Origin of the sequence: Streptomyces sp. NPDC059718, assembly GCF_042733315.1 — a bacterium.
Classification (GTDB): domain Bacteria; phylum Actinomycetota; class Actinomycetes; order Streptomycetales; family Streptomycetaceae; genus Actinacidiphila.
The window spans coordinates 285,106-340,939 of sequence record NZ_JBHWGA010000002.1 but is presented as its reverse complement, the minus strand read 5'-3'; the positions used below and the strand labels follow the sequence as shown (position 1 = coordinate 340,939).

At 73.4% G+C, this 55,834-nt stretch carries 52 protein-coding genes and 1 pseudogene (1 of these 53 cut by a window edge); 27 read left to right on the top strand and 26 right to left on the bottom strand.

The annotated features are described in order from the left end of the window. Positions 1-961, top strand: partial view of a precorrin-2 C(20)-methyltransferase gene (locus ACFV3E_RS04070; RefSeq protein WP_500533234.1) — the 3' portion only. Its footprint begins 536 nt before the window's first position; only the last 961 of its 1,497 coding nucleotides appear in the window; its start codon lies off the left edge, out of view; its stop codon occupies positions 959-961. A 15-nt stretch (positions 962-976) separates the two neighbouring features. Here ACFV3E_RS04070 and ACFV3E_RS04065 read toward each other — a convergent pair whose 3' ends face one another. Further along, positions 977-1,735, bottom strand: a complete 759-nt coding sequence (locus ACFV3E_RS04065; protein WP_500533233.1) for a cobalt-precorrin-6A reductase — start codon at positions 1,733-1,735, stop codon at positions 977-979. A gap of 21 nt (positions 1,736-1,756) precedes the next feature. Between ACFV3E_RS04065 and ACFV3E_RS04060 the strand changes: the two genes are divergently transcribed. Next, a complete protein-coding gene (locus ACFV3E_RS04060; protein ID WP_500533232.1) occupies positions 1,757-2,857 on the top strand; it encodes a cobalt-precorrin-5B (C(1))-methyltransferase in 1,101 nt (366 codons plus the stop codon). A 370-nt stretch (positions 2,858-3,227) separates the two neighbouring features. On the opposite strand, the gene cobM is transcribed toward ACFV3E_RS04060, so the two are convergent. Both cobM and cbiE read right to left on the bottom strand, forming a co-directional pair. Next, complete coding sequence (gene cobM / locus ACFV3E_RS04055) at positions 3,228-3,998, bottom strand: precorrin-4 C(11)-methyltransferase (RefSeq protein WP_500533231.1); 771 nt, start codon at positions 3,996-3,998, stop codon at positions 3,228-3,230. Further along, entirely contained in the window at positions 3,995-5,236 is a 1,242-nt protein-coding gene (gene cbiE, locus ACFV3E_RS04050; RefSeq protein ID WP_500533230.1) for a precorrin-6y C5,15-methyltransferase (decarboxylating) subunit CbiE, read from the bottom strand. The genes cobM and cbiE overlap by 4 nt, the downstream gene beginning before the upstream one ends. Before the next feature lie 102 nt (positions 5,237-5,338). On the opposite strand from cbiE, the gene ACFV3E_RS04045 reads away from it, so the two are divergent. Both ACFV3E_RS04045 and ACFV3E_RS04040 read left to right on the top strand, forming a co-directional pair. Next, a complete protein-coding gene (locus ACFV3E_RS04045) occupies positions 5,339-6,556 on the top strand; it encodes a threonine synthase (protein WP_500533229.1) in 1,218 nt (405 codons plus the stop codon). A gap of 9 nt (positions 6,557-6,565) precedes the next feature. Next, positions 6,566-7,510: a ribose-phosphate diphosphokinase gene (locus tag ACFV3E_RS04040; protein ID WP_499512772.1), complete on the top strand. Its 945-nt coding sequence runs from the start codon at positions 6,566-6,568 to the stop codon at positions 7,508-7,510. A gap of 127 nt (positions 7,511-7,637) precedes the next feature. Here ACFV3E_RS04040 and ACFV3E_RS04035 read toward each other — a convergent pair whose 3' ends face one another. The 3 genes from ACFV3E_RS04035 to ACFV3E_RS04025 all read right to left on the bottom strand — a co-directional run bounded on the left by ACFV3E_RS04035 (position 7,638) and on the right by ACFV3E_RS04025 (position 11,619). Then, on the bottom strand, positions 7,638-8,189 hold the full coding sequence (locus ACFV3E_RS04035; RefSeq protein ID WP_500533228.1) for an excalibur calcium-binding domain-containing protein: 552 nt from the start codon (positions 8,187-8,189) through the stop codon (positions 7,638-7,640). A 202-nt stretch (positions 8,190-8,391) separates the two neighbouring features. Continuing rightward, the gene (locus tag ACFV3E_RS04030; protein ID WP_500533227.1) at positions 8,392-10,206 is read right to left on the bottom strand and encodes an APC family permease; all 1,815 of its coding nucleotides are present in this window, start codon (positions 10,204-10,206) and stop codon (positions 8,392-8,394) included. 117 nt (positions 10,207-10,323) lie between these two features. After that, positions 10,324-11,619, bottom strand: coding sequence for a hypothetical protein (locus tag ACFV3E_RS04025; protein WP_500533226.1), 1,296 nt, complete (start codon positions 11,617-11,619; stop codon positions 10,324-10,326). A gap of 96 nt (positions 11,620-11,715) precedes the next feature. Between ACFV3E_RS04025 and ACFV3E_RS04020 the strand changes: the two genes are divergently transcribed. Both ACFV3E_RS04020 and ACFV3E_RS04015 read left to right on the top strand, forming a co-directional pair. Beyond that, positions 11,716-12,201, top strand: a complete 486-nt coding sequence (locus ACFV3E_RS04020; protein WP_500533225.1) for an FxLYD domain-containing protein — start codon at positions 11,716-11,718, stop codon at positions 12,199-12,201. Between the two features lie 26 nt (positions 12,202-12,227). After that, positions 12,228-12,656 carry a DUF7144 family membrane protein gene (locus ACFV3E_RS04015; RefSeq protein WP_499512780.1) on the top strand — a complete coding sequence of 143 codons (429 nt, stop codon included), beginning with the start codon at positions 12,228-12,230 and terminating at the stop codon, positions 12,654-12,656. On the opposite strand, the gene ACFV3E_RS04010 is transcribed toward ACFV3E_RS04015, so the two are convergent. The 6 genes from ACFV3E_RS04010 to ACFV3E_RS03985 all read right to left on the bottom strand — a co-directional run bounded on the left by ACFV3E_RS04010 (position 12,626) and on the right by ACFV3E_RS03985 (position 17,398). Then, positions 12,626-13,567: a YhjD/YihY/BrkB family envelope integrity protein gene (locus ACFV3E_RS04010; protein ID WP_500533224.1), complete on the bottom strand. Its 942-nt coding sequence runs from the start codon at positions 13,565-13,567 to the stop codon at positions 12,626-12,628. The two genes, ACFV3E_RS04015 and ACFV3E_RS04010, sit on opposite strands and share 31 nt — an antisense overlap. Positions 13,568-13,711: 144 nt before the next feature. Then, positions 13,712-14,110, bottom strand: coding sequence for a DnaJ family domain-containing protein (locus tag ACFV3E_RS04005; RefSeq protein WP_500533223.1), 399 nt, complete (start codon positions 14,108-14,110; stop codon positions 13,712-13,714). Positions 14,111-14,237: 127 nt separating this feature from the next. Further along, positions 14,238-15,398 (bottom strand): NAD-dependent formate dehydrogenase, encoded by a 1,161-nt coding sequence (locus tag ACFV3E_RS04000; protein ID WP_500533222.1) that lies wholly within the window; start codon positions 15,396-15,398, stop codon positions 14,238-14,240. Positions 15,399-15,510: 112 nt separating this feature from the next. After that, on the bottom strand, positions 15,511-16,443 hold the full coding sequence (locus tag ACFV3E_RS03995; protein ID WP_500533221.1) for a LysR family transcriptional regulator: 933 nt from the start codon (positions 16,441-16,443) through the stop codon (positions 15,511-15,513). Positions 16,444-16,474: 31 nt separating this feature from the next. Further along, complete coding sequence (locus ACFV3E_RS03990; protein WP_500368124.1) at positions 16,475-16,879, bottom strand: pyrophosphohydrolase domain-containing protein; 405 nt, start codon at positions 16,877-16,879, stop codon at positions 16,475-16,477. A 21-nt stretch (positions 16,880-16,900) separates the two neighbouring features. Beyond that, positions 16,901-17,398, bottom strand: coding sequence for a molybdopterin-dependent oxidoreductase (locus ACFV3E_RS03985; RefSeq protein ID WP_500533220.1), 498 nt, complete (start codon positions 17,396-17,398; stop codon positions 16,901-16,903). A gap of 139 nt (positions 17,399-17,537) precedes the next feature. On the opposite strand from ACFV3E_RS03985, the gene ACFV3E_RS03980 reads away from it, so the two are divergent. The 8 genes from ACFV3E_RS03980 (at position 17,538) to ACFV3E_RS03945 (ending at position 26,317) form a co-directional block, all read left to right on the top strand. Then, positions 17,538-17,924 carry a TOBE domain-containing protein gene (locus ACFV3E_RS03980; protein WP_500368121.1) on the top strand — a complete coding sequence of 129 codons (387 nt, stop codon included), beginning with the start codon at positions 17,538-17,540 and terminating at the stop codon, positions 17,922-17,924. Between the two features lie 23 nt (positions 17,925-17,947). Next, complete coding sequence (modA, locus tag ACFV3E_RS03975) at positions 17,948-18,775, top strand: molybdate ABC transporter substrate-binding protein (protein ID WP_500533219.1); 828 nt, start codon at positions 17,948-17,950, stop codon at positions 18,773-18,775. Positions 18,776-18,804: 29 nt separating this feature from the next. Beyond that, positions 18,805-19,626 (top strand): molybdate ABC transporter permease subunit, encoded by an 822-nt coding sequence (modB, locus tag ACFV3E_RS03970; protein WP_500533394.1) that lies wholly within the window; start codon positions 18,805-18,807, stop codon positions 19,624-19,626. Beyond that, entirely contained in the window at positions 19,623-20,708 is a 1,086-nt protein-coding gene (locus tag ACFV3E_RS03965) for an ABC transporter ATP-binding protein (protein ID WP_500533217.1), read from the top strand. The genes modB and ACFV3E_RS03965 overlap by 4 nt, the downstream gene beginning before the upstream one ends. Positions 20,709-20,812: 104 nt before the next feature. Beyond that, on the top strand, positions 20,813-21,349 hold the full coding sequence (locus ACFV3E_RS03960) for a universal stress protein (protein WP_500368114.1): 537 nt from the start codon (positions 20,813-20,815) through the stop codon (positions 21,347-21,349). 43 nt (positions 21,350-21,392) lie between these two features. After that, complete coding sequence (locus ACFV3E_RS03955) at positions 21,393-22,154, top strand: DUF4118 domain-containing protein (protein WP_500533216.1); 762 nt, start codon at positions 21,393-21,395, stop codon at positions 22,152-22,154. A gap of 727 nt (positions 22,155-22,881) precedes the next feature. Continuing rightward, on the top strand, positions 22,882-24,996 hold the full coding sequence (locus tag ACFV3E_RS03950; RefSeq protein ID WP_500533214.1) for a SpoIIE family protein phosphatase: 2,115 nt from the start codon (positions 22,882-22,884) through the stop codon (positions 24,994-24,996). A 40-nt stretch (positions 24,997-25,036) separates the two neighbouring features. Beyond that, on the top strand, positions 25,037-26,317 hold the full coding sequence (locus ACFV3E_RS03945; RefSeq protein ID WP_500533213.1) for a Tm-1-like ATP-binding domain-containing protein: 1,281 nt from the start codon (positions 25,037-25,039) through the stop codon (positions 26,315-26,317). Between the two features lie 37 nt (positions 26,318-26,354). Here ACFV3E_RS03945 and ACFV3E_RS03940 read toward each other — a convergent pair whose 3' ends face one another. Both ACFV3E_RS03940 and ACFV3E_RS03935 read right to left on the bottom strand, forming a co-directional pair. After that, a complete protein-coding gene (locus ACFV3E_RS03940; protein WP_500533212.1) occupies positions 26,355-27,152 on the bottom strand; it encodes a CbtA family protein in 798 nt (265 codons plus the stop codon). A gap of 16 nt (positions 27,153-27,168) precedes the next feature. After that, on the bottom strand, positions 27,169-27,390 hold the full coding sequence (locus tag ACFV3E_RS03935) for a CbtB domain-containing protein (RefSeq protein ID WP_499512796.1): 222 nt from the start codon (positions 27,388-27,390) through the stop codon (positions 27,169-27,171). 297 nt (positions 27,391-27,687) lie between these two features. On the opposite strand from ACFV3E_RS03935, the gene ACFV3E_RS03930 reads away from it, so the two are divergent. The 4 genes and pseudogenes from ACFV3E_RS03930 (at position 27,688) to ACFV3E_RS03915 (ending at position 30,901) form a co-directional block, all read left to right on the top strand. Then, positions 27,688-28,251 (top strand): histidine phosphatase family protein, encoded by a 564-nt coding sequence (locus tag ACFV3E_RS03930; protein WP_500533211.1) that lies wholly within the window; start codon positions 27,688-27,690, stop codon positions 28,249-28,251. Between the two features lie 121 nt (positions 28,252-28,372). Next, a pseudogene (locus ACFV3E_RS03925) lies at positions 28,373-29,388 on the top strand (energy-coupling factor ABC transporter permease). 2 nt (positions 29,389-29,390) lie between these two features. After that, complete coding sequence (gene cbiQ / locus ACFV3E_RS03920; RefSeq protein WP_500533210.1) at positions 29,391-30,152, top strand: cobalt ECF transporter T component CbiQ; 762 nt, start codon at positions 29,391-29,393, stop codon at positions 30,150-30,152. Beyond that, complete coding sequence (locus ACFV3E_RS03915; protein WP_500533209.1) at positions 30,140-30,901, top strand: energy-coupling factor ABC transporter ATP-binding protein; 762 nt, start codon at positions 30,140-30,142, stop codon at positions 30,899-30,901. Before cbiQ ends, ACFV3E_RS03915 begins: the two co-directional genes overlap by 13 nt. A gap of 3 nt (positions 30,902-30,904) precedes the next feature. On the opposite strand, the gene ACFV3E_RS03910 is transcribed toward ACFV3E_RS03915, so the two are convergent. After that, positions 30,905-31,411, bottom strand: a complete 507-nt coding sequence (locus ACFV3E_RS03910) for a MarR family winged helix-turn-helix transcriptional regulator (RefSeq protein WP_499512800.1) — start codon at positions 31,409-31,411, stop codon at positions 30,905-30,907. Positions 31,412-31,490: 79 nt separating this feature from the next. Between ACFV3E_RS03910 and ACFV3E_RS03905 the strand changes: the two genes are divergently transcribed. Both ACFV3E_RS03905 and ACFV3E_RS03900 read left to right on the top strand, forming a co-directional pair. Continuing rightward, positions 31,491-32,021, top strand: a complete 531-nt coding sequence (locus tag ACFV3E_RS03905; protein ID WP_500533208.1) for a YceI family protein — start codon at positions 31,491-31,493, stop codon at positions 32,019-32,021. A 170-nt stretch (positions 32,022-32,191) separates the two neighbouring features. Further along, positions 32,192-33,679: a cellulose binding domain-containing protein gene (locus ACFV3E_RS03900; RefSeq protein ID WP_500533207.1), complete on the top strand. Its 1,488-nt coding sequence runs from the start codon at positions 32,192-32,194 to the stop codon at positions 33,677-33,679. A gap of 81 nt (positions 33,680-33,760) precedes the next feature. On the opposite strand, the gene ACFV3E_RS03895 is transcribed toward ACFV3E_RS03900, so the two are convergent. Both ACFV3E_RS03895 and ACFV3E_RS03890 read right to left on the bottom strand, forming a co-directional pair. After that, positions 33,761-35,407 carry a glycosyl hydrolase family 18 protein gene (locus ACFV3E_RS03895; protein WP_500533206.1) on the bottom strand — a complete coding sequence of 549 codons (1,647 nt, stop codon included), beginning with the start codon at positions 35,405-35,407 and terminating at the stop codon, positions 33,761-33,763. A 222-nt stretch (positions 35,408-35,629) separates the two neighbouring features. Continuing rightward, the gene (locus ACFV3E_RS03890) at positions 35,630-38,170 is read right to left on the bottom strand and encodes a SpoIIE family protein phosphatase (RefSeq protein ID WP_500533205.1); all 2,541 of its coding nucleotides are present in this window, start codon (positions 38,168-38,170) and stop codon (positions 35,630-35,632) included. A 560-nt stretch (positions 38,171-38,730) separates the two neighbouring features. Here ACFV3E_RS03890 and ACFV3E_RS03885 point away from each other — a divergent pair. Next, positions 38,731-39,915: a magnesium and cobalt transport protein CorA gene (locus tag ACFV3E_RS03885; protein ID WP_500533203.1), complete on the top strand. Its 1,185-nt coding sequence runs from the start codon at positions 38,731-38,733 to the stop codon at positions 39,913-39,915. Positions 39,916-39,928: 13 nt separating this feature from the next. Here the strand turns inward: ACFV3E_RS03885 and ACFV3E_RS03880 are convergent, their stop codons facing one another. Continuing rightward, on the bottom strand, positions 39,929-40,198 hold the full coding sequence (locus tag ACFV3E_RS03880; protein ID WP_500533202.1) for a DUF1876 domain-containing protein: 270 nt from the start codon (positions 40,196-40,198) through the stop codon (positions 39,929-39,931). Positions 40,199-40,324: 126 nt separating this feature from the next. Here ACFV3E_RS03880 and ACFV3E_RS03875 point away from each other — a divergent pair, with 126 nt between their 5' ends. After that, the gene (locus ACFV3E_RS03875; protein WP_499512811.1) at positions 40,325-40,747 is read left to right on the top strand and encodes a CBS domain-containing protein; all 423 of its coding nucleotides are present in this window, start codon (positions 40,325-40,327) and stop codon (positions 40,745-40,747) included. A 24-nt stretch (positions 40,748-40,771) separates the two neighbouring features. Here ACFV3E_RS03875 and ACFV3E_RS03870 read toward each other — a convergent pair whose 3' ends face one another. Together ACFV3E_RS03870 and ACFV3E_RS03865 are read right to left on the bottom strand one after the other, a co-directional pair. Continuing rightward, positions 40,772-41,119, bottom strand: coding sequence for an STAS domain-containing protein (locus ACFV3E_RS03870; RefSeq protein WP_500533201.1), 348 nt, complete (start codon positions 41,117-41,119; stop codon positions 40,772-40,774). A 140-nt stretch (positions 41,120-41,259) separates the two neighbouring features. After that, positions 41,260-42,129 carry a Sco1979 family transcriptional regulator gene (locus ACFV3E_RS03865; protein WP_500533200.1) on the bottom strand — a complete coding sequence of 290 codons (870 nt, stop codon included), beginning with the start codon at positions 42,127-42,129 and terminating at the stop codon, positions 41,260-41,262. A 193-nt stretch (positions 42,130-42,322) separates the two neighbouring features. On the opposite strand from ACFV3E_RS03865, the gene ACFV3E_RS03860 reads away from it, so the two are divergent. Continuing rightward, positions 42,323-42,808, top strand: coding sequence for an ATP-binding protein (locus ACFV3E_RS03860; protein WP_500368084.1), 486 nt, complete (start codon positions 42,323-42,325; stop codon positions 42,806-42,808). Between the two features lie 22 nt (positions 42,809-42,830). On the opposite strand, the gene ACFV3E_RS03855 is transcribed toward ACFV3E_RS03860, so the two are convergent. The 4 genes from ACFV3E_RS03855 to ACFV3E_RS03840 form a co-directional block, all read right to left on the bottom strand. After that, complete coding sequence (locus ACFV3E_RS03855) at positions 42,831-43,070, bottom strand: DUF397 domain-containing protein (RefSeq protein ID WP_499512815.1); 240 nt, start codon at positions 43,068-43,070, stop codon at positions 42,831-42,833. A gap of 231 nt (positions 43,071-43,301) precedes the next feature. Further along, on the bottom strand, positions 43,302-44,255 hold the full coding sequence (locus tag ACFV3E_RS03850) for a pirin family protein (protein ID WP_500368081.1): 954 nt from the start codon (positions 44,253-44,255) through the stop codon (positions 43,302-43,304). Positions 44,256-44,359: 104 nt separating this feature from the next. Further along, positions 44,360-44,803, bottom strand: coding sequence for an SseB family protein (locus ACFV3E_RS03845; RefSeq protein WP_499512817.1), 444 nt, complete (start codon positions 44,801-44,803; stop codon positions 44,360-44,362). 21 nt (positions 44,804-44,824) lie between these two features. Beyond that, positions 44,825-46,933: an ATP-binding SpoIIE family protein phosphatase gene (locus ACFV3E_RS03840; RefSeq protein WP_500533199.1), complete on the bottom strand. Its 2,109-nt coding sequence runs from the start codon at positions 46,931-46,933 to the stop codon at positions 44,825-44,827. Positions 46,934-47,041: 108 nt separating this feature from the next. Here ACFV3E_RS03840 and aspS point away from each other — a divergent pair, with 108 nt between their 5' ends. After that, positions 47,042-48,811: an aspartate--tRNA ligase gene (gene aspS / locus ACFV3E_RS03835; RefSeq protein ID WP_500533198.1), complete on the top strand. Its 1,770-nt coding sequence runs from the start codon at positions 47,042-47,044 to the stop codon at positions 48,809-48,811. 75 nt (positions 48,812-48,886) lie between these two features. On the opposite strand, the gene ACFV3E_RS03830 is transcribed toward aspS, so the two are convergent. Continuing rightward, positions 48,887-49,432: a hypothetical protein gene (locus ACFV3E_RS03830; protein WP_500533196.1), complete on the bottom strand. Its 546-nt coding sequence runs from the start codon at positions 49,430-49,432 to the stop codon at positions 48,887-48,889. After that, positions 49,432-51,159, bottom strand: coding sequence for a methionine--tRNA ligase (gene metG, locus ACFV3E_RS03825; RefSeq protein WP_500533195.1), 1,728 nt, complete (start codon positions 51,157-51,159; stop codon positions 49,432-49,434). The genes ACFV3E_RS03830 and metG overlap by 1 nt, the downstream gene beginning before the upstream one ends. 136 nt (positions 51,160-51,295) lie before the next feature. Between metG and ACFV3E_RS03820 the strand changes: the two genes are divergently transcribed. From ACFV3E_RS03820 to ACFV3E_RS03810, 3 genes are all read left to right on the top strand, one after another. Beyond that, on the top strand, positions 51,296-52,357 hold the full coding sequence (locus tag ACFV3E_RS03820) for an AI-2E family transporter (protein WP_500533194.1): 1,062 nt from the start codon (positions 51,296-51,298) through the stop codon (positions 52,355-52,357). 125 nt (positions 52,358-52,482) lie between these two features. Then, positions 52,483-54,312, top strand: coding sequence for an acyl-CoA dehydrogenase (locus tag ACFV3E_RS03815; RefSeq protein WP_500533193.1), 1,830 nt, complete (start codon positions 52,483-52,485; stop codon positions 54,310-54,312). 95 nt (positions 54,313-54,407) lie between these two features. Beyond that, positions 54,408-55,697: a M18 family aminopeptidase gene (locus ACFV3E_RS03810; protein ID WP_500533192.1), complete on the top strand. Its 1,290-nt coding sequence runs from the start codon at positions 54,408-54,410 to the stop codon at positions 55,695-55,697. Positions 55,698-55,834 lie beyond the last annotated feature (137 nt).

The following is a 55,834-nucleotide window of genomic DNA, read 5'->3' as shown; positions in this document are numbered from 1 at the left end:
CGTGATGAAGCTCGGCCGCACCTTCCCCGCCGTGCGCCGGGCCCTGGAGACCGCCGGACGGCTGGCGGACGCGCACTACGTCGAGCGGGCCACGATGGACGCCGAGCGCCGGGAGATGCTGGCCGACGTCGACCCGGAGTCGGTGCCCTACTTCGCCGTCGCCGTGCTGCCCAGCCGCGTCGACGAACGGCCCGCCCCCGACCCGTCCCCGGCGGACGGCGAGGTCGTGGTCGTCGGGCTCGGCCCGGCCGGGCCGATGTGGCTGACGCCGGAGGCGAGGTCCGCGCTCGCCGGGGCGGACGAACTCGTCGGCTACACCACCTACATGGACCGCGTCCCGGTCCGCCCCGGGCAGTCGCGGCACGCCTCCGACAACCGCGTCGAGGCCGAACGCGCCGAGTTCGCCCTCGACCTCGCCCGGCGCGGGCGGAAGGTCGCCGTGGTGTCCTCGGGCGACCCGGGCGTCTTCGCCATGGCCACGGCGGTGCTGGAGGCCGCCTCCGCCGATCCCTACCTCGGCGTCCGCGTACGGGTCGTGCCCGGCATCACCGCCGCCCAGTCGGCGGCGGCGCTCGCGGGCGCGCCCCTCGGTCACGACTACGCGGTCGTGTCGCTGTCGGACCGGCTCAAGCCGTGGACGGTCGTCGAGGAACGGCTGCGCGCCGCCACGGCCGCCGACCTCGTGCTCGCGCTCTACAACCCGGCCTCCCACAGCCGCAGGACGCAACTGGAGACCGCGCTGAAGGTGCTCCGGGAGGGGCGTGTGCCGGGGACGCCCGTGGTCGTCGCGCGGGACGTCGGCGGACCCGAGCAGGCCGTACGGGTCACGACGCTGGAGGACCTGGACCCGGCGACCGTCGACATGCGGTGCGTGCTGCTCGTCGGCTCGTCGCAGACCAGGACGGTGCGGCGCGGCGACGGCAGCACGGTGGTGTGGACGCCGCGGCGCTACCCGGCCTGACGCCGGGGACCCCGTTCAGGCCGTGCGCGCGCGGAGCCACTCCAGCGCGCCCGGCACGTCCGGGACGACGGGGACGCCCTCCGGGACCGGCGGGCGCTCCACGACGACCACGGGCAGGCCCAGTTCGCGGGCGGCCGCGAGCTTGGGCGCGGTCGCGGTGCCGCCGCTGTCCTTGGTGACCAGCACGTCGACGCGGTGCCGGCGCATCAGCTCCCGCTCCCCGTCCAGGGTGAACGGCCCCCGGTCCAGCAGCACCTCCATCCGCGGCGGGTGCGGCGGCCGCGGGGCGTCCACCGAACGCACCAGGAACCACAGGTCCGTGACCCCCGCGAAGGCCGCCAGCCCCGTACGGCCCGTGGTGAGGAAGACCCGCCGCCCGAGCTCCGGCAGCACCCGGGCCGCCTCCGCCAGCGAGGCCACCGGGTGCCGGCGGTCGCCGGGACCGGCGACCCACCCGGGGCGCCGCAGCGCGAGCAGGGGAACATGGGTGGCCGAGGCCGCCTCGGCGGCGTTGAAGGACATCGTCCCGGCGAAAGGATGGGTGGCGTCGATGACCACGTCGACCGCGTGCGCGCGCAGCCACGCCGCGAGCCCCGCCGGGCCGCCGAAGCCGCCGGTGCGCACCTCCCCCGGCGGCAGCCGGGGCCGCTCCACCCGCCCCGCGAGCGAACTGGTGACCCGCCACGCCGCCGGCTCGGCGGCCAGCGCCTCCGCGAGTCGGCGGCCCTCCGTGGTGCCGCCCAGGACGAGGACGTGCTGCTGTCTGCCGGTCACCCCCGCACCCTACGGGGCGCCGTGAGCGGCGGCCGGAGCGCCCAGCTGGAGCGGACCGGGCTGCGGCACGGCTGGACCACCGGCGCCTGCGCGACGGCGGCCGCCACCGCCGCGTACACCGCCCTGCTGGGCGGCGAGTTCCCCGACCCGGTGACGATCACCCTGCCGAAGGGGCAGCGCCCCGCCTTCGCCCTCGCGGTGGAGGAGCGCGGCCCCGGCTGGGCCACCGCGGGCGTCGTCAAGGACGCCGGGGACGACCCCGACGTCACCCACGGCGCGCTCGTCCGGGCCACCGTGCGCCACGGCGCCCCGGGCAGCGGGGTCGTCTTCCGCGCCGGCCCGGGCGTCGGCACCGTCACCCGGCCCGGGCTCCCGCTCGCCGTCGGCGAGCCCGCCGTCAACCCCGTCCCGCGCACGATGATGCGCGACCACCTCGCCGAGGTCGCGGCCCGCCACGGCGCCGCCTGCGACGCCGAGATCACCCTCTCCATCGACGACGGCGAGGAGCTGGCGCGCAGCACGTGGAACCCGCGGCTCGGCATCCTCGGCGGACTGTCGGTGCTCGGCACCACCGGCATCGTCGTGCCCTACTCCTGCTCGGCGTGGATCGACAGCATCCGGCGCGGGGTGGACGTGGCACGGGCGGCGGGCCGCACCCACGTCGCGGGCTGCACGGGGTCGACGTCGGAGAAGGTCGCCGTCGCCGTGCACGGGCTGCCCGAGGACGCGCTGCTGGACATGGGGGACTTCGCGGGCGCCGTGCTGAAGTACCTGCGCCGCCACCCGGTGCCGCGGCTGACCCTCGCGGGCGGCTTCGCCAAGCTGTCCAAGCTGGCCGCCGGGCACCTCGACCTGCACTCCTCCCGCTCGCAGGTCGACAAGGCCTTCCTCGCGGACCTGGCCCGCCGCGGCGGCGCCGACGAGGCCCTGGCCGAGGCCGTCGCCACCGCCAACACCGGCCTCCAGGCCGTCCAGTCGTGCCTCGCCCACGGCGTCCCCCTCGGCGACCTGGTCGCCGAGGCCGCCCGCCGCACCGCCGTCGGCGTCCTGCGCGAGGCCCCCGTCGCCGTCGACGTCATCTGCATCGACCGCGCCGGGACGATCGTCGGCCGCGCCGGCTGACCCGCCGCGCGGGGCCGGCCCCGCCGCCAGGCTCGACGCGTGCGAGCCGCGGGAACGTTCACCGTCACGGCATTCGTGCCGACCGGGCTCGTACGGGAACTGGCCATCGCCGTGACCACCGGACCCCGGTCGGGGTCGCCACGATCGGGAAGACCTTCGAGGGCGAGGGCACCCTCGACTCCGCGCACCCGGCGACGGCCTCCGGAAGCGACCGCGCCGCCGGGTTCTCCGTCGTCGTGCCCACGAGCGGCGCCGCCGCACCGACCGGCATCACCGGCACCGGCCGGGCTCGCGATCGACGAGGGCGGCACCCACCGGATCCGGTTCGACCACGACCACGACCTCGGCCGAGGCTCCCGGGCGGGAACCCCTAGGAGGAGGCGCCGCAGTCCGCCGCGTGCCGGTGGATGCGCTCGGCCGAGTACAGGTGGCTGTCGCGGAACTGCTCCGCGCCCAGCGTGCGGCCGACGATGATGACCGCGGTGCGGACCACGCCGGCCGCCTTGACCTGCTCCGCGATGTCGTCGAGCGTCCCGCGCAGCACCAGTTCGTCGGGGCGCGAGGCCATCGCGACGACGGCCGCCGGGCAGTCGGCCCCGTAGTGCGGGGTGAGTTCGGCCACGACGCGGTCGACGTAGCGGGCCGCCAGGTGCAGCACGATCAGCGCGCCGCTGCGGCCCAGCGTCGCCAGGTCCTCCCCCTCCGGCATGGGCGTGGCCTGCTGCGCGATCCGGGTGAGGATGACGGTCTGGCCGACGGTCGGCACCGTCAGCTCCCGCTTCAGGGCCGCGGCGGCCGCCGCGAAGGCGGGGACGCCGGGGACGACGTCGTACGGGACGCCGGCCGCGTCGAGGCGGCGCATCTGCTCGGCGACGGCGCTGAACACGGAGGGGTCGCCGGAGTGCAGCCGGGCCACGTCGTGGCCCTCCTCGTGGGCGCGGACCAGTTCCTGCGTGATCTGGTCGAGGGTGAGCTGCGCCGTGTCCACGAGCCGGGCGTCCGCCGGGCACTCGGCGAGCAGTTCTCGGGGGACGAGGCTCCCGGCGTAGAGGCACACCTTGCTGGCCGCCAGGATCCGCAGGCCGCGCAGGGTGATCAGGTCGGCGGCGCCGGGTCCGGCGCCGATGAAGTGGACGGTCATGGCTGCACTCCCGCGGGTTTGACGGCGGACCACTGGGTGACGGGCATGGCCTGGCGCCAGCCCGTGAAGCCGCCGACCGGGGCGGCGTGCGCGACGGCGAGCCGGACGAGTTCGCCCCCGTGCCGCGCGTACCACCGCGCGAGCAGGGCCTCGGACTCCAGCGTGACGGTGTTGGCGACCAGCCGGCCGCCCGGCCGCAGGGCCGCCCAGCAGGCCTCCAGGAGGCCGGGCGCGGTGAGCCCGCCGCCGACGAAGACGGCGTCGGGGACGGGCAGTCCGTCCAGCGCGGCCGGAGCGGCGCCGGTCACCACCCGCAGTGCCGGGACGCCGAGCGCGGCCGCGTTCCGGGCGATGCGCTCCGCGCGGACGGCGTCGCGTTCCACGGTGACCGCGCGGCAGGTGCGGTGCGCCCGCATCCACTCGACGGCGATCGAGCCCGAGCCGCCGCCCACGTCCCACAGCAGCTCGCCGGGCGCGGGCGCGAGCGCGGCCAGGGTCGCGGCCCGTACGTGGCGCTTGGTGAGCTGCCCGTCGTGCTCGTACGCGCTGTCGGGCAGCCCGGGGACCAGGCCCAGCCGCGGTGCGGCCGCCGGCTCCGCGGCGCACTCGACCGCGACGACGTTCAGCGGATCGCCGGGCGGGTGCGGCCAGTCGCCGGCGGTGCCGTCCAGGATCCGTTCGCGGGGCGAGCCCAGCTGTTCCAGCACCCGCAACCGGCTGACGCCGTAGCCCCGTTCGCGCAGCAGCCCGGCCACCGCGGCCGGGGTGTCCGCGTCCCGGCTCAGCACCAGCACCCGGCGTCCGTCGTACAGCGCGCCCGCCAGCGTGGCCGGTGGCCTCCCGACCAGGCTCACCACGTCGGTGTCCTCCACCGCCCAGCCGAGCCGCGCGCAGGCGTACGACACCGAGGAGGGGTGGGGCAGCACCCGGAGGCGGTCCGCTGCCAGCACCTCGGTGAGGGTCCGGCCGATGCCGTGGAACATGGGGTCACCGCTGGCCAGCACCGCGATCCGCCGCCCCGCGTGCGCGGCGATCAGCCCCGGCACGGCCGGCCGCAGCGGCGACGGCCAGGCGACCCGCTCGGCGGTCACCTCGGGGGGCAGCAGCTCCAGTTGGCGCGTGCCTCCGAGGACGACCCCTGCCCCGGTGAGCGCCTCCCGCGACGCCGCGGGCAGCCCGGCCCAGCCGTCGGCGCCGATCCCGACGACGGCCACGGGGGCGGACGCGTCGTCGTCCATCACGGTCACCTCGGAGGTCGGCGGGAACGGTCGGGCACAGCAGCCGCACTCTACGTGAAGTGCCAGGTGAGCCCCGGGCCCGGGGCCACTACGCTCGGACGCGTGGCAACGGACTCCCTGGCCGTCGGCCAGCGTTCGCTCGGCGACCCCGCCGTCGGCTACCCCCTGTGGCCGCCGCTGACGGAGGGCTGCCCGCGGACCAGCACGGACACCGTCTCCTACCCCGTCGAGGTCGACTACGCCTACGACCGCGTCCCGGACGGCCTGTTCGGCGCCGCGGGCACCCCGGGCGCCACCGCCCGGCACGGCCTGGACCGCTGGGCACCCCTGCTGCCGCCGCTCACGGCGCCGGGACTGGGCGAGGGCGGCACCCCGCTGGTCGACCTGGGCGGCGGAGTCCTGGTCAAGGACGAGTCGCGCAATCCGACCTGGAGCCACAAGGACCGCCTCAACCGCTGCACGGTCAGCGCCGCCCTCGCCTGCGGCGCGCCCGGCGTCGTCGTCGCCTCCTCCGGCAACCACGGTGCCTCCGCCGCCGCGTACGCCGCCCGGGCCGGGCTGCGCTGCGTCGTCCTCACCTCCCCGCAGGCACCCCCGGCGGTCGTCTCCTTCCTGCACGCCTACGGCGCCGAGGTGCTGCCCGTGCCCGTGGAGGCGCGCTGGCCGCTGGTCCGCCGCATCAGCGAGGAGTACGGCCTCCACCCGGTGAGCAACCTCACCCCGACGCACACCGGGCACCCCTTCGGCGCGGAGGGCTACAAGACCGTCGCGTACGAGGTCTTCGGCGACGTCGGCGCCCCCGCGGCGGTGTTCGTCCCCACCGGCTACGGGGAGCTGCTCTTCGGCATCGCCAAGGGCTTCACCGAACTCCGCCGCCTCGGCCTCACCTCCGCCGTCCCGCGCCTGTTCAGCTGCGAGCCCGCCGCGGGCGGCCCGCTCGCCGCGGCCCTCCGCCGGGGGCTGCCCGCGGTCACCGTGCCGGTCGCCCCGACGGCCGCCTACTCCATCGCCTGCCAGGTGGGGAGTTACCGCGGGGTCCCGGCGATACGTGACAGCTGCGGCGAGGCCCTGCTCGTCACCGACGCCGAACTGGCCGCGGCGCGCGCCGAGCTGGCCCGTGCGGGCCTGTGGACGGAGCTGTCCGCCGCGGCCGGGCTGGCCGGGCTCCGCCAGTACGGCGCGGGCCGCTTCGACGGTCCGGTGGTGTGCGTGTCGACGTCCAGCGGCTTCAAGGACGCCTCGGTGGGTTCCCTGCGGTTGCCGCCGCTCGCCCCCGACTGGGACACGGTGCTGCGCCGTCTGGGTGAACCCGGCCCCTAGGATGACCCCGTGCGCGACATCGCGGTCTTCAGCGGCAGTGCCCACCCTCGACTGGCCTCGGAGCTCTGCGCCCATCTGGGCGTGTCGCTCAGCCCGGCGCGCGTCAGCCGCTTCGCCAACGACTGCCTGGAAGTGCAGTTGCAGGCCAACTGCCGCGAACGGGACGTCTTCCTGATCCAGCCGCTGGTCGCCCCGGTCCAGGAGCACCTGGTGGAGCTGCTGCTGATGTGCGACGCCGCACGGGGCGCCTCCGCGGGCCGGATCACCGTCGTCATGCCGCACTACGCCTACGCGCGCTCGGACAAGAAGGACGCCCCCCGGATCTCGATCGGGGGGCGTCTCGTCGCCGACCTGCTGGTCGCGGCGGGCGCGAGCCGGGTGCTCACCATGACCCTGCACTCCCCGCAGGTGCACGGCTTCTTCAGCGTCCCCGTCGACCACCTGCACGCGCTGCGCGAGCTGGCCGCCCACTTCCGCGGCAACGACCTGTCGCGCACCACGGTCGTCTCCCCGGACCTGGGCAACGCCAAGGAGGCGGCCGCCTTCGCCCGGATGCTGGGGGTGCAGGTCGCGGCCGGGGCCAAGCAGCGGTTCGCCGACGACCGGGTCAGCATCGGATCGGTGATCGGCGAGGTCGCCGGCCGGGACGTGATCGTCCTGGACGACGAGATCGCCAAGGGCAGCACGGTCCTGGAACTGCTGGCGCGGCTGCGGGAGCTCGGCGCCCGTTCGGTCCGCGTCGCCTGCACGCACGGCCTGTTCGCGGCGGGCGCCCTCAAGCGCCTGTCGGAGCAGCCGGACGTGCTGGAGATCGTGTGCACCAACACGGTGCCCGTGCCGGAGGAGCAGCACACGGAGAAGCTGCGGGTGCTCTCCGTGGCGCCCGCCCTGGCCGAGGCCGTGCGGCGGATCCACGACGGCGAGTCGGTCAGCGCCCTGTTCGACCCGGCCTGATCGGCCGTCCCCGCGCGCCGCGTCGGCGTCCGCCGCGGCGGCCACGCTCTGCTCGTCGTCGACGATGCGGGCGACCACCCGCTGCAGGTCGCCACGAGCGGCGGCACCCCGCCGCCCCCGAAGGCGGCTACTCGCAGGCGACTCCATCGCCGTCACGATCGAGCCCACTCCGGTAGCCCGGGTCACCCGCGTAGAGCGGAGCGGCCCCAGCGGCACGGGCCGCAGCACAGTTCGCGTAGTACGCGCTGCCGCCGCCACCACCCCCGGAGCTGCTGCCACCGCTGCCGGACCCGGCGGCCTTGACGGTCTTGGTCACCGTGACCCTCGGCAGGGGCTTCGCCTTGACGGTCTTCGTCACGGTCGGAGCGGGCTCCGCCGAGGCGGTGACGGTAGCCGTGGCGGTCGCGGTGACGGTGGCCTTCGCCGTGACGGTCGGCCTCGCCTTCACCTTCGCATGGGCCTCGTCGACGGTGCCCTGCGTACCCAGACCCGTGATCAGCGTGCCGATCAGGTAGAGCCCGACTCCCCCGAGCCAGACGCGCTTGCGCTTGTACAGCGGCCTGGAGTCCGGTCTTCTCGGCGCGGCGGGGGCGCCGTACGGGTTCGTCGGCGGCTGTACCGCTCCCGGCTGCTGCGGCCTCGGACCCCACCCCTGCGGCTGCTGCGGGTTGTTGCTCATGTGGTTCCCTCCCCATACGACTGCGGACGGCGTCGTCCGCATGGCGCCCGTGCGCTGTTGACCTTGCCCGGAGATGGCCGAGGAACACAGGGCCATCACTTCCCCTTCACGGGAGGCACACACTAGCGAGGAGCCGCGGCAGTGGGACACCCCCCGGTATCGCGCTGACCAGGAGACCTCCGTCGGAGGCGCCCAGTACCCGTCAGATGTCCAGCCGGTACGGCAGGAGGCAGACGACGGCGTCGGTGCGGGCGCGCAGGATCGTGGCGAGGAGGATGCCGCGCTGGTTCTGCAGGATGCGGTACCGGGCGTGGCGCGGCTGGATCTCGGGGATGAGGACGGCGATCTGCCGGCCGTCCTGCGACATGCGGCGGACGTAGGAGAGGATCGGCAGCACCAGTGAGCGGTGCGGGCTCTCGATGACGTCGAGGCGGACGCCGGGCTGCCAGCGGGCCCACGTGTCGAGCAGGTCGCGCGCCTTGGCCTGGTCGGGCTCGACGGTCACCGCGACGACCTCGTCGCCGAGGGCGATGGCGGCGGTCAGCGCGTGCCGGGCGAGCCTGCTGACCCCGCCGAGGGGCACGATGACCAGGCTGTTGGTGCGCCGCGGCCGGTCGGGGACGGTGCCGAGGCCGAGTTCCCTGCCGACCTCCGCGTAGTAGTGCTCGATGCGGGCGAAGAGCAGCATCAGCAGGGGCACCACGACGACGACCATCCACGCGCCCTCGGTGAACTTGGTGGTCACCAGGATCACCCCGGCCAGCGCGGTCAGCAGGGCCCCCAGTCCGTTGAGCGCCGCGCGCGGCACCCAGCCGCGCGGGCGCGCCCCCGCCCAGTGCCGGACGAGCCCGGTCTGGCTGATGGTGAAGCCGGTGAACACCCCGATGGCGTAGAGCGGGATGAGCCGTTGCGTCTGCGCGTCGACGGCGATGATCAGCAGCGCCGCCACCACGGCCAGGGCGACCACGCCGTAGCGGTAGACGGGCCGCTCGGCGCGCAGCCCGAACACGTGGGGCAGCCGGTTGTCCCGGGCGAGCAGGCTCATCAGGACCGGCAGGCCGCCGAAGCTGGTGTTCGCGGCCAGCCCGAGGACGAGGGTGACCAGCAGGTTGCTGACGTAGTACGGCCACCCGGTGCCGAAGGAGCCCGCGGTCAGCTGGGCCAGCAAGGTCACGCCGCCGCGCGGGGCGACCTCGTCCCGGCGGATGAGGAACGCCAGCCCGATCAGCATCAGCCCCAGCAGCGCGCCGAGCATCAGTTCCGTGCGCTGGGCGCGGCGCACCTTGGGCTGCCGGAAGGAGGGCACGGCGTTGGCGATGGCCTCCACCCCGGTCAGGGCGGAGCAGCCGGAGGAGAAGGCCTTCAGCACCAGCAGGACGCTCAGCGCCTCGGTGACGTGGACGGGCTGCGGGGTGCCGACGACGGCCGCGGGCTGGTCGCGCAGCAGGCCGGCGACGACGATCCCGCCGATGGACAGGACGAACAGCGCGGCGGGCAGCATCAGCACCCGCGCGCTGTCGGCGACGCCGCGCAGGTTCACCAGGGTGAGCAGCGCCAGCCCGCCCAGGCAGATCTCCAGCAGGTAGGGGGTGAGCGAGGGGAACGCCGAGGCGAGGCTGGCGGCGCCGGCGGCCAGGCTGACGGCGACGGTGAGCACGTAGTCGACGACCAGGCTGCCCGCCGCCAGCAGGCTCACCCGCGTCCCGAGGTCCTTCTTGGCCACGGCGTAGGAGCCGCCGCCGTCCGGGTGCACCGCGATGACCTGCCCGTACGAGATGACCAGCACGACCAGCAGCCCCGCGATGACCAGCATGACGGGCAGCGTCACGGTCAGGGCCGCGGTCCCGGCGGCGATCAGCACGAGGACGATGGCCTCGGGGCCGTACGCCACCGAGCTGAGGGCGTCCAGCGACAGCGCGGCGAGCCCTTGGACGCTGGTGAGCAGGGAGCGGTCCCCTTCGCCGTGCCGCAGCGGCACCCTGGGCCGCTCCTGGCGGCGTGCCAGGCCGAAGGTCATCGCCCGCCCGCCGGCTGCGTCTGGCTCATGGCTGGTCTCCTCCGCCGGCGGGCTCTTCCGTCAGCCTCCGGCGGCGGCCTTCCCGGCGCAGCGCGGGGCGGCCGATCGGGTGAGCGGTCAGTCGGGCCGGGCCAGGAACTCCACGACGGCGAGGACGAACACGACGGCGAGGGCCAGCCCGAGGACGACCCAGCCGGTCGGGTAGGACCAGAAGGCGAGCGCGAGGGCCGCGGCGGCGACGACGATCCAGCCGACCGGCAACTTGTGGCGGACGAGCCAGGGGCCCACGGGACCGGTCCGCAGCCCCACCCGGTGCGCCGCGTCGCCCGCGCCGCCCAGCACGGACTCCCACACCCCGCGGGTGCGGCGGGCGTACCGCCCGGGCCCGCTCAGCCAGGCGCCCAGCGCGACGACGACGCCCAGCACGAACACGGCGCGGACGGTCCCGCGCAGGAAGCGGATCAGGGTGTCGTAGACCGTCCCCGCGGCCTGCTGGTCGACGCTCGCGGGCAGCGCGTCGAGGTAGATCGCCCGGAAGACGGTCAGCGCCGCACCGAGCACGAGGGCGGCGGCCGCGAAGCCGAGCGCGGCCGCGACCAGGGCGCGCCGCCTGCGGACGGCGAGCAGCACACCCGCGGCCGCGAGGACGACGGCGACGATCGGCAGCCAGAGACCGGCGAGCTGCAGGAGCCGGAAGGCGGTCCTGATCTTGCCGACCTTGTCGGAGCGGACGACGGTGAGGTCGGTGTGGATCTCGGGGATCTTCGCGGCGATCGTCAGGCCCGCGTCGACCAGCCGCTGCTTGACCTGGTCGATGACCGGGGCGAGGTCGATGGCCACGGTGTCGTTGGTGAGCTTGACCGCGCCGCCTCCCTGGCCGGTCAGCGCCTTGTCGAGCGAGTCGTGGATCCTGCGGTTGGCGTCGGTCCAGGCCTTCTCGAAGGCGTCGCTGCGCACGACCTTGTCCGCCGTCGAGTGCACCAGGCTCTCGATGCCGCTGGTCAGGGGGCCGGAGACACGGCTCAGCAGTTCGTCCAGGCGGGGGCGGTCCTGCGGGGCGACCTCGTCCAGGAGGCTCTTCACGTCGATCTGCTGCATCACCACGGACGTGATGCGGTTGGCGGCGGCGTTCTGGACGGCGGGGTCGCTCGCCAGGGGCGCCACGGTGGCGACGTAGCGGTCGGTGTCCCCGATCTCGGAGTCGACCCAGACGGCCAGCGCGCTCAGCGGCACCAAGACGCAGGCCACGACGATGAACAGGGCGGAGAAGAAGGCCCGCACGGGGCGTCGTCGGTGAGGCGGCGGGGCCTGCGGTCGGGCGCCTGCGGGAACGGCCTCCCGCGCCTCCAGCGCCGACAGCCGGGCACGCAGTTCGGCGAGATCGTCACGCCCCTGGGGCGCTGCATCCGCCATGTCACCGCCGCCTCTCCTTCACCACGCGACACGGCAATTTAATACGTATGGTGAATGATGTGCCATTTGAGGCGCATGAGTCTGTGGAGGTAGGGAATGACGAGGCCGTACCGGAGCCGCGCGGTGTGCGCGGCGGTCGTACTGTCCGCCGTCGCGTTCACCGCGAGCGCCTGCTCGGACAACGACAGCACCCCCGCCGAGAAGGCGTCGAAGGCCGCGTCCGCCGCGTCCTCGCTGGTGTCCGAGGGCGCGGAGGCCGTCGCCTCGGCGACCGCCGCCGCGCAGTCCCAGCTGGCGAAGATCAAGAACGGTGTCAACGCGAAGGACGACGTCAAGCTCGACCCCGTGACCGTCGAGGGCGGCAAGGCCACCACCAAGGTCACGGCCACCAACAGCGGCGACAAGCAGGCCACGTACACCGTCGAGGTGACCTTCCGCGACGCCAGCGGGAACCTCCTCGACGCCGCCGTGGTCAACGTCGCCGACGTGGCCCCGCAGAAGTCCGGCGAGGCCACGGTACGCAGCAACCGCGACCTGACGGGCACGGTCAAGGCCCAGGTGGAGCGGGCGCTGCGGCACTGAAGCACCATCACCGCGAGGAGGCAGCCATGGCAGCCACCGGCACGACACCCAGGACCGGCAACCACCGCAACGGTTGGGTCAGCGGCGGCGTCACCTTCGCCGGCGTCCTGTTGCTGGTCGACGGTGTCCTGGCGATCTTCCAGGGCATCTCGGGGATCGCCGCCGACAACGTGTACGCGCGCGTCGGCACTTACGTCTACAAGTTCAGCCTGACCGGGTGGGGATGGATCCACCTGGTCCTCGGAGTGCTCCTGGTGGTCACCGGAACGGGGCTGCTCAGCGGCGCCGCGCTCTGGTCACGCATCATGGGTGTCGTCCTGGCGGGCCTGGGCATCATCGTGAACTTCCTCTACCTGCCCTACCTGCCGTTCTGGTCGGTCATCCTGATCGCGCTCGACATCTTCATCATCTGGGCGCTCGCCCACTACCGGCCGGAGCGCTCACCGGCCGCCTGACCGCCGCCCGCCCGGCCCTCCCCAGGCCGCGGGCCGGGCGCGGCGGGCGCGGCCCCGCCCCCGGGCTGGTCGCCGTGGAACACCGCGCCCACGGTGAGGCACACCGTCGCCACGACGCACAACGCGATCAGCCCGGACAGCAGGGTGAACACCGAGCCCAGCGAGCCGTACGTCTGCAGGCTGCGGTTGAGCGCCGTCGGCACGTACAGCGGCGCGGCGAAGACGGCCGTCTCCAGGACCACCGCAGTGAGCAGCGCACCCGGCAGCAGCGGCCACCATCCGATCCGGCCGCCCAGCAGCAGGTGCTGCGTCCACCACCAGAGGCCCACCGCGCTCACCAGGGACAGCGGGACGCCGAGCCAGCGGCCGGCGCCGAAGCCCTCCCGCAGCGGCCCCTGGACCGCCAGGTAGAGCAGTGCCGCGCACACCCAGGCGAACCAGCGCCAGGCCGCGATCCGCGCCGCCGACTTCGGCAGGTGCCAGGCGCGTTCGCACACCCGCTGCATCGCCCGGCTGCAGGCCGTCGCCGACAGCAGGGCCATCAGGGTGCCCACCACGCCCACCGTCCCCCGCAGGTTCCCGGGATCGGACTCGTAGACCGAGCGCAGCTGGTCACGGGCGGGACCGGAGAGCCCCAGCACCCGCACCAGCGAGTCGAGGAGTTCCTTGCGCACCCCCTCCGGCGCGAGGGACGCGATGACGAACAGCAGCGGCACGGCGGTCAGGAAGGCCTGGGCGGCCAGCCGGGTGGCGGCGTCCAGCACGTTGACGCTCAGCAGCCGGGCGGCGAGCCGGGTGATGATGGGGAACCGCCGCTCCGCGTCGGCCCGCAGGGCGCGCGCCCGCCCCGGCAGGTCCGCGAACCGCGCACGGAGCCCCTCCGGGATCCTGACCCGTGGCCGCCCTTTCACAGTCCGACTATTTTTCAGCCCGCCGGGCCCCGCAACCGGGGGGCGCCGCCGCCGGCCCACCGGCCGCCCGGGCGAACCGGATGCGGGCCGCCGCGAGTTGTCCGCGCCCTGGGCCACCGGCGGGCGGGCGCCTGCGGCGCGCCCTCAGCCGCGCTCCGCGCGCCACCGTGCGACGACGTCCTCCACCTCGTACGGGACGAGGTTGAGCGGCGGGCCGTCCATGGGGGTGCGCAGGCCCGCGCGGATCTTTTCGTTGACCTCCTCGACGATGCGACGCACCTCGGGTTCGGAGGGGGCACGGGAGGCGGCGTCCATCGCGTCCTCCACCTCCTTGCGCAGCCTGAGGCCGGCCGGGAGGTGGGACAGCCCCTCGCGGGCCATCTTCTCCCTGATCCACCACAGCTCGTCGTAGGGCCGGTCCAGACCGGCCAGCGGCTTGCCCGCGCCGGGCAGGTTGTCGAAGGCGCCGCGCTCCGCCGCCTCCCGGATCTGCTTGTCGACCCAGGACTCGAAGGGGACGCCCGGTGGCTTGCGCTCCGTCATGGGGCCGATTCTCCCTCCCGCCGGCCCGGGGCGGGAAGGGCGGGGTGGGCGGGGTGGGCGGGGGCGGCCCTGTGCGCCGACCGGGCGGCCGACCCGCGCGCCCTGCGGGTCGGCGGCCCGGAGCCGGTCAGCCGCTGATGGAGTACGAGTGCGCCCCCGTACCCGCCAGCGCTCCGCCCGCGACGATCAGGTACTCGTCCCGGATCGGCCTGCCGTCCAGCCAGCACTCCAGGATCTCGCGGGTGCCCGCCGCGTAGCGGGCCTGCGCCGACAGCGAGGAACCGGAGATGTGCGGGGTCATCCCGTGGTGCGGCATGGTGCGCCAGGGGTGGTCGGCGGGCGCCGGCTGCGGGTACCAGACGTCGCCCGCGTAGCCCGCCAGCCGTCCGTCCCGCAGGGCCCGGTCGACGGCGTCCTGGTCGACGATCAGCGCCCGCGCGGTGTTGATGAGGTACGCGCCGCGCTGCATGGTGTCGATCAGCTTGTCGTCGAAGAGGCCCTCGGTCTCGGGGTGGAGCGGGGCGTTGACGGTCACGACGTCGCAGTGCGGCACCATGGCGGCGGCGCTCTCGTGCCAGGTCAGCCCGAGCTCCTGCTCCACGGCCTCGGGCAGCCGGTGCCGGTCGGTGTAGTGCAGCTTCACGTCGAAGGGCGCCAGCCGGCGCAGCACCGCCAGCCCGATCCGGCCCGCCGCGACCGTGCCGACGTGCATGCCCTCCAGGTCGTAGGAGCGGGCCACGCAGTCGGCGATGTTCCAGCCGCCGTCCAGGACGACCCGGTGCGAGGGCAGGTAGTTGCGCACCAGCGACAGCGTCATCATCACCACGTGCTCGGCGACGCTGATGCTGTTGCAGTAGGTGACCTCGGCGACGGTGATGCCGCGCGCGACGGCCGCGTCCAGGTCGACGTGGTCCGAGCCGATGCCCGCCGTGACGGCCAGCTTCAGGTTCCTGGCCGCGGCGATGCGCTCGGGCGTCAGGTAGGCCGGCCAGAAGGGCTGGGAGATGACCACGTCGGCGTCGGCCAGCTCGCGGTCGAAGACCGATCCGTCACCGTCCTTGTCGGAGGTGACGACCAGGGTGTGGCCGCGCTCCTCCAGGAAGCGGCGCAGGCCGAGTTCGCCGGAGACGCTGCCCAGCAGCGCGCCGGGGGTGAAGTCGGTCGCCTGCGGCGTGGGGGTGGTCTGGCCGCCGGGGTAGTGGTCGATGCGCGGCAGGTCGTCGCGGGCGTACGTGGTCGGGTAACCGTCGGCCGGGTCGTCGTACAGGACGCACAGCACCTTTGCCATGACTGCGGCTCCTCATCCGTGAAGTGGACGCTGCGGAAGGTCACTTCACGGTCGCGGCCCGGCCGCCGGGGGGTCAAAGCGAACGTCGCTATGGCGTGATAGCGCGGCGCTATCAGCCGCCCAGGTGCGCCTCCACCAGCGCGTCCAGCGCGTCCCGCACCCGCGCCTGCCGGGCGACCGCCAGCAGGGCCCTGGCCAGCACCGGTTCGGGCCGCCGGTCCGCGATCACCAGCCCCACCCGGGGACCGTGCGCCGGCCCCTCCAGCGGCACCACGCGCATCCCCGCGGGCACCCCGAACATGTGCAGCCAGGCGTGCGAGATGACGCTCGACCAGCGCCCGCCCGAGCCCGTCAGGTGCGCGTACAGCCCGGCGACCGAGTCGGTCTCGACGGCCGGCGAGGCGGTGACCCCGTCCGCGGCGAAGCACTCGTCCATGATCCGGCGGTTGCGCATCCGCGACGACAGCAGGCACAGCGGCAGCGCGGCCGCCTGCGCCCAACGCGCCACCGGCAGCCCGGCCGGCGGCGCGTCCGCGGGGGTGAGCAGCAGGTAGCGCTCCTCGTAGAGCGGGAAGCGGCGCACATGGCGCAGGGCGTCGTCGTCCAGGTACGTCATCGCCGCGTCGAGCTCGAACTCCGCGAGCCGGTCGCTGATCTCCCGTGAGGACAGCGACTCCAGGCTGACCCGCACCCCCGGGTACCGCTCGCAGAACGGCGTCGTCAGCAAGGACGCGGCGGTCAGCGCCGTGGGTATCGCGCCGAGCCGCAGCGCGCCGGCCAGCCCGCCGCGCATCTCGGAGAGTTCCTGCCGCAGCGCGTCCCGTTCCGCCAGGATGCGGTGCGCCCACAGCAGCACCCGTTCGCCCTCCGGGGTCAGCCCCTCGAAGCGCCGGCCGCGCCGCACGATCGGCACGTCCAGCTCGCGTTCCAGCTTGCGGATGCCGGCCGACAGCGAGGGCTGCGAGACGAAGCAGGCGTCGGCGGCGCGCGCGAAGTGCCGTTCCCTGGCGAGGGCCACCAGGTACTCCAGTTGGCGAAGCAGCATGGCTCACGGTCGCACACGCCGCGCCGTCGCGTTACTCCCCGGCGGGCGTCCAGCCCTGGGCGCGCAGCACCGCCGCGACGTCGGGGGCCTGGTAGTGCTCGCCCTTGAGGACCTTGCCGTCGGCCCGCAGGGTGGGCCGGCCGTCGGGGCCCAGCTTGCTCATGTTGGCGCGGTGGATCTCCGCGATGACCTCGTCCAGGTCGATGCCGTGCACCAGCGCGGTGCCGTACGCGATGTAGACCACGTCGGCCAGTTCGTGCGCGAGGTGGTCCAGGGGTCCGGTCCCGGAGGCCTCGGCGACCTCGGCCACCTCCTCGGCGAGCAGGTCCTGACGGTGCGCCGCGTGCTCGGGCGTGATCTCGGTCGGCCGGGGGCGGACGTCGAGGCCGAAGGCGGTGTGGAACTCACGGACCAGGCCGGCGGGGGAGGATCGCATTCCGCCGATCGTAGTGCCCGCTCAGACGCCCTGTTCGCTCCCCGCCGCCGGGCCGCCGCCGTAGCCCCCGTCCACCCGGATGGCGGTGATGCCGCTGACGTGCCGGGCCCCGCAGCGGTCCTGGGGCAGCACCAGTTGCGGGCCGCACGCGTCCAGCGGGGTGCCGTCGATGCGGGTGGCCAGCAGCACGGGGGCCTGCCCGAAGTCCGGGTCGATCTCGGCCCAGGACAGCAGCGCGTGGTGACCGTCCGCCCCGGTCACGGCGATGAGGAAGCGCAACCGGTCCTTGCGGCGGCCGGGGTCGAAGCCGGGACCGGCCGAGCACAGCACCTCGTGGAGCAACGGGCCCTCGAAACGGTGGTGCTGCACACCGCTGGTCCGGCACTCGAAGCTCACCCGGGCCGTGTGCTGGGGCCAGGCGCGCAGGTCGGGCACCGTGAGCGGCGCGGGGCGGGCCAGGTCGCCGCTCAGGCTGAAGCCGGCGAGCCCCGGCGGCGGCGCGGGAACGGACACGGTCACGGGCTTCCACCTCCCCCGATCACCGTACCCGCGCAGGGCGGTCGTGGAAACGCACATGCGACCCTCCATGCGCCGTGATCCGGCTGATGCAATCCGACAAGGGGCTTCCCCCTCGCATCTGCGTCACTATGATCGAGTCATGCACACCTACCGGATCGGCGAGGCGGCCGCAGTCATGGGCGTGAGCGCCGACACCCTCAGGCGCTGGGTCGACGGCGGGCGGCTGCGGGCGGAGCGCGACGAGCAGGGCCGGCGCATCATCGAGGGCCCCGATCTGGCCGCCTTCGCCCGGGAGTTCAACCGCACCGAACGCGAGCACACCGGCTCCTCGGCCCGCAACCGCTTCGCGGGCATCGTCACCGAGGTGATCCTCGGCGACGTCTCCGCGCAGGTGGAGATCCAGGCCGGCCCGTTCCGCGTGGTGTCCATGATCAGCCGGGAGTCGGCCGAGGAGCTGAAGCTCGAGCCCGGCGTCCCGGCGGTCGCCGTCATCAAGTCGACCAACGTGGTCGTCGAGAGACCGTAGAGACTCGGAGGAGCAGCCCTGTGATGACCCGTCCCACGCACCGCCGGACCCTTCAGCTGGCCGTCGGAGGCACCGCGGTGCTGCTGGCCCTGAGCGCCTGTTCCTCCTCGGACGACTCCGCCGGCGCCTCCGCGTCGTCCTCGCCCTCGGCGGGCACGTCCTCCGCGGGCGACCTGAAGGGCACGGTCACCGTCTTCGCCGCCGCCTCCCTCAAGGAGAGCTTCACCGAACTGGGCAAGGAGTTCGAGGCGGCCCATCCCGGCACCAAGGTCTCCTTCAACTTCGGCGGCAGCGACGCGCTCGCCGCCAGCATCACCTCCGGTGCCCCCGCCGACGTCTTCGCCGCCGCCTCCCCCAAGACCATGCAGATCGTCACCGACGCGAAGGACGCGGCCGGCGAGCCCGCGACCTTCGTGCGCAACCAGCTGGAGATCGCGGTCGTCCCGGGCAACCCCAAGGACGTCGCGTCCCTCAAGGACCTCACCAAGTCCGGGATGAAGGTCGCCCTGTGCGCCAAGGAGGTGCCCTGCGGCGCCGCGGCGCAGAAGGCGCTGGACGGCGCCGGCCTGAAGCTCACCCCGGTCTCCTACGAGCAGGACGTCAAGAGCGCCCTGACGAAGGTGGAGCTGAAGGAGGTCGATGCCTCGGTGGTCTACAAGACCGATGTGAAGGCCGCCGCCGGCAAGGTGGAGGGCGTGGAGTTCCCCGAGTCCGCCGGTGCCGTCAACGACTACCCGATCGTCCTGCTGAAGGACGCGCCCAACGCCGGGGCCGCCGAGGCCTTCATCGCCTTCGTCCGGTCCGACCAGGGCAAGAAGGTGCTGAGCGAGGCGGGCTTCCTCAACCCGTGACCGACCACGACGGCGGCGCGCCCGAACTCCTGGAGTCCCGGCCGCGCCGCGCCGGCCGCCGGCAGGGTCACCGTTCCCCGGTGCCCCTGCCGCTGCTGGTGCCGGCTCTGCTCGGTCTCGTCTTCCTGGTGCTGCCGCTCGCCGGACTGCTGGTCCGCACCCCGTGGAGCGAACTGCCCGCGCAGCTCACCAGTCCCGGGGTGTGGCAGGCGCTGCGGCTCTCCCTGATCTGCGCCACCCTCGCCACCGCGGTGACCCTCGTGCTGGGCGTGCCCCTGGCCTGGCTGCTGGCCCGTACCGAGTTCCCCGGGCGCCGGGTGGTGCGCGCACTGGTGACGCTGCCCCTGGTGCTGCCGCCCGTCGTCGGCGGTGTCGCGCTGCTGCTGGCGCTGGGCCGCAACGGCATCGCCGGGCGGTGGCTGGACCAGTGGTTCGGGGTGACGCTGCCCTTCACCACGGCGGGCGTCGTCGTCGCGGAGGCCTTCGTCGCGATGCCGTTCCTGGTCATCAGCGTCGAGGGCACCCTGCGGGCCGCCGACCCGCGCTACGAGGAGGCCGCCACCACGCTCGGCGCCTCCCGCTTCACCGCCTTCCGCCGGGTGACGCTGCCGCTGATCGCCCCGGGCATCGCCGCCGGGGCCGTGCTGGCCTGGGCACGCGCGCTCGGCGAGTTCGGCGCCACCATCACCTTCGCGGGCAACTTCCCCGGCCGTACCCAGACGATGCCGCTCGCCGTCTACCTCGCCCTGCAGAGCGACCCGGCCGCCGCCATCGCGCTCAGCCTGGTGCTGCTCGCCGTCTCGATCGCCGTCCTGGCCGGGCTGCGCGACCGCTGGATGACCACGCCATGACCTCCCTGGACAAAGCACCCGCGACCTCCGGCAGCCCGGCCCCCGAGGGCCTGGACGCCCGGCTGGTCGTCGACCGCGGCGCCTTCCGCCTCGACGTGACGCTCACCGCCGCCCCCGGCGAGGTGCTCGCCCTGCTCGGGCCCAACGGCGCGGGCAAGACCACAGCGCTGCGGGCCCTGGCCGGGCTGACCCCGCTCACCGCCGGCCACCTGCGGCTGGACGGCGCCGCCCTGGACGGCACGCCCCCCGAGACCCGCCCGGTCGGCGTGGTCTTCCAGGACTACCTGCTCTTCCCGCACCTGTCCGCGCTGGACAACGTCGCCTTCGGCCCGCGCTGCCACGGCGTGCCCAAGGCGCGGGCCCGCGCCGAGGCCGCCGCGTGGCTGGAGCGGATGGGCCTGGCCGAGCACGCCGCCGCCCGGCCCCGCCGGCTCTCCGGCGGCCAGGCGCAGCGCGTCGCCCTCGCCCGGGCGCTGGCCACCCGGCCCCGCCTGCTGCTCCTGGACGAGCCGCTGGCCGCGCTCGACGCCCGCACCCGCCTGGACGTCCGCTCCCAGCTCCGCCGCCACCTGGCCGACTTCGAGGCGGTGGCCGTCCTGGTCACGCACGACCCGCTGGACGCCATGGTGCTGGCCGACCGGCTGGTGGTCATCGAGCACGGCGGCTCCGTCCAGGAGGGCACCCCCGCCGAGATCGCCCGCCGCCCGCGCACCGACTACATCGCGCACCTCGTCGGCCTCAACCTCTACCGGGGCCGCGCCGAGGGGCACACCGTACGGATCGACGGCGGACCGGCCATCACCACCACCGAGGAACTCTCCGGCCCGGCCTTCGTGGCCTTCCCGCCCGGCGCCGTCACCCTCCACCGGGACCGCCCCACCGGCTCCAGCGCCCGGAACCTGTGGCACGGCCGGGTCGCCGGCCTGGAGTCGCACGGCGACCAGATCCGCGTCGACGTCCAGGGCGAACTCCCGCTCGCCGCCGACCTCACCACGATGGCCACCGCCGAACTCGGGCTGCACCCCGGCGCCGAGGTGTGGGCCACCGTCAAGGCGGCCCAGGCGCACGCCTATCCGGCCTGAACCCCGGCGGGCCGGGACCGGCGGGTCAGGGCGGCGTCAGGGGTGCGCCGCCCGGCGACAAGGGGACGACAAGAAGCCCCCGCGGCACCCCGCCCGGGTCTTCCATGGACGGCATGGATGACGCCGGAAACCACCGCGTGGTGGTCGGGGTGAGCGGCTCCCTCGGCAGCCTCACGGCGCTGCACCGGGCCGCCGCCGAGGCACGCCGCACGGGCGCGGTGCTGGTCACCGTGCTCGCCTGGGAACCGCCGGGCGGGGAGTTCGCCTACCGGCGCTCCCCCTGCCCGCCGCTGCTGCGGGAATGGCAGGACCGGGCCCGGCAGCAGCTGGTCGGCGCCGTCGAGTCCGCCTTCGGCGGCCTCCCGGCGGACCTCCCCCTGCGCGCGCTCCTCGTCCGCGGGCCCGCGGGATGGGCGCTGACCCACGTCGCGGACCGCCCGGACGACCTGCTGGTCGTCGGCGCCGGACGCCGCGGCCGGCTGCGCCGCCTGCTGAGCCCCTCGGTGGCCCGGCACTGCCTGGTCCACGCGGCCTGCCCGGTGCTCGCCGTACCCCGCTCCCCGCTCCACGAGGTCCTCGACGACGTGCACCGCCGCAACGCCTGGCGGCTTCCCCTGCACGCCGCCACGCCACTGCGGTGACCCCCGGGGGCCCCGGCAGGCCCCTTCGACGGAGGCGATGACCATGACGCGCTCTTCCTTCCCGTTCCCCCACCCGACGCGGCTCGCCCTGCCCGCCGCGCTCCTCCTGCCGCCGCTGGTGTGCCTGGTGCTCGTGCCCTTCCGCACCCAGGTGTCCAACACGCTCGTGGCCCTGGTGCTGGTGGTCGCGGTCGTGGCGGTCGCCGTCCTCGGCAGCCGCCGCGCCGGGGCGCTCGCGGCGCTGTCCGCGGCGGCCTGGTTCGACTTCTTCTTCGCCCCGCCCTACGAGCGGTTCACCATCAGCGGGCCGGGCGACGTGGCGACGGCGGTCCTGCTGCTCGCCGTGGGCCTGGCCGTCTCCCAGCTCGCGGCCCGCACCAGGCGGCTCGCGGTGATCGCGATCACCGACGCCGACCACCTCGCGCGCATCCACGAGACGGCACGGCTGGCCCAGTCCGCGGTCTCCCCGCACGTCGTGGTCGAGCACGTCCGCGACCAGCTGGTCAGCCTCCTCCACCTGCGCGGCTGCCGTTTCGAGTACGGCACCCTCGTCGGGCACCCGCCGCGGATCGAGCAGGACGGCACCGTGGTGCGGGGCCGCCGCCCCTGGGACGCGGACACGCTGGGGCTGCCGGACCAGGAGGTCGAGCTCCGCGTCTTCCACAACGGCCACTTCCACGGCCGCTTCATGCTGCTCCCCACCCCCGGCACCGTCCCCTCCCGCCAGGCCCGTCTGGTCGCCGTCACCCTCGCCGACCAGGCCGGCGGCGCGATCGCCGCCATCCCGACCACCCCGGCCCGCTGACCCGCTCCGCGGAGGCGACCACCCGATCCCGCACGCCCCCGGCCGGCGCGGCCCCGGCGGCCGTCGGGAGACCGTCTGTCGCCCCGCCGCACCCGTCCTCCCCCGGCCGGCCGGGCCCCCGGCGCCCGGCGCCCGGCGCCCGGGCAGACGACGTCGCCGCGGGGCGGCCCGGTGCCGGGCCCACCCGCCTTGTCGCCACGCGTCACCCCGGCAAAGCCGGCCGGAGCGCGCCGTCGAGGCGCCGGGCCAGGGGCGCCGCCCGTGCCGCCTCGGCGCCGAACGACCCGCCCACGGACCCGCCGTCGTCCCGCCCACGGTCACGTTCGGCGAGGTGCACCCGTGACCGCTTCGCTGCCGCGCACCGTCGCCCGCCCCGTCGTGCGCCGCGCGGCGGCAGCCGGGGACGCGGGCGTACGCGCCCGCCGTGCCTGACGGTCCCGCCCCACCTGGGCCGCCACGTCAACGACCCCCGCCCGGCGCGGCCCATGGCCCGGGCAACCCCGGCGGCCTCGGGCGACCGTCTGTCGCCCCACCGCGGCGCAGCACCTCCGCGCACCAACGGCACCCATTCCCCCGGCCCACCGATGGGGCCCCGTCGCCCGGCGGCAGCCGGGGACGCGGGCGAGCGCGCCCGTCGCCGGGGCGCCGCTTCCGGCAGGAGGAGGCTGGGCGGGGAGGGGCGTATCGTCCCCTTATAGGTGGTGTCGGCCCGATGGTGGAGCCACACATGGTGGTGACTGCCCCCGCGCGGGAGCTGCTGGACCAGGTGCTCGCCGAAGTGGTGCGTGAGACGGGCGCCCATGTCGGTGCGGTCTTCCTGATGATGCCCGAGGGCCGCGCGCTGGGCATGGAGGTCATCACCGGGGCGCCCCGGGAGCTGTCGATGCCCTGGTCGCGGTTGCCCCTGGAGCGCTCGACCCCGGTGGCCGACGCCGTACGGGAGGGCCGGACGATCCGGATCGGCTCCCGGGAGGAACTGGCCGACCGCTATCCGCGCACGGCCCTGGTCATGCCGTACGACCTGTCCATGGTGGCCGCCCCGCTCACCGGCGGCGAGGCCGTGCTCGGCACGCTCGTGCTGATCTGGTCCCGGCCGCGCCCCGCCGAGGCGCCGCCCGCGGAGCGCGCGCTGCTGGAGCACGCCCGCGAGCGCCTCTCCGACCAGCTCGCACGGGCCGGCGCCGGCGGGGAGCCGATCCTGCCGGGGCCCGAGCCGCGCGTGCTGCGGACCGCGCGGACGGTCCCGGTGGACCCGGACCAGGCACTGGCCGCGGCGGACTGGGCCCGGCGGCTGCCCGAGGGCGCCTGCGCGCTCGACTTCGACGGTCGGCTCACCTACGTCACCCCCCGCGCGGCCGAGCTGGTCGGCGTGCCCGTCGAGCGACTCGTGGGCACCTTCCCCTGGGAGAGCCTGCGCTGGCTGCGCGATCCCGCCCACGAGGACCGCTACCGCGCCGCCGTACTCAGTGGACAGCCGGTCTCGTTCACCGCCCTGCGACCGCCCGACCACTGGCTGCTCGTCCAGCTCTACCCGGACGCGACCGGGGTCAGCGTGCGGATCTCCCCCACCGACGCGGGTGCGGGTCCCGCCCCGTGGGCCGCGCCCTACGACGAGGCCGCGGTGCCGATCCGGATCGGGGCGATCTACCACCTCATGCACCTCGCGACGGCCCTCACCGAGGCCGTCGGCGTGGACGACGTCGTCCGCCTGGTCGCCGACCTCTTCCCGGCCGCCATCGGAGCCGACGCCTTCGTGCTGTGCGTCGCGGAGGGCGGCCGGTTGCGCGTCATCGGCGACCGCGGCTACCGGCCCGAGGTCATGGCCGCCCTGGACGGCACCGCGCTCACCGCGCGCCTCCCGGCGACCAGGGCCCTGACCAGCGGCGTCCCCAGCTTCTTCGGCTCACGCGAGGACCTCGTACGGACCTACCCGGACCTGGACCTGCAGTCGGGCATGGCGGCCTGGGCGTTCCTGCCGCTGATCGCCTCCGGCCGTCCCGTGGGCTGCTGCATCCTCGCCTTCGCCCGGGAGCGTTCCTTCCCCGCCGACGAACGGGCCGCCCTGACCTCGCTCAGCGGGCTGATCGCCCAGGCCCTGGACCGGGCCCGGATCTACGACGCCAAGCACCACCTCGCGCGCAGCCTCCAGTCGGGACTGCTGCCGCACACCCTGCCCTCCCTGCCCGGTCTTGAGGTCGCCGCCCGCTACCTGCCGGCGACCAGCGGCATGGAGGTCGGCGGCGACTTCTACGACCTGATCCGGCTGGACGACACCTGCGCCGCCGCCGTCATCGGCGACGTCCAGGGCCACAACGTCAACGCCGCCGCCCTGATGGGCCAGGTGCGCACCGCGGTGCACGCGCACGCCACCGCCGGCGCCTCCCCCGACCAGGTGCTGTCCCGCACCAACCGGCTGCTCGACGAACTCGACACCGGGCTCTTCACCAGCTGCCTCTACGCCCACCTCCAGCTCGCCGACGGCGTCCTGAGGCTGGCCTCCGCGGGCCATCCCCCGCCCCTGCTGCGCTTCCCCGACGGCCGCACCGACATCCTGAGCCTGCCGACCGGGCTGCTGCTCGGCATCGACCCGGCCGCCGAGTACCCCACCACCACGCTGACGCTGCCCCCCGGCGCGGTGCTCGCGCTGTACACCGACGGGCTCATCGAGACCCCCGGCGGCGACCTGGACGAGGCGATCGCCGCCCTGGCCGTGGCCCTGTCCTGCCGGGGCCGGCTCCCGCTGGACGAACTCGCCGAGGTGCTCGTGCACTACGACGGTCCCGCCACCGACCGCACCGACGACACCGCGCTCCTGCTGCTGCGCCCCGTGCCCCCGTCATGAGGCCTTGTCACTTCCCGGATCGGGCCCAACACTGGTGTCCATGCCGGTCGTTGCGCTGCTGGGAACGCTGGACACCAAGGGCACGGAGTACGGCTGGCTGCGGGACCGCCTGCTGCGCGGCGCCGTGGAGGTCGTGCTGATCGACGCGGGCGTGGCCGGTGAGCCCCTCGTCACCCCGGACATCCCCCGCAGCGTCGTGGCGTCCGCCGCGGGCGCGGACGCCGAACGGCTGCGCAGGGCGGGCGACCGCGGCGCCGCGGTGACGGTCATGGCCGAGGGGGCGGCGCGGGTGGTGCGCCGGCTGCACGACGAGGGCCGGCTGCACGGCGTCCTGGCCATCGGCGGCAGCGGCGGCACCTCGATCGCGACCCGCGCGATGCGGGCGCTGCCGCTCGGCGTGCCGAAGCTGATGGTCTCCTCGATGGCCGCGGGCGACGTCTCCCCGTACGTCGGCTCGACGGACATCGCCATGATGTACAGCGTCGTCGACATCGCGGGCGTCAACCGGGTGTCGGCGCCGATCCTGGCCAACGCGGCGGACGCCATCGCCGGCATGGCCAGGGGCTTCGCCGGGACACCCGCCCCGCCCGCCGGGGACCGGCCGCTGGTGGCGGCGAGCATGGCGGGGGTGACGACCCGCGGGGTCGACGCCGCCCGCGCGCGGCTCACCGAACTCGGTTACGAGGTGCTGGTCTTCCACTCCGTGGGCTCCGGCGGACGCTCCCTGGAGGCACTGACCGGGGAGGGCATGTTCAGCGGGGTGCTGGACCTGACGCTCAGCGAGCTCGCCGACGAGCTGGTGGGCGGTGCCTTCGGCGCGGGGCCCGACCGGCTGCGCACCGCGGGGCGCGCCGGGCTGCCGCAGGTGGTGAGCCCGGGCGCGCTGGACATGGTCAAGTTCGGCCCGCTCGCCTCGCTGCCGGACCGTTTCCGGGCCCGCCACGTCCACGTCCACAACCCGTCGGTGACGGTGATCCGCACCTCCGCCGCCGAGTGCGCCGAACTCGGCCGTCAGGTCGCGGCGAAGCTGCGCGCGGCCACCGGCCCGGCCGCGCTCCTGCTGCCGCTGCGCGGGCTGTCCACCCTCGGGGCGCCGGGCGGGCCGTACCACGACCGTGCGGTGGACGGGGTGCTGTTCCGCACCCTCCGCGAGGAGCTGCGCGGCAGCCGGGTGGAACTCGCCGAGTACGACACGCACATCAACGACCCCGCCTTCGGCCGTGCCGCGGCGGAGCGGCTGCACGCGCTGATCTCCGCGCGGACGGACGCGCGGACGGACGCGGAGACCGGCGCACACACGACCGCCCGCACGACGCGCTGAGCGTCGTACGGGCGGTCACGGTCGGTGCGGCGGAGGCCTAGACGGAGGCCGCCGTGCCCGCGCCCACGGTGTCGCGCCCCGTGGGGGCGGCCGCCGGAGCCGGTTCCAGCAGGCGTCCGGCCAGGTGGCCGAAGACCAGCCCGAAGGAGGTCCACAGCGTCAGCTGGATCGCCAGCGCCGCCAGGCGGAACTGCCACAGCAGCGCCGCCGGGAAGTGCTCCGGCACCTCGTTGATCCCGGGCAGGAAGGCGTACGCGACCCCCACGGCCAGGACGAAGAACCCACCGGCGGCCACGGTCGCGTACCAGTTGCCCAGGCGCGGCGCGAGGCGCTTGCCGAGGATCACGGTGGCGATCGCGAGCAGCACGCTGAGCACCATCATCAGGAAGTACAGCGTGGTGCGCTTGCCGATGGTGTCGGGGTCGCCGACGGCCGGCGGGTTGGCCGGGTACTTCAGGAAGGGCACGACGTACACCGCGACCAGCGCGGCGGCCGACAGCAGCAGCGCCGTCGGCCGGGCACCGAAGCGGCCGATCCGCCCGAGGGCGAAGCAGTAGGCGAGGGCGGCGATGCCGCCCAGCGCCACGCCGTACAGGAGGATGCCGGTGGCCAGGCCGGCGGTGGACTGCAGGGCACGGCTGACCGGTTCGGCGCCGCCGTGCTCGTGGGCGTGCGACTCCTCGAACGCGATGGCGGCGTCGACCCGGGACTCGCCCAGCAGATAGGCGACGACCAGGGCGAGCACGCCGGCGGCGAGGCCGGCCAGCATGCCCCGCACCAGCAGCTGTCTGACGGTGACGGAGTTGACGGGGGTGGCGGGGGTGGCGGGGTTCATCGGCGCGGCGCCCCCGTCAGTGGCAGGGGAAGCCGAGCAGGTGACGCCCGTCGTGCACCCACTCGTGGACGTTCTCACCGGACAGGAGGGACGTGGCCCCCTGCTCGGCACCCACGAAGTAGAGCAGGACCAGCATCAGGACGCCGAAGAAGACCGCCCAGGGCAGGATCGCCCGGATCGGCAGCGTCACGGGGACGGCGGAAGGGGCGACGGCCGGCGGAACGGCGGACTGCGCCATGGCATGACCTCCTGGTGGGAACTCGCGTCCCGGTCGGTGGAGCTCTGTCGGACGACTGCGGGTCTGACTCGCCTGGCGCTGGGCTGGGCATACAGTGGCGCGACCGTGCCGGATTTGCACCGGACTTCCGCCGTGTCGTCGTGAATGTCGTCGTGACGGTACCGCGATCCGGTGATCCGGCCAAGGGCGCGTGTATGCGCCCCGGCACGCGCGGGAGCTGCTTCCGTGCGACCGACCGGCCGGGTGTGAGGCGGCAGTTGGCGATTCCGAGGGGTCGCCGCAGGGCGAGGAGGGTGCATGACGACCCGGGTGATGTTGATCTCACCGGTGGTGAACGCGGCGCTGCGCGAGGCGCGTTTCGACGACGACGTGCCGCCGGACGAGCACGCGCTCGCCGCCGCCCGCGCGTTGGCCGGTTCCCTGCCCTCCGCGGGGCCGGTGCTCGTCTCGCCCACCGTGCGCTGCCGCGCGACCGCCGAGGCGCTCGGCCTCGCTGCCGAGGAGCGGGCCCCCGCGGGGTGGGCGCTGGGCCGCTGGCGGGGACGGACCCTGGCCGAGGTGAGCGCCGAGGAGCCGGAGGCCGTCGCCGCCTGGCTCTCCGACCCGGACGCCGCGCCGCACGACGCCGAGTCGCTGCGCGAGCTGTGCGCCCGGGCCGGCGCCTGGCTCGACGGGCTCGCCGCGACGCCGGGGCGGGTGCTGGCCGTCGTCGAGCCGGAGATCGTCCGGGCGTGCGCGGTACGGGTCCTGGGGACGCCCGAGGCCGCCTTCTGGCGGATCGACGTGCCCCCGCTGACGGCGACGGAATTCAGCGGGCGGTCCGGACGCTGGAACCTGCGGGCGGGACGCCCGCTGGGCTGAGCGGGGTGCGCTCCAGCGGCGAACAGGCTCTTGCAAACAGGTCGCAATAAGACCCTATGATTGAGCGCCCTGCTTCGCCGACCCGACCGGCCCCCGGCCGGACCCGACCTGGAGCTCCCCCATGCACGTACCCGACGGATTCATCGACGCCCCGGTGTCGGTGGCGACCGGTGCCGTCGCGGCCGCAGCCGTAGCGGTGAGCCTGCGCGGTGCGCGGCGCGAACTGGACGAGCGCACCGCGCCGCTGGCCGGACTGGTCTCGGCGTTCATCTTCGCCGTCCAGATGCTCAACTTCCCGGTGGCCGCCGGCACCAGCGGCCATCTCCTCGGCGGCGCGCTGGCGGCGATACTCGTCGGCCCCTACACAGGGGTGCTGTGCGTGTCCGTCGTCCTGCTGATCCAGGGCGTGCTCTTCGCCGACGGCGGCCTGACCGCGCTCGGCGTGAACATCACCGACATGGGGATCGTCACCGTGGTCGTCGCCTACGCCGTCTTCCGCGGGCTGGTCAAGGTGCTGCCGAACGGACGTGGCGGGGTGACGGGCGCGGCCTTCGTCGCGGCCCTGCTCTCCGTCCCCGCGGCGGCGGTCGCCTTCACCGGGATCTACGCGCTGGGCGGGACGACCGACGTCTCGCTCGGCAAGGTCTTCACCGCCATGGTCGGCGTGCACGTCCTGATCGGCATCGGCGAGGCGGTGATCACCGCGGCGACGGTGGGCGCCGTGATCGCCGTCCGCCCCGACCTCGTCCACGGCGCCCGTGACCTGCGCCGCCCGCTGGAGCTCAAGGAGGCGACCGTCTGATGGCGGCCGTGAGCGACACCCCCAAGCGCGGCGGCATACGGCCGCTGTGGATCGCCGGCCTGATCGCCGCCGTGCTGCTCGCCGGATTCGTCAGCTACTACGCCTCCGCCAGCCCGGACGGCCTGGAGAAGGTCGCCGCGGACCACGGCATCGACAAGAAGGCCGAGGACCACGCGGCCAAGGACTCCCCGCTCGCCGACTACCAGACCGAGGACGTCGGCAACGCCCGGCTCTCCGGCGGCCTCGCCGGTGTGATCGGCGTCGGCGCCACCCTCGCGCTCGGCACCGGCGTCTTCTGGGTCGTCCGCCGCCGTCCGCGCGCGGAGGAGGCGTAGCCGTGGGAGCGGGGCACGCCCACCGGCTCTACCGGCACGGCCACTCGCCGGTGCACGCGCTGCCCCCGCAGTGCAAGATCGCCGCGGTCTTCTGCTTCGTCCTGGTGGTGGTCTCCACCCCGCGCACGGCGATGTGGGCCTTCGGCCTGTACGCGGTGCTGCTGGCCACGGTCGCCGCCGTGGCGCGCGTCCCGGCCGGATTCCTGCTGCGGCGGCTGCTGATCGAGGTGCCCTTCGTCGCCTTCGCCTTCCTCATGCCGTTCGTCGCCGAGGGCCCGCGCACCGAGGTGCTGGGCCTCTCCCTCAGCGTGAACGGCCTGTGGGGGGCCTGGAACATCCTCGCCAAGGGCACGCTCGGCGTCGCCGCCTCCGTCCTGCTGGCGTCCACCACCGAGCTGCGCGAACTGCTCCTGGGCCTGCAGCGGTTGCGGCTGCCGGCGCTGCTGGTGCAGATCGCCTCGTTCATGATCCGGTACGGGGACGTCATCACCGACGAGATGCGCCGGATGCGCGTCGCCCGCCTCTCGCGCGGCTTCGAGGCGCGCGGCCCGCGTCACTGGGGCGTGCTCGCCAAGTCCGCGGGCGCCCTGTTCATCCGCTCCTACGAGCGCGGCGAACGCGTCCACCTGGCCATGGTCAGCCGGGGCTACGCCGGCAGCATGCCGGTGATCGACGAGGTCACCGCCTCGCGCGCCCAGTGGTCGTACGCCGCCGCGCTCCCGGCCGCGGCGCTGCTGGTCTGTCTGATGGGATGGTTCCTGTGACACCTTCACTCGAGGTCAAGGGCCTCGCCTACGCCTACCCCGACGGCCACCAGGCGCTGTTCGGCGTCGACCTGACCATCGCCCGCGGCGAGCGGGTGGCCCTCCTCGGCCCCAACGGCGCCGGCAAGACCACCCTCGTGCTGCACCTCAACGGCATCCTCGAGGCGGGCGCCGGCTCGGTGACCGTCGCCGGCCTCCCGGTCGGCGAGCGCAAGAACGTGGCCGAGGTCAGGCGCCGGGTCGGCATCGTCTTCCAGGACCCGGACGACCAGCTCTTCATGCCCACCGTGCGCGAGGACGTCGCCTTCGGCCCGGCCGCGGCCGGTCTGCGCGGCGCCGAGCTGGAGGCCTGCGTCCGCAGGGCGCTGGAGCGGGTCGGCATGGCGGAGTTCGCCGGCCGGCCGCCGCACCACCTGTCGTTCGGGCAGCGGCGCCGCGTGGCGGTGGCGACCGTCCTCGCCATGGAGCCGGAGATCCTCGTCCTGGACGAGCCCTCCTCCAACCTGGACCCCGCCTCCCGCCGCGAACTCGCCGACATCCTGCGCTCGCTGGACGTCACGGTCCTGATGGTCACCCACGACCTGCCGTACGCCCTGGAGCTGTGCCCGCGCTCGGTCGTCCTCAGCGGCGGAACCGTCGTCGCCGACGGCCGCACCCAGGAACTCCTCGCCGACGACGCCCTGATGCGCGCCCACCGCCTCGAACTGCCCTACGGCTTCGACCCCCGCTCGGTCACCGTCCGGGCCTGAGCCTCAGCCCCCGCACGGGGGCCGGGACGGCGGCTCCGGGTCGACGGCGGTGACCGCCGCCGTGAGCGCGTCGAACCGCTCCGCACCGCCCAGCGGCCCGACCACGCGCTCACGCAGCGCGTCGGCCAGCGTGAGCGCCGCCGTCATCGCCACCTGAAGGCCGCGTTCGGTCAGCACCGCCAGGGTGACGCGCCGGTCCTCCCGGCAGGGACGGCGTTCGATGAGCCCCGCCTCCGTGAGGCGGTCGGCGACCTTGGTGGTGCCCGCCGTGGTGAAGCCCAGCGTTCCCGCGAGCCGGTACATCGGCGCCGACCGCTCCGGCGTGGTCATCAGGAACCACAGCGCCTGGAACGAGGACGGGGCCAGCCCCGACCGCGCCTCGACGTCCGCCAGCAACTGGTCCGTGAGCCGCCGGAAGCCCGATTGCAGCGCGTCCCACCGCGCGAGCAGGTGCAGGTCGGCGGTGTCCGGGCACCGGCCGTCGGTCTCCGCGTGGATCTCCGCCGTCACATTGCCCAGGGTACCAACGCCAGCTATTGTCTAACCAGCTACTTAATACCTGGCGAGCTATTGAAGGGTGCGACACCCCATGAGCGACTCGACGACCACCCCCACCGGTCTGCGCACGGGCTCCTGGGCCCTCGACCCCGCGGGCTCGGCCGTGCGGCTCACGCACCGGACGATGTGGGGCATGGCCACCGTGAAGGGCGCGTTCACCGAGGTCGGCGGCGAGGGCGAACTCGCGGCCGACGGCACCGGGCAGGGCACCCTGACCGTGGACGCCGCCTCCCTGGACACCGGCAACAAGCAGCGCGACACCCACCTGCACTCCGCCGACTTCCTCGACGTCGCGACCCACCCGGCGATCGTCTACACCGCCCGCCGGGTCACCGCCGGCACCGACGGCGCCCTCTCCGTCGACGGCGAGCTGACCGTCCGCGGCACCACCCGTCCGCTCGCCCTCACCGGGCGCGTCGAGTCCTCCTCCGCCGACGCCGTCGTGCTCACCGCCGATGCGGTCGTCGACCGGGCCGACTTCGGCCTCACCTGGAACCGGATGGGCATGATCAAGGGCGCCGCGACCCTCTCGGTCGCCGCCCGCTTCGTCCACCACGGCTGATCCCGCCGTTCACGAGGGGGCAGCAGCGGACATCACCGCTCACGCCCCAACTACCCCTTCGGCAAACGAAGTCGCGCCTTGCTACTTGTGTGGAAACCGTGAAAGGCTCCCCGCACCACCAGGCGCAGGCGCAACCGCCTCCCGACGCCGAAGGGTTGGTTCACCACTCGATGACTGCCCCAGCCCCGGTCCCCGAGGCCGTACCGCTGTCCGAGTACTGGGCGGAAGCGCTGTGCTTCGCCCAGCTGTGCTCGCTCTCCCCCGAGGACGGCGGCCGGCTGGCCGCCGACGCGTTCGACCGCGGCCTGGACCTGACGCCCGACGCGGCGGACGGCACACCCGGCCCGGGCCTGCCGCCCCTGCCGCTGCTGCTGACCGCCGTACGGGACACCGCCGCGTCCTGGCAGGCCCGGGGCGAGGGCGACAGCCTGCAGCCGGAGTTCCGCATCTGGCTCAACGCGGAACGCGCCGCACGCCGGGGCAGGGCACCGCGCCCGGAACCGCTTGCCCTGCGCGGACTGCGCGCCATGACGGAACCGGACGCGGCACTGCTGTGGTCCACCGAGGTCGAATGCCGCCCCACGGCCGTGACCGCACACGCGCTGGGCGTCGACGTCACCGCGGTGGAGCGGGAGATCGACCGGGCCCGCGAGGACTTCCGCGACCGCTGCCTCCGCGCCCACCAGGAGGAACCGCCCTCCGACGAGTGCCAGGGGTACGCCCGGCTCCTGGACGCGGCCACCCGGATGCCCGTCGAGGCGGCACCCGAGGACCTGCGCCGGCACCTGCGCGGGTGCGCCGAGTGCGCGCGGGCGGCCGTGTGCCTGACCCCGCTCGGCGGCGGGCTGCCCGAGGCACTGGCCGAAGGGGTGCTGGGCTGGGCGGGGCCCGCCTATCTGGAGGCCCGGCGCCGGACCGCCGGCCGGGGCGCCGCCGCGGCCCCGCCGTCGCGGCGGGCCGCGCGTGCCGCCCGTGCCGCCCGTGCCGCGCGGGCCAGGACCCGCGTCCCCGGAGGCAGGGCCGCCGTGGCCGGGGCGGTCGCGGTGCTGACCGCCGTGATCTGCCTGACGGCCCTGGTCACCACCGACGACTCCGCCCCCCGGTCCGCCCAGGCCCTTCCGACGGCCCAGGGCGGCAAGGACGGCACCGCCCCGGACGGTCCCGGCTTCCCCCCGCTGCCGTCGCCGGGCGCGTCCGGCGCCTCCGGAGCGCCGGAGCCCGCGCAGAGCGCACCGTTCCCCGAGGAGATCGGGCCCTCCGCCGCCGAGCACACCATCCCCGCCGCCGATCGCGCACCGTCCTCCGCCGCGCCGCCCGCGCACGACGCCCCGGTGAAGCCGGCGCCGTCCTGCGCGATCACCTACGAGGTGAACGAGCAGTGGTACGACGGCTTCCAGGCCACGGTCACCCTGACGACCCGCAAGGACCTCGACGACTGGAGGGTCGGCTGGAGGTACTCCGACGGCCGGCGCGTCACGCAGATGTGGGACGCCGACTTCGCCCAGCGCGATGGATCGGTCACCGCCCGGGCCAAGGGCTACAACCGGTCGGTGCGGGCGGGCGGTTCGGTCAGCTTCGGGCTGGTCGGCACCCGGCCCGGCGTCTCCGCCCCGCCCACCGGTTTCACCCTCGACGGCGCGTCCTGCGCCACCGGCTGACGCCCCCCGCCCCGACGCGACCGGGCCGGAGGGGCGGTCACGATCCCGCCCCTCCGGCCCGTACGGCCCGGCTCCCGAGGACTAGCTCAGACCGTTGTTGATCGCGGTGATCAGCTCACCGTTGCCGGTGTCGCCGCTGAACTCCCAGAAGAACGCGCCGCCGAGGCCCTGGTTCTTCACGTAGGCCATCTTGCCCGCGATGGTCGACGGGGTGTCGTAGCTCCACCAGTTGTTGCCGCAGTGCGCGTACGCGGTGCCCGCGACGGTGCCGGTCGCCGGGCAGGTGTTCTTGAGGACCTTGTAGTCCTCGTTGCCCGCCTCGTACGTACCGGGAGCGGCGCCGGTCGCGGAACCGCCCGGCGCCGACTGCGTGACGCCGGTCCAGCCGCGCCCGTAGAAGCCGATGCCCAGGTTGAGCTTGTTCGACGCGATGCCCTTGCTCTTCAGCTTCTGGATCGCCGCGTCGGAGTAGAAGCCGGCGATCGGGATGCCGCTGTAGGAGGTGAGCGGGGAGTGCGGGGCGGTCGGGCCGTCCGCGTCGAAGGCGCCGAAGTAGTCGTACGTCATCACGTTGTAGTAGTTCACGTACTGGGCGGCGCCCGCGTAGTCGGCCGCGTCGATCTTGCCGCCGTTGGTGCCGTCGGCGGTGATGGCCGCGGTGACCAGGTTGTTGGAGCCGAACCTGGTGCGCAGCGCGGACATCAGGGTCTTGAAGGACGAGGCCCCGCTGGTGTCGCAGGAAAGGCCGCAGGCGTTGGGGTACTCCCAGTCGATGTCGATGCCGTCGAAGACGTCGGCCCAGCGCGGGTCCTCGACCAGGTTGTAGCAGGAGTTGGCGAAGGCGGTCGGGTTGGCGGCCGCCTGGCCGAAGCCGCCGGACCAGGTCCAGCCGCCGAAGGACCAGAGGATCTTGATGTTCGGGTACTGCTTCTTCAGCTTGCGCAGCTGGTTGAAGCTGCCGCGCAGCGCGCCGGTGTCCCAGGTGTCGGCGACGCCGTCGACGCTCTGGTCGGCGGTGTAGGCCTTGTCGTAGTCGGCGTAGGAGTCGCCGATCGCGCACTGGCCGTTGGTGACGTTGCCGAAGGCGTAGTTGATGTGGGTCAGCTTGCTCGCCGAGCCGGAGGTCACCAGGTTCTTGACGTGGTAGTTGCGGCCGTAGACGCCCCACTCGGCGAAGTAGCCGAGGCGGATCTTGTTCCCCGCGGGGCCGGTGGGGGTCGGCGTCGGCGTGGGCGTCGGGGTCGGGGTGGGGGTGGGCGTCGGGGTCGGCGTGGGCGTCGGGTCGCCGCCGCCACCGCCGGTGCAGGAACCGCCGTTGAGCTTGCAGCCGCTCGGGCTGCCGCTACCGGTGCCGTTGAAGCCGAAGCTGATGCTGGCGCCCGGGGCCAGCGTGCCGTTCCAGCTCTTGTTCTTGCCGGTCCAGTGGGTGCCGGAGGCGGTCACGTCGGCGTCCCACGCCGAGGTCACCGACGTGCCGGCGGGGAAGTCCCACTCGACGGTCCAGCTGCTGATGGACGAGGTGCCGCTGTTGGTGATCGTCCACTTGCCCTCGAACCCCGTGCCCCAGTCCTGGGTCTTGGTGTACGTGGCGGTGGTACCCGCGGCATGGGCCGGTGTGGCCAGACCGACGAGCGCGGCGAACGGGAGCAGCAGCGCGGTGAGCCCCGCGGCGGCTGTGGTCCTGATGCGTCTGGTGCGTGGAGTGCGTGGGGTGTCTCCAGTGCTCAAGGGGTGCTCCTCGAGTGGGGGCCGACGGGGAAACCAGTGCCGCCTGGTGGGCGATTGACTCCATGTCATGCCCACCACAGTTCCCTGGCAGAGTAGAAAGGTCTGGACCAGGTGGTCAATAGGTCTGGACCATCTCGACCCCTCAAGCTGGAGCACGACGCCCCGGCGACCTCGCCGGGGCGTACAGGTGAACGAAGGAACGCGCGGGGGCGGCGTCCGGCGTCAGGCCGGTTCGCGCACGGTGACCGTGTCGATGCCGATGTCGATGCCGACGTCGGGGCCGTGCCCGTCGAGGAACTGCTCGGCCCAGATGATCTTCCCGTCGTCGGTGTAACGGGTGCCCCACCGCTGGGCGAACTGCGAGATCAGGAACAGCCCGCGACCGCCCTCGTCGGTGGTGCGGGGGTGCCGCAGGTGCGGGGAGGTGCTGCTGGCGTCGGAGACCTCGCAGGTCAGCGCCCGCTCCAGGATCAGCCGCAGGCGGATGGGACCGGAGCCGTGCCGGATCGCGTTGGTGACCAGCTCGCTGACGACCAGTTCGGTGGTGAAGGTGAGGTCGCCCAGCCCCCAGTCCTCCAGCTGCCGGGTGGACAGCTCGCGGGCCCGGCCCACGACCGCGGGGTCGGTGGGCAGGTCCCAGGAGGCGACCCGGCCGATGTCCAGGCAGCGGGTCCTGGCCAGCAGCAGCGCCACGTCGTCGTGCGGGCGGGCGGGGGCCAGTTCGTCGACGACGCTGCGGCACAACGCGTCCAGCGGCAGGTCCTCGGCTTCCAGGGCGGCCCGCAGCCGGCTCCGCCCGCTGTCCGGCACGTCGCCCTCGCCGTCCGCCGGCGCGACCAGGCCGTCCGTGTACAGCGCGAGGACGCTGCCCTCCTCCATCGTCGACTCGGCTGCCTCGAAGGGCAGTCCGCCCAGACCCAGCGCGGGCCCGATGGGCAGCTGGAGGAAGCGGACGGCCTCCCCGCCCTCGGCCCCGCACCGCTCGCCGGCGGGCCGGAGCACGGCGGGCGGCAGGTGCCCCGCGCTGGCCATGACGCAGTGCCTGCTGACCGGGTCGTACGTCACGTACAGGCAGCTCGACCCGAGCGCGCTGCCGCCCACCCCGACGGTCGCGGACTCCCCGGCCTCCCGGGAGACCTGGACGACCAGGTCGTCCAGGTGCGCCAGCAGTTCCTCGGGCGGCAGGTCGAGGTCGGCCAGGGTCCGTACCGCCGTGCGCAACTGGCCCATCGTCGCGGCCGCCTCGATGCCGTGGCCCACCACCTCGCCCACCACGAGCGCGACCCGGGCCCCGGACAGCGGGATGACGTCGAACCAGTCGCCCCCCACGCCCGACAGCTCGTCGGCCGGGCGGTAGTAGGTGGCGACCTCCACCGCCTCCTGCGGCGGGAAGGTGTGCGGCAGCAGGCTGCGCTGCAGCACGAGGGCGGCGTCCCGCTCGCGGGTGTAGCGGCGCGCGTTGTCCAGGCAGACCGCGGCCCTGGCCACCACCTCCTCCGCCAGGCGCAGGTCCTCCCCGTCGAAGGGGTCGGCGCGGCGCACCCGGAAGAAGAGGGTCACGCCGAGGGTGACCCCGCGGGCGCGGATCGGCACCACCATCGCCGTGTGGAGCCCGAGTTCGCCGAAGTGGAGCGCGCGGCCGCCGGCGGGTCCTGCGGCCCACTCCAGCTCCAGCGGGTCCAGCCGGGAGTTGAGCCAGGAGGTGCCGTCGGTCAGGCACCGGATGGGCGGGGTGTCCTCCAGGTAGGCGGAGACCGCCCCGATGCCGAACGCCGGCTCGGGCTCGCCCTGCCGCGCCGCACGCATCCCGGCGCGGCGCAGCGGCACGGTGACGGCGTCGCCCAGCGGGCCGGGCTGCGGCTCCGCGCCCTTGATGACCGACTCCAGCAACTCCACGGCGACGTAGTCGGCGAGGTCGGGCACGACCACGTCCGCCAGGTCCTGCGCGGTGTGCATCACGTCCAGGGTGCGGCCGATGTGCTCGCTGGCCCGGTCCAGCAGCGACAGCCGCTGCCGGGCCCGCCAGCGGTCGCTGATGTCGACCACGGAGTAGCAGACGCCCACCGGGACGCCGCGCTCGTCCTCCAGCCGCACGAAGGACATCGAATGCGCCTTCTCGCGGCGTGGATCGGTGCGGAACCGCCCGACGTGCTCGTAGTCGATCACCGGCACGCCCGTCTCCAGGACCTGCCGCATCTGCGCCTCCAGCACCGTGGCGTTCAGGCCCGGCTGGATCTCCCCGAGCCGTCGCCCCAGCCGCTCCTGGGAGGGGCCGCCCCCGAAGCGCTCCAGTGCCGCGTTCGACCACACGCAGCGCAGATCGGTGTCGACCACGGCCAGCCCGATCGGCGTCTGGCCCACGATCCGTTCCAGCATCGCCGGGGTCATCCCGGACGCGACGGAGCGGGCGGTGCTGCGGGACTCCGCCGCCAGGACCATCCAGCGGACGGACGTGCCGCCGATCCCCTCCGGGAGCCCGGCCACCCGTACGCCCAGCGTGACCCTCATGCCGTCGTCTCGGCGCAGCCGCAGCACACCCGTCCAGCCGCCCTCGGTGCGGCAGCGCTCGGCGATCTCCGGCGGCCGCGCCGCGTCCTCCGGGGCGAGCAGATCCACCGCGGGGGTGTCGATGACGTCCGCCGCCCGCCGGCCGAGCAGCCGCTCGGCGGCGGGCGGCCAGCTCAGCAGCCGCCCCTCGGCGTCGAGCAGCAACGTGACGGCGTCCGCCACGCCCGCGTCCACGCGTTCCTCGGGAGTCCCCATGGCCAGCCACTCCGTATCCGCCCGCAACGTTACGCTCCGCTCACCGTTCTTGTTCTTCCCACTCGGCGAACGCCGCTCACGGCGTCACGGGAAGAAGGAGAGCGTGCCGTCCGCTGCCCGCCCGGGCTCGTGGCCGGAACGGGAGGGGAGGGTGGGCGGCCTCAGGAGCGTGCCCGGCGGGGACGGGTCCTCGGGGCGCGCGGCGGCCCCCGCGGGAACGGGCGGTGCGGGGAGAGACCGGCCGAAGAGCACCGGGACGTCCATCAAGACCTCCGGAGTACGGCCCCCGTGTCCCCCGCGCATCAGATTACTCGTCGGCCCCGGTCAGCGCCCCCCGCGTGCGTACCGCCGTACGCGGGCCCGGCGGTCGACATGGACGCCTGGTTCGAGCGCACGATCGGCAGGATCCTGGACGCGTACGGGCGCGGCGGCGGGGATCAGGACCGGGGCCGGGACGCCTGACCCCGCGGCGGCGCCGGGGACCGGGTGCGCGGTGCGGCCGTTTCCCCGGCGGGCTCGGGCTACGCTGCTCGGAAGGCCCGAAAGAGGGGGTGCTGCCGGTGTCCGGGCGTCGACTGCGTGCCCTGCGCGCACTGAGGAACTCGGCGAAGGAGAGGGCCAGGACGGCCAGGTCCGCCCGTCCCGCCCAGGCCTCCGCAGCGCCGGCCGGCGAGGGGGAGGGCCCCCTGGAGCCGCGGATCGCGGGCCCCGCGGCCGTCGCGGTGAGCAGCGTGATGGACGCGGCCCTGTACCGGGACGGCCGGCGCATCGCGACACCCTCCTCGCTCGCCGAGGCGTACACGCAGCTGCGCGCCGAGCCCGGCGCGATGGCCTGGATCGGGCTCTACCGGCCGAGCGAGGCCGAGCTGGTCTCGCTGGCGAAGGAGTTCGACCTGCACCCGCTGGCCCTGGAGGACGCCATCCAGGCCCACCAGCGCCCCAAGCTGGAGCGGTACGGGGAGACCCTCTTCGTCGTGCTCCGCGCCGCCCGCTACCTGGACGCCCCGGAGGAGGTCGACTTCGCCGAGCTGCACATCTTCGTGGGCCCCGGCTTCGTCCTGACCGTCCGCCACGGTGCGGCCCCCGACCTGTCCGCCGTGCGGCGCCGCATGGAGAGCAACCCCGAGCTGCTGACGCTCGGGCCGGAGGCGGTGCTCTACGCGATACTCGACACGGTCGTCGACGGCTACGCACCGGTCGTCGCGGGGGTCGAGAAGGACATGGAGGAGAGCGAGATCCAGGTCTTCGGCGGCGACCCCCAGGTCTCCCGCCGGATCTACGAGCTCTCCCAGGAGGTGCTGGAGTTCCAGCGCGCCACCCGCCCGCTCATCCCCATGCTGGACGGCCTGCAGGCCGGCTTCGTGAAGTACGGGACGGACGAGGAACTCCAGCGCTACCTGCGCGACGTCGCCGACCACGTCACGCACACCATCGAGCGCGTGGACGGCTTCCGGCAGGCGCTCGGCGACCTGCTCACCCTCAACGCGACCCTGGTCGCGCAGCAGCAGAACGCCGAGATGCGGGCGCTGGCGGAGGCCGGCTTCGAGCAGAACGAGGAGATCAAGAAGATCTCCGCCTGGGCCGCCATCCTCTTCGCGCCCACGCTCGTCGGCACCATCTACGGCATGAACTTCGACCACATGCCCGAGCTGCACTGGCTGCTCGGGTACCCCTTCGCGATCCTGCTCATGGGCGTGGTCTGCGTCAGCCTCTACCTGGTCTTCAAACGGCGCGGCTGGCTGTGAGGGCCCCGCTGGCTCAGATCCTGGGATGCGCGGGCACGTGGGTGACCTCCTCGATCTCGTGCGCGGCCTTGCCGAGGAGCTGACGCGCGAGGTCGTTGAGCGCCCTGGCCGCCGCGAGTTCCTCGCCGACCCGTTCCTGGTCCGGGTCGGAGGGATGCCGGCTGGCGTGGCCGTGCGACCTGACCTCCGTGCCGTCCGGAAGGCGGAGCAGCGCGGCGGCCTTCGTCCTCGCGCCGTCCTCCCGGAAGTCCATCTCGATGTGCCATCCGACGAGGGTCTGCATGACGGAACACCTCCAGCGGTCCCGGTCCCGGTGTCTCCTTCCAGCGTGCTCCCTATCGCGGAACTACTCCACCAGGGTGACGATGGAGCCAAAGGAAATCGGTCCCTGCCACAAGGAGGCGCCGTCATGACCACCGCACTGGACATCATGCATCCCGGCGCCATGTGCGTCGGGGAGCGGGAGAGCCTCGCCGACGCGGCCCGGATCATGCGTGAGCAGGACATCGGCGCGCTGCCGATCTGCGGGGACGACGACGTGCTGGTCGGCATCGTCACCGACCGGGACATCGTGCTGAAGTGCGTCGCCGAGGGGCGCGACCCGTCCGAGGTCTCCTGCGGCGAGCTGGCCATGGGCCGGCCGCAGATCATCGAGGGGGACGAGCAGATCGACCGGGTGCTGGAACTGATGGAGGAGTACCGGGTGCGCCGGCTGCCGGTGATCGACCATCCCGCACACCGTCTCATCGGCATGATCAGCGAGGCCGACGTGGCCCGCCACCTGCCGCAGGAACGGGTCGCCGAGTTCGTCACGGCCGTCTGCTCGGACTGACCCGGGACCGTGTGGACCGGGCGGTCACGACCGCCCGATCCGGGCGAGCGCCTCGTCCACGCTCGGCACCGGGCGGAAGGCCCTCATCAGCCCGGTGGCGCGCAGGATCCTGAGGGTCGGGGGGCGGGCGCAGACGAACTGCACCTGCCCGCCGTGCCCGTGGACCCGGCTCCGCAGCCGGCACAGGACGGCGAGTCCGGAACAGTCGATGAAGTCGACGGGGCCCAGGTCGACGACGAGACCGGGGCCCGGGGCGCGGGTCAGCGCGTCGAGCAGCGGAATGATCTCCATCGCCGCGACGATGTCGATCTCCCCGCTGAGTTCCACCACGACGCACCCGTCGATCGTGTGGGTACGCAGGTACGGGCTCACCGGAGCATAAGATCACCGGGCCGATGAGCCGACCGATGCGTCAAGGTCCACTTCACTCGATCGAGTGAGACCTGTGAAAAGCTGCAAAACCCCTGTTCGCAGGGGAGGGGAGCGGTACCCGGCGTTGCCGCCGGGTGCGCTCAGGCGGCGCGGAGGACGGCGTTCAGCCGGTCCCGGGTGGCGTCCGGGGAGAGGCTGTCGGCGCGGAGCTTCGCCATGACGACGCGGTACTGGTCGACCTCCTCGCGCTTGTCGATGTACATCGCCCCGGTGAGCTGCTCCACGTACACGACGTCCGGGACGTCGGACTCCGGGAAGGTCAGCTGGGTGAAGGTCCCGCTGGCGCCCGCGGAGTACCCCGTGAACTCCAGCGGCAGCAGCTGCACTGTCACGTTCGGCTGCTGCGAGGCCTCGATGAGGTGCACGAGCTGGGCCCGCATCACCTCCCGCCCGCCGAACCTGCGGAGCACCACGGACTCGTCCATCACGGCCACGATCTCCGGGGCGAGCTCCGAGGTCAGCAGCTTCTGCCGCTTGTGCCGCAGGTCCAGCCGGCGCTCCACCTCGTCGGCGGGGGCGCCCGGGTGGCCCAGCTCTATGACGGCGCGGCTGTAGTCGTCGGCCTGGAGCAGGCCGTGCACGAACTGCGTCTCGAAGGAGCGGATGACCGAGGCGGACTCCTCCAGGCCGACGTACGTCTGGAACCACGCGGGCAGGACGTCGCCGAAGCCGTGCCACCAGCCGGCGACGTTCGCCTCGCGCACCAGGCCGAGCAGGGCCGTGCGCTCGCCGTCGTCCGTGATGCCGTAGAGGGTGAGCAGGTCGGCCACGTCGCGCTCCTTGAAGCTCACGCGCCCGAGCTCCATGCGGCTGATCTTCGACTCGGACGCGCGGATCGAGTAGCCCGCGGCCTCACGGGTGATGCCCTGCGCTTCGCGCAGCCTGCGCAGCTGCGAGCCCAGGAGGATGCGGCGCACCATCGATCCGCTTCCTGACTGCACTGTGGTCATTTGCGCCTACCTTCTCCCCGTGGCATCCAGCAGTCTGCCACCTTCGCGCTGCGTTCAGTACTCGATCGGTCACTCTCGATCGTCACTCCCGACCCATCTGCCTCGTGCCATGCAAATGCACGTGCATCCGCCCCTTGCATCGGCCGCAGGCCGTACGGGACGATTGCGTACGTGCCGATACCGGGTGGTGCGCATGTGGACTGAGAGCTCGGCCGGGGTGCAGCCCTTATGGGACGGGCTGGTTCCGGAGCGCCTTTCGTCGTCGAGTGCCACCTCCTGCCCGCTGCCGCCGCGTTACGAGGCGGTCGGCGACGCACGAAGATTCGCGCGGACGACCCTGCACGCCTGGCACTTGGAAGAACTCCAGGACGGCATCGAACTGGTCGCCTCCGAACTGGTGACCAACGCCCTGCGCTACGCGGTCCCCGAGGACGCGGCCCACGGGTGCGTCCGGCTCAGCCTGGTCAGATGGTCAACGCGCGTAGTGTGCGCGGTGCGGGACCCCAGCAGTCACGGGCCCGTCGCCAAGGCCCCGGACTTCGTCGCCGAGTCCGGGCGCGGGCTGCATCTGGTGGAGTCCTTCAGCGAGACCTGGGGCTGGCATCCCCTCACCGGCATGGGGAAAGTCGTCTGGGCGCTCTTCCGCATGCCCGGACAGAACGACGGCCCGTCACATTGAGCCGTACCGGGGACGACCGTGGTCAGTTCGCCACGAAGTGATCGAACTCCCCGTTCTTCATCCCCACGATGAGGGATTCAATCTCTTCCTTCGTATATATCAGCGCCGGTCCGTCCGGAAAACGTGAATTGCGCACGGCCACGTCCCCGTCCGGAAGCGCGGCCAGCTCCACGCACTGACCGTTCGCATTGCTGTGCCGGCTCTTCTGCCACACCAGTCCGTGGAGATCGGACGCTGCCATGCCGTTGTACGTGTGGCGCATGCTTCTCTCCAGGTAAGTGCCGTGCAGGACAGGGGAGATGATAGCCAGAGACGGTGTCACGTGCATCTGCACGTGCAGGTGCACGTGCAGTCACTCAGGGTGAATGCAGCGGCCAATGAAGAGCCAACGAACCGCCCGCCGGAATTGCTCCCACCGTATGCGACGGCCCCGCCCGGGAATCGCATTCCCGGACGGGGCCGTTTAATGCCGGAGGCACCGGAGACGCCGTCGTCACTCCTGACCGGCGGGGACGGTGCCGAGCTTGCCGGCCTTGAAGTCGTCGAAGGCCTGGGCGAGTTCCGCGTGGGTGTTCATCACGAACGGGCCGTACTGCATCATCGGCTCACGAATCGGCAGCCCGCCCAGAAGGACGACCTCGAAGTTGGGGCTGCGCGATTCCTGGGACCCGTCGGCGCGGATCGTGAGGGAATCGCCGCGGCCGAAGACCACCGCCTGCCCCATGCGGAAGGGCCGGTTCTCCGGGCCCGCGGTGCCGCGGCCGGCCAGGCCGTACGCCAGGGCGTTGAAGTCCGCGCGCCAGGGCAGCGTGAGCTGGGCGCCCGGGTTCACCGAGACGTGCAGCATGGTGATCGGGGTGTGCGTGGCGCCCGGGCCCTGGTGGCCGTCGATGTCGCCGGCGATGATCCGGATGAGCGCGCCGCCGTCCTCGGACGCCAGCAGCTTGACGTTGCCGCCGCGGATGTCCTGGTACTTCGGCGCGATCATCTTGTCCCTGGCGGGCAGGTTGACCCACAGCTGCAGGCCGTGGAACAGGCCGCCGGTCATGACCAGCTCCTCCGGCGGCGTCTCGATGTGGAGCAGGCCGCTGCCGGCCGTCATCCACTGCGTGTCACCGTCGGTGATGGTGCCGCCGCCACCGTGGGAGTCCTGGTGGATGAACGCGCCGTCCATGATGTAGGTGACGGTCTCGAAGCCGCGGTGCGGGTGCCAGGGCGTGCCCTTGGGCTCGCCGGGCGCGTACTCCACCTCACCCATCTGGTCCATCATGATGAACGGGTCGAGGTTCTTGTAGTCGATGCCCGCGAAGGCGCGGCGGACGGGGAAGCCCTCCCCCTCGAAGCCGCTCGGGGCGGTGGTCACCTGCAGAGCACGCCGCTGTACCGCGTCGGCGGGGGCGTGGACGCGCGGCAGGGTCAACGGGTTCTCGACGGTCACTGCAGGCATGGCCAGATCCTCCTCGGATTGTTCAACGTTCAACATAGTTGAACGCTGAACTTCCCGCAACCGTTCCCCGGCCTTTGTCCGGTTTCCGTGGGGTGAGGGCCGGATCAGCCGTACATCCGCCGCATGGTGAACTCCACCATCTGCTCGACCGCCTTCGCGTCGAACACCATCCGGTGCTCGCCCTCCATGTCCAGCACAAAGCCGTAGCCGGTCGGCAGCAGGTCCAGCACCTCGGCACCCGTGATCACGAAGTACTTGGACTCCTTGCCGGCGTAGCGGCGCAGCTGCTTCAGCGAGGAGAACATGGGGATCACCGGCTGCTGCGTGTCGTGCAGCGCCAGGAAACCGGGGTTGTCGCCGCGCGGGCAGTAGACCTTGGACGTGGCGAAGACCGCCTGGAAGTCCTCCGCCGACATCGAGCCCGTCGTGAACGCGCGGACCGCGTCCGCCAGCGAGGGCGGTGACGGCTCGGGGTAGCCCGCACCCATCGGCGCCCCGCCCATCGGCGGCGCCGCCCCTGCCATCCCGTTCTGGTCGTAGCCGTACACGGCACACAGCGTATCGGGCCGCTAGCCCGGCACGGGAGCCTCATGGAGTTCGAACCAGATCGCCTTGCCGTCGCCCAGCGGATCCACGCCCCACGCGTCCGCCATCTCCTGCAGGAGCAGCAGCCCGCGTCCGGAGGCGGCCATCTCGCCCGGGGTGCGGCGGTGCGGCATGTCGTCGCTGCGGTCGGTCACGTCGACCCGCAGCCGCCGGACACCCGGCACGCCGAGCAGCTGCGCGCCCAGCACCGCGTCGTCGTCCGTGTGCAGCAGCACATTGGTGACCAGCTCCGACACCAGCAGCACGGCCGCGTCGACCTGGTCCCCGGACGTCCAGTCGTGCAGCAGCGCGCGGACCTCCTCCCGGGCCGCCCGCAGCTGCCGGGGGTCGGTCTGGCCGACGGTGAGCACACTGCGCCGCACCGGGACGTCGCGGAGCGTCCCGACGGGGTCGCGGCGCACCAGCAGCAGCGCGATGTCGTCCTCCCGGCGGTCGGCGAAGGGGCCGGTCAGATGGTGCGAGGCCGGGCCGTGCACCGCCTCGACCAGGGTGTCGGCGAGCGCCTCCAGCCCGTCGTCTACCGCGTCCTCCAGCACCGAGCGCAGCCGCCGCCACCCCGTGCCCAGGTCGTGGCCGCCGGTCTCGACCAGCCCGTCCGTGCAGATCAGCATCGTCTCGCCGGGCCCCAGGGTGAGCCGCGTGGTCGGGTAGTCGGAGTCGGGGGCGATCCCCAGGGGGAGGCCGCCGGCCGTGCGCCGGATGATCGTCGTGCCGTCCGCGAGCCGGACGACCGGGTCCAGGTGCCCCGCCCGTACGACGTCCAGGGTGCCGCTGACCGGATCGACCTCCATGTAGAGGCAGGTGGCGAAGCGGCCGTCCTCCCCGTCGGCGGAACACTGGGTGAGCCCGGCCAGGAAGCGGGAGGTCCGGGACATCACCGCGTCCGGGCGGTGCCCCTCGGCGGCGTACGCGCGCAGCGCGATGCGCAGTTGCCCCATCACTCCCGCCGCGCGGACGTCGTGGCCCTGCACGTCGCCGACGACCAGGGCGGTGCGCCCCGACGGCAGGTCGATCACGTCGTACCAGTCGCCGCCCACCTGCAGTCCGCCGCCGGTCGGCACGTAGCGGGCGGTCAGCGTCATCCCCTCGACGTGCGGCCGCCGCCCGGGCAGCATCGCGCGCTGCAGCCCGTCGGAGAGCTCCCGCTCGGACTCGTGCAGATGCGCCCGGGACAGCGCCTGGGCGAGCATCCGGGCGACGGTGGTCAGCACCGACCGCTCGTCCGGGGTGAAGGCGACGCGTTCCCGGAAGGCGGCCATCCACGCGCCGATCGTGCGGCCTGCGGCGACCAGCGGCAGATACGCCCAGGACGACCGCCCGAAGTCCCGCACCAGCGGCCACGTGGCCGGGAAGCGCTCCTCGTACGCCTGCGGGCTCGGCAGGTAGACCGCACGGCCGGTGCGCACCACGACCGCCGCCGGGTACTCCGTGCGGAGCGGCATGTCCAGGAAGGGCACCTCGTCGCCCGGCCGGTGCCCGTGGAACCCGATGGCGCGGAGCCGGTCGCCCTGGACGCCGAAGACGGCGAGGCGGTCGGGGGAGAACCCCGGCATGGACAGGTGGGCGGCCACGCGGAGCACCTCCTCGGTGCTGTCCGCCTCCGCCAGCGCCCGGCCCGCGTCCAGCAGGAAGGCCTCGCGGGACCGCCGCCAGTCCGCGGGGGCGGCGGGGGCCGCCGCGGTGGGGCGGGTGCCGGTGCCCGCGCCGGGGAGACCGTGCACCGCGGGGGCCTCCTGCAGCGTGCCGACGACCTCCTCCGGCCGGCCCCCCGCGGAGGGGAGCCCGTAGGTCCGCATCACCACCGTGCGGACGACCCGTCCGTCCTCCCGGACCACGCGCAGCAGCGACTCCGACGCGGTTCCCTCGGCTATCGCCAGGGCGACCGCCGCCGCCATGTCCACGTAGTCGGAGGCGTGGTAACAGGCCCGGGTCACCCCCGAATGGACCTTCTGAGGCTGGGGCGGAAGCCCTATCAGCCCGGCGCTCACGGCGTCGAGCTCCACCATGTCGGTGGCGCTGTCCCAGCGCCAGACGCCCGTGCCCAGCGCGGCCAGCACGCCCTCGATGCGCATTCGCACAGTTTATGGTTCTCCGCGGCTTTCATACGAATGGGGTCGGGCGCGCGTACCCCCGTAGACTGGGGAGGCCTCATCCCCGAAATCAGACGACTTGGATGAACGATGCATCGGTACCGGTCCCACACCTGCGGTGAGCTGCGCGCCACCGACGTAGACGCGGAAGTGCGCCTGAGTGGTTGGCTGCACAATCGCCGGGATCTGGGCGGCATCCTGTTCGTCGATCTCCGGGACCACTACGGGGTGGTCCAGCTCGTCGCCCGTCCGGGCTCGCCCGCGTACGAGGCCCTGAGCCACCAGTCCAAGGAGTCGGTGCTCCGCGTCGACGGACGCGTCGTCGCCCGTTCGGGGGAGAACGTCAACCCCGACCTGCCCACCGGCGAGGTCGAGGTCGAGGTCACCGAGCTGGAGGTGCTCGGCGCCGCCGACCAGCTGCCGTTCCCGGTCTTCCCGGAGGACAACGCGAACGAGGAGATGCGGCTCACCAACCGCTTCCTCGACCTGCGCCGCGCCCGCATGCACCGCAACATCATGCTGCGCACCCAGGTGATCAGCTTCCTGCGCCGCGAGATGACGGCGCTGGGCTTCAACGAGCTGGCCACCCCCATCCTTTCGGCGACCTCGCCCGAGGGCGCCCGCGACTTCCTGGTGCCCTCCCGCGTGCACCCCGGCACGTTCTACGCGCTGCCGCAGGCCCCGCAGCAGTTCAAGCAGCTGCTGATGATCGCGGGCTTCGACCGCTACTTCCAGATCGCGCCCTGCTTCCGCGACGAGGACAGCCGCGCCGACCGCTCGCCCGGCGAGTTCTACCAGCTCGACGTCGAGATGAGCTTCGTCGAGCAGGAGGACGTCTTCGGGGTCATCGAGAAGGTCATGACCGACCTCTTCGAGGAGTTCGGCGGCGGCCGCCACGTGACCTCGCCCTTCCCGCGGATCCCGTTCCGCGAGTCGATGGTCAAGTACGGCAACGACAAGCCCGACCTGCGCGCCCGCCTGGAGCTGGTCGACGTCTCGTCGGTCTTCGCCGACTCCGGCTTCAAGGCCTTCGCCGGCAAGCACGTCCGCGCCCTGCCGGTGCCGGACACCGCCGAGCAGCCGCGCAAGTTCTTCGACAACCTCGGCGACTACGCCGTCGAGCAGGGCGCCAAGGGCCTGGCCTGGGTCCGGGTCGGCGACGACCTCACCCTCACCGGCCCGATCGCCAAGTTCCTCACCGAGGACGACGTCAAGGCGCTGCTCGCCGCCGTCGACGCCAAGCCCGGCCACGCGGTCTTCTTCGGCGCGGGCGAGTTCGACGAGGTCTCCAAGATCATGGGCGCCGTCCGGGTCGAGGCCGCGAAGCGGGCCGGCCAGTTCGAGGAGGACGTCTTCCGCTTCTGCTGGATCGTCGACTTCCCGATGTTCGAGAAGAACGAGGACACCGGCCAGGTCGAGTTCTCCCACAACCCGTTCTCCATGCCGCAGGGCGGCCTGGAGGCGCTGGAGACCAAGGACCCGCTGGACATCCTCGCCTGGCAGTACGACATCGTCTGCAACGGTGTCGAGCTGTCCTCCGGCGCCATCCGGAACCACGAGCCCGCGATCATGTACAAGGCCTTCGAGATCGCCGGCTACGACCGCGGCACCGTCGAGCACGAGTTCGGCGGCATGCTCCGCGCCTTCCACTTCGGCGCCCCGCCGCACGGCGGCATCGCCCCGGGCGTCGACCGCATGGTCATGCTGCTCGCGGACGAGCCCAACATCCGCGAGACCATCGCCTTCCCGCTCAACCAGAACGCCCAGGACCTCCTGATGGGCGCTCCGAGCACGGTCGACGAGGCGCGGCTGAAGGAGCTCCACCTCGCGCTGCGGCTGCCGCCGGAGAAGAAGGCCTGACGGCCCGCACCACGCCGTGACGACGGAGGGCCCGGAACCACACGGTTCCGGGCCCTCCGTCGTCCGCCGGGTCCGTCAGCCGTCCAGGGCGACGAGGGCGACCACCGGGTGGGCGGGGTCGCTGTCGTCGACGGCGACACCGCGGCTGTAGGCGCCGTGGTCCGCGCCGGCGGGCACGTGGTCGCCGGCGTAGCGGGCGTGCGTGAGGCCACCGGCGGCGCGGCGGCAGGGGTCGGCGGGGGGCTCGCCGACCCGCAGGGCCTGCACGTCGGGGCCGAGCGCGCCGAAGCCGGAGGCGGACAGGAACCGCTCCAGGCCTGCGGCGGTGGTGCGGAAGCTCAGTTCGAGGTCGTGCTCGCCGGACAGCCCGCCGCCCTGCGCGAGGTAGTGCACGTCCTGCGGGTGGTCGGGCAGTCGCAGGCCGAAGCGCCCGGCGGCCTCCGCGAGAGTGACGTTGCTGCCGCGGCACGCCCCGTCCCGGTCCGGGGCGGCACCGGAGCGGCGGTCGCCCGAGCCGGTCAGCGAGACCGCGAGGATCACCCCGGCCACCACCAGCACCAGGGTCAGGCCCACCGCCAGGATCAGCACCAGCGGGGACCTGTCCCTGACCGTGGTCGGCATCAGACCGCCTCCGGCTCCCCGCCGAAGCGCTCCCGGTAGCCGTCCAGGTCCTCCTCGGTGATCTTCGCGAAGAGCACCGGCGGGACGGTGAAGGCCGTCCCGGCCGGGACGGCGGCCAGCGCGCGGGCCTCCTCGGGGGTGACCCAGACCGCGCTGTCGTCCGTCAGGGCGAAGGCGCCGCGCATGGCGGCGGCCGTGGCCGGGATGAAGGGCTCGGAGACGACCGCGTAGAGGTGGATCAGGTTCATGGCGGTGCGCAGGGTCAGGGCGGCGCCGTCGGCGTCCGTCTTGATCTCCAGCCAGGGGGCCTTCTCCTCCAGGTAGGAGTTTCCGGCGCTCCACAGGGCGCGCAGCGCCTGCGCGGCCTTGCGGAACTGCAGGTCCTCCATGTGCCGCTCGTACTCGGCGAGGAGCTCGGCGATCTGCCCGCCCAGGCGCTCCTCGGCCTCCCCGGCCTCCCTGCCCGCGGGCACCTCGTCGCCGAAGCGCTTGCGGGAGAAGGAGAGCACCCGGTTGACGAAGTTGCCGAGGGTGTCGGCGAGGTCCTTGTTGACCGAGGCCGCGAAGTGCTCCCAGGTGAAGGAGGTGTCGTCGGACTCGGGCGCGTTCGCGATCAGGAAGTAGCGCCAGTAGTCGGCGGGCAGGATCTCCAGGGCGGCGTCGGTGAAGATGCCGCGCCGCTGCGAGGTGGAGAACTTGCCGCCGTAGTAGGTCAGCCAGTTGAAGGCCTTGACGTAGTCGACCTTCTTCCACTTGTCACGGGTGCCCAGCAGGGTCGCCGGGAACATCACCGTGTGGAAGGGGACGTTGTCCTTGGCCATGAACTCGGTGTAGCGCACGTCGGTGTCGACGTCGTACCACCAGGAGCGCCAGTCGCGGGTCTCGCCAGCGCCCGCGGCGTCCGACCATTCCTTCGTGGCGCCGATGTACTCGATCGGCGCGTCGAACCAGACGTAGAAGACCTTGCCCTCGGCCGCCAGGTCCGGCCAGGTGTCGGCCGGCACCGGCACGCCCCAGTCGAGGTCGCGGGTGATGGCGCGGTCCTGCAGGCCCTCGGTCAGCCACTTGCGGGCGATGGAGGAGGCGAGCGTCGGCCAGTCCTTGCCGTGCTCGTCGACCCAGGCCTCGACCTCGTGGGAGAGCTTGGACTGCAGCAGGAAGAGGTGCTTGGTCTCGCGGACCTCCAGCCGGCTGCTGCCGCTGATCGCGGAACGCGGCTCGATCAGGTCGGTCGGGTCCAGCACACGGGTGCAGTTCTCGCACTGGTCGCCGCGCGCCTTGTCGTAGCCGCAGTGCGGGCAGGTGCCGACGATGTAGCGGTCGGGCAGGAAGCGCTCGTCGTCCAGGGAGTAGACCTGGCGGATGGCGCGCTCCTCGATGAAGCCGTTCTCCTTCAGCTCCCGCGCGATGGCCTGGGTGATCTCGCGGTTCTGCTGCGAGGAACTGCGGCCGAAGTAGTCGAAGGAGAGCGCGAAGCCGTCGTAGACCGCCTTCTGCGCGTCGTGCTGCTGCGCGCAGAACACGTCGACCGGCAGGCCGGCCTCCTGCGCGGCGAGCTCGGCCGGCGTGCCGTGCTCGTCGGTGGCGCAGATGTAGAGCACCTCGTGGCCGCGCTGGCGCAGGTATCGGGAGTAGACGTCGGCCGGGAGCATGGACCCCACCATGTTGCCCAGGTGCTTGATCCCGTTGATGTACGGAAGGGCGCTGGTGATGAGGTGTCGAGCCATTGCCGGCTGCTCCCAAGTCGCTACTGTGGGTGAGGATTTCCTCTACGGACCGTCAATATCGTATCCGACCGGGAAGGTCCACCCGTTCGCCCTTCCCGGCATGCGGACACGGCCCGGGCCGTGATCGGCTGGCCCGGTGGACGCGCCCCTTCTGCCGGCCTCCGCGCGACGGACGGCCGCGTGGTGCGGCGTCGTGCTGCTGGTGGCCGGTGTGGGCGCCCTCGTCGTCTGGCTGGTCGTCACCTTCGCGGCGGTCGTCACCCCCGTCCTGCTGGCCCTGCTGGGCAGCGCCCTGCTGGGCCCGCTGTACCGGCGGCTGCGGGCCGTCAAGGTGCAGCGGTCGGCGGCGGCGGCGCTGACCTGCGTGGCGCTGGTGCTCTTCGTCGCGGGCGCGGGGTTCGTGGTCGTCCACAGCCTGGTGGAGACCGGGGACGAGATCGTGGCCTCGCTCAAGGACGCGGCCCGGAAGCTGCTGCCCCGCCTGGGCGCGTCGGGGACCTCGCTGAACGACACCATCGACAGCCTCAAGTCCTTCGCCACCAAGTACGGCGCCCGCGCCGCCTCCGGGGTGGTGTCCGGCATCAGCATCGTGGGACAGCTCATCGCGACCGCCGTGCTGGCGCTGCTGCTGACCTTCTTCTTCCTGCGCGACGGCGCCCGCTTCCCCGTCCTGCTGCGCGAGGCCGCCCCGCACGGCACCGGTCCCCTGCTGGAGCGGATCGCCCACCGCGCCTTCGCGGCGGTCCAGGGCTTCATGCGGGGCACGACGGTGATCGCGCTGATCGACGCCACGCTCATCGGCATCGGCCTGCTGATCCTGCGGGTGCCGGGGGCGCCGGGCCTGGCCGCGCTGGTCTTCATCGGCGCCTACATCCCGTACCTGGGGGCGTTCATCTCCGGCGCGGTGGCGGTGCTCGTCGCCCTCGCCGACCGGGGGTGGGTGATCGGCGTGTGGGCCCTGGGGGTGGTACTGGCGGTGCAGGTGCTGGAGGGGCACGTGCTGCAGCCGATCGTGCAGAGCCGCACGGTGCACATGCACCCCGCGCTGGTGCTGCTGGCGATCACCGCGGGGGCGAGCCTGGCGGGCATCCTCGGGATGCTGCTGGCGGTGCCGATCGCGGCCGCCGCCTTCGGGGCCCTGGACGAACTCCGGCGCCAGGAGCCGGACGTCCCTCCAGAAGTCGAAGGCCCTCCGTGACATCCGGCCGGATAGGGGTTGTTTTTATTACCCGCGGGTAGCATCATTACCGACTGGTAAGTGATAAAGCTGCGAGGACTGCGAACCCTTCCCGCCGTCCGACCGACCCCGACGGAGCCGTCGCCATGGGCCACTACAAGTCAAACCTTCGCGACATCGAGTTCAACCTCTTCGAGGTCCTCGGACGCGACAAGCTGTACGGGACCGGCCCGTTCGCCGAGATGGACGTCGAGACCGCCAAGGACATCCTGTCCGAGGTCGCACGCCTCGCGGAGAACGAGCTCGCCGACTCCTTCGCGGACGCCGACCGCAACCCGCCGGTCTTCGACCCGGAGACCAACACCGCCCCCGTGCCGGACTCCTTCAAGAAGAGCTACAAGACCTTCATGGACTCCGAGTACTGGCGCCTGGGCCTGCCCGAGGGCATCGGCGGCACCACCGCCCCGCCGTCCCTGATCTGGTCGTACGCGGAGCTGATCCTCGGCTCCAACCCGGCGATATGGATGTACTCCTCCGGCCCGGCCTTCGCCCGCATCCTCTTCGAGGAGGGCAACGAGGTCCAGAGGAAGATCGCCGGGATCGCGGTCGAGAAGACCTGGGGCTCCACGATGGTCCTCACCGAGCCGGACGCCGGCTCGGACGTGGGCGCCGGCCGTACCAAGGCCGTCGAGCAGGAGGACGGCTCCTGGCACATCGAGGGCGTGAAGCGCTTCATCACCTCCGGCGAGCACGACATGGAGGAGAACATCCTCCACTACGTCCTCGCCCGCCCCGAGGGCGCCGGCCCCGGCACCAAGGGCCTGTCCCTCTTCCTCGTCCCGAAGTACCTCTTCGACTTCGAGACCGGCGAGCTGGGCGAGCGCAACGGCGTCTACGCCACGAACGTCGAGCACAAGATGGGCCTGAAGGCCTCCAACACCTGCGAGATGACCTTCGGCGACCAGCACCCCGCCAAGGGCTGGCTCATCGGCGACAAGCACGACGGCATCCGCCAGATGTTCCGCATCATCGAGTTCGCCCGCATGATGGTCGGAACCAAGGCGATCTCCACCCTCTCCACCGGCTACCTCAACGCGCTGGAGTACGCCAAGGAGCGCGTGCAGGGTCCTGACCTCGCGCAGTTCATGGACAAGAGCGCGCCCAAGGTCACCATCACCCACCACCCCGACGTGCGCCGCTCCCTGCTGACGCAGAAGGCCTACGCCGAGGGCATGCGCGCCCTGGTCCTCCACACCGCCTCCGTCCAGGACGCGCTCGCCGTCGCCGAGGCGGCCGGCGAGGAGGCCAAGGCCCTCGAGGCGCTCAACGACCTGCTCCTGCCGATCGTCAAGGGCTACGGCTCCGAGAAGGGCTACGAGCAGCTCGCCCAGTCCCTGCAGATCTTCGGCGGCTCCGGCTTCCTGCAGGAGTACCCGATCGAGCAGTACATCCGCGACGCCAAGATCGACACCCTCTACGAGGGCACCACGGCGATCCAGGGCCAGGACTACTTCTTCCGGAAGATCGTCCGCAACCAGGGCGCCGCGCTGACCACCCTCTCCGAGGAGATCAAGAAGTTCCTCGCCGAGGCCACCGGTGGCGACGAGCTGGCCGCCGCCCGCGAGCAGCTCGCCAAGGCCGCCGTGGACCTGGAGGCCATCGTCGGCAAGATGCTCACCGACCTCGCCGCCACCGAGCAGGACGTGAAGTCCATCTACAAGGTGGGCCTGAACACCACCCGCCTGCTGCTCGCCTCCGGTGACGTCGTCGTCGGCTACCTGCTGCTCAAGGGCGCCGCCGTCGCCGCCGGGAAGCTGGCCGCCGGCGCCTCCGCCAAGGACACCGCCTTCTACACCGGCAAGATCGCCGCCGCGAAGCACTTCGCCGCCGAGGTCCTGCCGCAGGTCTCCGTCGCGCGGTCCGTCGCCGACGGCGTCACCCTCGACGTCATGGACCTGCCCGAAGACGCGTTCTGACCCGGTCCTGACCGGTTCCGGCCGGGACCGATACGGCGACGACGGCCCGCTCCTCCCCCGAGGAGCGGGCCGTCGCGCGTCCTTATGCTTGAAGCATGAACCCTCAGCCCCACTTCGGCCGCGGCCACACCGACGACCTCGCAGCCTTCCTCACCGCCAGCCCGTCGCAGTACCACGCGGTCGCGAGCGCCGCCGAGCGCCTGGAGAAGGCCGGATTCCAGCAGGTGGCCGAGACCGAGGCGTGGGGCGCCGGGGCGGGCGGCAAGTACGTGCTGCGGGGTGGCGCGATCATCGCCTGGTACGTGCCCGAGGGCGCCGGGCCCGCCACCCCCTTCCGGGTGGTCGGCGCCCACACCGACTCCACCAACCTGCGCGTCAAGCCCCGTCCCGACTCGGGCTCCTTCGGGTGGCGCCAGATCGCCGTCGAGATCTACGGCGGCGCCCTCCTCAACACCTGGCTCGACCGCGACCTGGGCCTGTCCGGCCGGCTGGTGCTGCGCGACGGCACGACGACGCTGGTCCACGTCGACCGGCCGCTGCTGCGGGTGCCGCAGCTCGCCGTCCACCTCGACCGCGCCGTCAACACCGAGGGTCTCAAGCTCGACAAGCAGCGCCACATGCAGCCCATCTGGGGCCTCGGCGAGGTCGACGAGGGCGCCCTGATCGCGTTCCTCGCGGAGGAGAGCGGCGTGGCCGCCGCCGACGTCGTCGGCTGGGACCTGATGACCCACGACGTCCAGCCGCCCGCCTACCTCGGCCGTGACCGGGAGTTCCTGGTCGCGGGCCGGCTCGACAACCTGCTCTCCGTGCACGCCGGCACCGCCGCCCTGGCCGCCGTCGCCGGGGCCGACCTGCCGTACATCCCCGTGCTGGCCGCCTTCGACCACGAGGAGACGGGCAGCGAGTCCGACACCGGCGCCGTCGGCCCGCTGCTCGGCAACGTCCTGGAGCGCTCCGTCTTCGCCCGCGGCGGCAGCTACGAGGACCGCGCCCGCGCCTTCGCCGGCACCGTGTGCGCCTCCTCCGACACCGGGCACGCCGTCCACCCCAACTACGTGGAGAAGCACGACCCGACGCACCGCCCGATGCCCAACGGCGGCCCGATCCTCAAGGTCAACGTCAGCCAGCGCTACGCCACCGACGGCACCGGCCGTGGCATCTTCGCCGCCGCCTGCGAACGGGCCGGCGTGCCCTGGCAGGCCTTCGTCTCCAACAACGCCATGCCCTGCGGCACCACCATCGGCCCCATCACCGCCGCCCGGCACGGCATCACGACCGTGGACGTCGGCGTGCCGATCCTCTCGATGCACTCCGCGCGCGAACTGTGCGGTGCCGACGACCCGTACCTGCTGGCCAGCGCCCTGAAGGCGTTCCTGGAAGGCTGATCCGCGGCCCCGCCGGGGGTGGGTGAGGGGCGGGGGGGGGGCAAGGCTCGCGGGGGGGGCGGGGGATGGGTGTCTGCGGCGCGGGCTGGCTCGGTTGGAAGAGGGGGCGGGGGGCAGAGCGTGGGGGGGGGTGGCGG

Bases quoted from the DNA above. Each gene is read 5' to 3' on its own strand.
- cobM (WP_500533231.1), bottom strand. From the start codon at position 3,998: ATGACCGTCCACTTCATCGGCGCCGGACCCGGCGCCGCCGACCTGATC.
- cbiE (WP_500533230.1), bottom strand. From the start codon at position 5,236: ATGGACGACGACGCGTCCGCCCCCGTGGCCGTCGTCGGGATCGGCGCC.
- ACFV3E_RS04035 (WP_500533228.1), bottom strand. From the start codon at position 8,189: ATGAGCAACAACCCGCAGCAGCCGCAGGGGTGGGGTCCGAGGCCGCAG.
- ACFV3E_RS04030 (WP_500533227.1), bottom strand. From the start codon at position 10,206: ATGACCTTCGGCCTGGCACGCCGCCAGGAGCGGCCCAGGGTGCCGCTG.
- ACFV3E_RS04025 (WP_500533226.1), bottom strand. From the start codon at position 11,619: ATGGCGGATGCAGCGCCCCAGGGGCGTGACGATCTCGCCGAACTGCGT.
- ACFV3E_RS04020 (WP_500533225.1), top strand. From the start codon at position 11,716: ATGACGAGGCCGTACCGGAGCCGCGCGGTGTGCGCGGCGGTCGTACTG.
- ACFV3E_RS04015 (WP_499512780.1), top strand. From the start codon at position 12,228: ATGGCAGCCACCGGCACGACACCCAGGACCGGCAACCACCGCAACGGT.
- ACFV3E_RS04005 (WP_500533223.1), bottom strand. From the start codon at position 14,110: ATGACGGAGCGCAAGCCACCGGGCGTCCCCTTCGAGTCCTGGGTCGAC.
- ACFV3E_RS04000 (WP_500533222.1), bottom strand. From the start codon at position 15,398: ATGGCAAAGGTGCTGTGCGTCCTGTACGACGACCCGGCCGACGGTTAC.
- ACFV3E_RS03995 (WP_500533221.1), bottom strand. From the start codon at position 16,443: ATGCTGCTTCGCCAACTGGAGTACCTGGTGGCCCTCGCCAGGGAACGG.
- ACFV3E_RS03990 (WP_500368124.1), bottom strand. From the start codon at position 16,879: ATGCGATCCTCCCCCGCCGGCCTGGTCCGTGAGTTCCACACCGCCTTC.
- ACFV3E_RS03980 (WP_500368121.1), top strand. From the start codon at position 17,538: ATGCACACCTACCGGATCGGCGAGGCGGCCGCAGTCATGGGCGTGAGC.
- modA (WP_500533219.1), top strand. From the start codon at position 17,948: ATGACCCGTCCCACGCACCGCCGGACCCTTCAGCTGGCCGTCGGAGGC.
- ACFV3E_RS03965 (WP_500533217.1), top strand. From the start codon at position 19,623: ATGACCTCCCTGGACAAAGCACCCGCGACCTCCGGCAGCCCGGCCCCC.
- ACFV3E_RS03960 (WP_500368114.1), top strand. From the start codon at position 20,813: ATGGACGGCATGGATGACGCCGGAAACCACCGCGTGGTGGTCGGGGTG.
- ACFV3E_RS03955 (WP_500533216.1), top strand. From the start codon at position 21,393: ATGACGCGCTCTTCCTTCCCGTTCCCCCACCCGACGCGGCTCGCCCTG.
- ACFV3E_RS03950 (WP_500533214.1), top strand. From the start codon at position 22,882: ATGGTGGTGACTGCCCCCGCGCGGGAGCTGCTGGACCAGGTGCTCGCC.
- ACFV3E_RS03945 (WP_500533213.1), top strand. From the start codon at position 25,037: ATGCCGGTCGTTGCGCTGCTGGGAACGCTGGACACCAAGGGCACGGAG.
- ACFV3E_RS03940 (WP_500533212.1), bottom strand. From the start codon at position 27,152: ATGAACCCCGCCACCCCCGCCACCCCCGTCAACTCCGTCACCGTCAGA.
- ACFV3E_RS03935 (WP_499512796.1), bottom strand. From the start codon at position 27,390: ATGGCGCAGTCCGCCGTTCCGCCGGCCGTCGCCCCTTCCGCCGTCCCC.
- ACFV3E_RS03930 (WP_500533211.1), top strand. From the start codon at position 27,688: ATGACGACCCGGGTGATGTTGATCTCACCGGTGGTGAACGCGGCGCTG.
- ACFV3E_RS03915 (WP_500533209.1), top strand. From the start codon at position 30,140: ATGGTTCCTGTGACACCTTCACTCGAGGTCAAGGGCCTCGCCTACGCC.
- ACFV3E_RS03905 (WP_500533208.1), top strand. From the start codon at position 31,491: ATGAGCGACTCGACGACCACCCCCACCGGTCTGCGCACGGGCTCCTGG.
- ACFV3E_RS03900 (WP_500533207.1), top strand. From the start codon at position 32,192: ATGACTGCCCCAGCCCCGGTCCCCGAGGCCGTACCGCTGTCCGAGTAC.
- ACFV3E_RS03890 (WP_500533205.1), bottom strand. From the start codon at position 38,170: ATGGGGACTCCCGAGGAACGCGTGGACGCGGGCGTGGCGGACGCCGTC.
- ACFV3E_RS03880 (WP_500533202.1), bottom strand. From the start codon at position 40,198: ATGCAGACCCTCGTCGGATGGCACATCGAGATGGACTTCCGGGAGGAC.
- ACFV3E_RS03875 (WP_499512811.1), top strand. From the start codon at position 40,325: ATGACCACCGCACTGGACATCATGCATCCCGGCGCCATGTGCGTCGGG.
- ACFV3E_RS03865 (WP_500533200.1), bottom strand. From the start codon at position 42,129: ATGACCACAGTGCAGTCAGGAAGCGGATCGATGGTGCGCCGCATCCTC.
- ACFV3E_RS03860 (WP_500368084.1), top strand. From the start codon at position 42,323: ATGTGGACTGAGAGCTCGGCCGGGGTGCAGCCCTTATGGGACGGGCTG.
- ACFV3E_RS03855 (WP_499512815.1), bottom strand. From the start codon at position 43,070: ATGCGCCACACGTACAACGGCATGGCAGCGTCCGATCTCCACGGACTG.
- ACFV3E_RS03850 (WP_500368081.1), bottom strand. From the start codon at position 44,255: ATGCCTGCAGTGACCGTCGAGAACCCGTTGACCCTGCCGCGCGTCCAC.
- ACFV3E_RS03840 (WP_500533199.1), bottom strand. From the start codon at position 46,933: ATGCGCATCGAGGGCGTGCTGGCCGCGCTGGGCACGGGCGTCTGGCGC.
- aspS (WP_500533198.1), top strand. From the start codon at position 47,042: ATGCATCGGTACCGGTCCCACACCTGCGGTGAGCTGCGCGCCACCGAC.
- ACFV3E_RS03830 (WP_500533196.1), bottom strand. From the start codon at position 49,432: ATGCCGACCACGGTCAGGGACAGGTCCCCGCTGGTGCTGATCCTGGCG.
- metG (WP_500533195.1), bottom strand. From the start codon at position 51,159: ATGGCTCGACACCTCATCACCAGCGCCCTTCCGTACATCAACGGGATC.
- ACFV3E_RS03815 (WP_500533193.1), top strand. From the start codon at position 52,483: ATGGGCCACTACAAGTCAAACCTTCGCGACATCGAGTTCAACCTCTTC.
- ACFV3E_RS03810 (WP_500533192.1), top strand. From the start codon at position 54,408: ATGAACCCTCAGCCCCACTTCGGCCGCGGCCACACCGACGACCTCGCA.